The organism is Streptomyces sp. NPDC020875 (genome assembly GCF_040641415.1).
Lineage (GTDB): Bacteria > Actinomycetota > Actinomycetes > Streptomycetales > Streptomycetaceae > Streptomyces.
Window position 1 is genome coordinate 1 of record NZ_JBFADP010000013.1, and the last position, 57,671, is coordinate 57,671.

At 72.2% G+C, this 57,671-nt stretch carries 42 protein-coding genes, 1 tRNA gene, 1 rRNA gene and 1 pseudogene (1 of these 45 running past the window's edge); 28 read left to right on the top strand and 17 right to left on the bottom strand.

Going from position 1 to position 57,671, the window contains the following annotated elements:
- Positions 1 to 129 precede the first annotated feature (129 nt).
- Positions 130 to 246, top strand: a 5S ribosomal RNA gene (gene rrf, locus AB0G74_RS09630).
- Between the two features lie 259 nt (positions 247 to 505).
- Positions 506 to 578, top strand: a tRNA-Thr gene (locus AB0G74_RS09635).
- Between the two features lie 71 nt (positions 579 to 649).
- Here the strand turns inward: AB0G74_RS09635 and AB0G74_RS09640 are convergent.
- Entirely contained in the window at positions 650 to 3,322 is a 2,673-nt protein-coding gene (locus AB0G74_RS09640) for a SpoIIE family protein phosphatase (protein ID WP_361142582.1), read from the bottom strand.
- A 267-nt stretch (positions 3,323 to 3,589) separates the two neighbouring features.
- On the opposite strand from AB0G74_RS09640, the gene AB0G74_RS09645 reads away from it, so the two are divergent.
- From AB0G74_RS09645 to AB0G74_RS09690, 10 genes and pseudogenes are all read left to right on the top strand, one after another.
- Positions 3,590 to 9,067, top strand: a complete 5,478-nt coding sequence (locus AB0G74_RS09645) for a HAMP domain-containing protein (protein WP_361142584.1) — start codon at positions 3,590 to 3,592, stop codon at positions 9,065 to 9,067.
- A gap of 330 nt (positions 9,068 to 9,397) precedes the next feature.
- Entirely contained in the window at positions 9,398 to 10,081 is a 684-nt protein-coding gene (locus AB0G74_RS09650) for a response regulator (RefSeq protein WP_361142587.1), read from the top strand.
- A 237-nt stretch (positions 10,082 to 10,318) separates the two neighbouring features.
- Complete coding sequence (locus AB0G74_RS09655) at positions 10,319 to 13,150, top strand: DNA translocase FtsK (protein ID WP_361142590.1); 2,832 nt, start codon at positions 10,319 to 10,321, stop codon at positions 13,148 to 13,150.
- Positions 13,151 to 13,624: 474 nt separating this feature from the next.
- Entirely contained in the window at positions 13,625 to 14,455 is an 831-nt protein-coding gene (locus tag AB0G74_RS09660; RefSeq protein WP_361142593.1) for a helix-turn-helix domain-containing protein, read from the top strand.
- Positions 14,456 to 14,660: 205 nt separating this feature from the next.
- A pseudogene (rimO, locus tag AB0G74_RS09665) lies at positions 14,661 to 16,142 on the top strand (30S ribosomal protein S12 methylthiotransferase RimO); the annotation flags it as partial.
- Positions 16,143 to 16,297: 155 nt separating this feature from the next.
- Positions 16,298 to 16,966, top strand: a complete 669-nt coding sequence (pgsA, locus tag AB0G74_RS09670; protein ID WP_358825459.1) for a CDP-diacylglycerol--glycerol-3-phosphate 3-phosphatidyltransferase — start codon at positions 16,298 to 16,300, stop codon at positions 16,964 to 16,966.
- Complete coding sequence (locus tag AB0G74_RS09675; protein WP_361142596.1) at positions 16,963 to 17,481, top strand: nicotinamide-nucleotide amidohydrolase family protein; 519 nt, start codon at positions 16,963 to 16,965, stop codon at positions 17,479 to 17,481. Before pgsA ends, AB0G74_RS09675 begins: the two co-directional genes overlap by 4 nt.
- Before the next feature lie 109 nt (positions 17,482 to 17,590).
- Positions 17,591 to 17,974 (top strand): helix-turn-helix transcriptional regulator, encoded by a 384-nt coding sequence (locus AB0G74_RS09680; protein ID WP_175408184.1) that lies wholly within the window; start codon positions 17,591 to 17,593, stop codon positions 17,972 to 17,974.
- Between the two features lie 199 nt (positions 17,975 to 18,173).
- Positions 18,174 to 18,644 (top strand): DNA starvation/stationary phase protection protein, encoded by a 471-nt coding sequence (locus AB0G74_RS09685; RefSeq protein WP_361142599.1) that lies wholly within the window; start codon positions 18,174 to 18,176, stop codon positions 18,642 to 18,644.
- A gap of 106 nt (positions 18,645 to 18,750) precedes the next feature.
- Positions 18,751 to 18,942: a hypothetical protein gene (locus tag AB0G74_RS09690; protein WP_361142852.1), complete on the top strand. Its 192-nt coding sequence runs from the start codon at positions 18,751 to 18,753 to the stop codon at positions 18,940 to 18,942.
- A 53-nt stretch (positions 18,943 to 18,995) separates the two neighbouring features.
- Here the strand turns inward: AB0G74_RS09690 and AB0G74_RS09695 are convergent, their stop codons facing one another.
- Together AB0G74_RS09695 and AB0G74_RS09700 are read right to left on the bottom strand one after the other, a co-directional pair.
- A complete protein-coding gene (locus tag AB0G74_RS09695) occupies positions 18,996 to 19,829 on the bottom strand; it encodes a DNA-formamidopyrimidine glycosylase family protein (RefSeq protein ID WP_361142602.1) in 834 nt (277 codons plus the stop codon).
- Between the two features lie 60 nt (positions 19,830 to 19,889).
- Positions 19,890 to 24,542: an ATP-dependent helicase gene (locus AB0G74_RS09700; protein ID WP_361142605.1), complete on the bottom strand. Its 4,653-nt coding sequence runs from the start codon at positions 24,540 to 24,542 to the stop codon at positions 19,890 to 19,892.
- Positions 24,543 to 24,675: 133 nt separating this feature from the next.
- On the opposite strand from AB0G74_RS09700, the gene AB0G74_RS09705 reads away from it, so the two are divergent.
- From AB0G74_RS09705 to AB0G74_RS09715, 3 genes are all read left to right on the top strand, one after another.
- Complete coding sequence (locus AB0G74_RS09705) at positions 24,676 to 25,527, top strand: AraC family transcriptional regulator (RefSeq protein WP_361142607.1); 852 nt, start codon at positions 24,676 to 24,678, stop codon at positions 25,525 to 25,527.
- A 137-nt stretch (positions 25,528 to 25,664) separates the two neighbouring features.
- The gene (locus tag AB0G74_RS09710; protein WP_361142610.1) at positions 25,665 to 26,564 is read left to right on the top strand and encodes an AzlC family ABC transporter permease; all 900 of its coding nucleotides are present in this window, start codon (positions 25,665 to 25,667) and stop codon (positions 26,562 to 26,564) included.
- Positions 26,561 to 26,869 (top strand): AzlD domain-containing protein, encoded by a 309-nt coding sequence (locus AB0G74_RS09715; protein WP_361142613.1) that lies wholly within the window; start codon positions 26,561 to 26,563, stop codon positions 26,867 to 26,869. The genes AB0G74_RS09710 and AB0G74_RS09715 overlap by 4 nt, the downstream gene beginning before the upstream one ends.
- 108 nt (positions 26,870 to 26,977) lie before the next feature.
- On the opposite strand, the gene AB0G74_RS09720 is transcribed toward AB0G74_RS09715, so the two are convergent.
- Entirely contained in the window at positions 26,978 to 27,937 is a 960-nt protein-coding gene (locus AB0G74_RS09720; protein ID WP_361142616.1) for a hypothetical protein, read from the bottom strand.
- A gap of 78 nt (positions 27,938 to 28,015) precedes the next feature.
- Here AB0G74_RS09720 and AB0G74_RS09725 point away from each other — a divergent pair, with 78 nt between their 5' ends.
- Together AB0G74_RS09725 and AB0G74_RS09730 are read left to right on the top strand one after the other, a co-directional pair.
- Complete coding sequence (locus tag AB0G74_RS09725; protein ID WP_361142619.1) at positions 28,016 to 28,210, top strand: DUF3046 domain-containing protein; 195 nt, start codon at positions 28,016 to 28,018, stop codon at positions 28,208 to 28,210.
- 534 nt (positions 28,211 to 28,744) lie between these two features.
- A complete protein-coding gene (locus AB0G74_RS09730) occupies positions 28,745 to 29,893 on the top strand; it encodes an AI-2E family transporter (RefSeq protein ID WP_361142855.1) in 1,149 nt (382 codons plus the stop codon).
- Positions 29,894 to 30,049: 156 nt separating this feature from the next.
- Here AB0G74_RS09730 and AB0G74_RS09735 read toward each other — a convergent pair whose 3' ends face one another.
- Together AB0G74_RS09735 and AB0G74_RS09740 are read right to left on the bottom strand one after the other, a co-directional pair.
- Positions 30,050 to 33,163, bottom strand: coding sequence for a tetratricopeptide repeat protein (locus AB0G74_RS09735; RefSeq protein WP_361142621.1), 3,114 nt, complete (start codon positions 33,161 to 33,163; stop codon positions 30,050 to 30,052).
- Entirely contained in the window at positions 33,160 to 35,025 is a 1,866-nt protein-coding gene (locus tag AB0G74_RS09740) for an HSP90 family protein (protein WP_361142624.1), read from the bottom strand. Before AB0G74_RS09740 ends, AB0G74_RS09735 begins: the two co-directional genes overlap by 4 nt.
- Positions 35,026 to 35,474: 449 nt before the next feature.
- Here AB0G74_RS09740 and recA point away from each other — a divergent pair, with 449 nt between their 5' ends.
- A complete protein-coding gene (recA, locus tag AB0G74_RS09745; RefSeq protein ID WP_361142627.1) occupies positions 35,475 to 36,605 on the top strand; it encodes a recombinase RecA in 1,131 nt (376 codons plus the stop codon).
- Positions 36,606 to 36,608: 3 nt separating this feature from the next.
- Positions 36,609 to 37,223 carry a recombination regulator RecX gene (gene recX, locus AB0G74_RS09750; RefSeq protein WP_361142630.1) on the top strand — a complete coding sequence of 205 codons (615 nt, stop codon included), beginning with the start codon at positions 36,609 to 36,611 and terminating at the stop codon, positions 37,221 to 37,223.
- Between the two features lie 381 nt (positions 37,224 to 37,604).
- Here recX and AB0G74_RS09755 read toward each other — a convergent pair whose 3' ends face one another.
- From AB0G74_RS09755 to AB0G74_RS09790, 8 genes are all read right to left on the bottom strand, one after another.
- On the bottom strand, positions 37,605 to 38,033 hold the full coding sequence (locus AB0G74_RS09755; RefSeq protein ID WP_361142633.1) for a rhodanese-like domain-containing protein: 429 nt from the start codon (positions 38,031 to 38,033) through the stop codon (positions 37,605 to 37,607).
- The gene (locus AB0G74_RS09760; protein ID WP_361142636.1) at positions 38,030 to 38,668 is read right to left on the bottom strand and encodes a cysteine dioxygenase; all 639 of its coding nucleotides are present in this window, start codon (positions 38,666 to 38,668) and stop codon (positions 38,030 to 38,032) included. The genes AB0G74_RS09755 and AB0G74_RS09760 overlap by 4 nt, the downstream gene beginning before the upstream one ends.
- A gap of 116 nt (positions 38,669 to 38,784) precedes the next feature.
- Complete coding sequence (locus AB0G74_RS09765) at positions 38,785 to 38,871, bottom strand: putative leader peptide (RefSeq protein ID WP_358825559.1); 87 nt, start codon at positions 38,869 to 38,871, stop codon at positions 38,785 to 38,787.
- A 33-nt stretch (positions 38,872 to 38,904) separates the two neighbouring features.
- Complete coding sequence (locus tag AB0G74_RS09770; RefSeq protein WP_361142638.1) at positions 38,905 to 40,503, bottom strand: FAD-dependent monooxygenase; 1,599 nt, start codon at positions 40,501 to 40,503, stop codon at positions 38,905 to 38,907.
- A gap of 237 nt (positions 40,504 to 40,740) precedes the next feature.
- Positions 40,741 to 41,628, bottom strand: a complete 888-nt coding sequence (locus AB0G74_RS09775; RefSeq protein WP_361142641.1) for an amino acid ABC transporter permease — start codon at positions 41,626 to 41,628, stop codon at positions 40,741 to 40,743.
- Positions 41,625 to 42,299, bottom strand: coding sequence for an amino acid ABC transporter permease (locus AB0G74_RS09780; protein WP_361142644.1), 675 nt, complete (start codon positions 42,297 to 42,299; stop codon positions 41,625 to 41,627). The genes AB0G74_RS09775 and AB0G74_RS09780 overlap by 4 nt, the downstream gene beginning before the upstream one ends.
- A 78-nt stretch (positions 42,300 to 42,377) precedes the next feature.
- Positions 42,378 to 43,205, bottom strand: coding sequence for a glutamate ABC transporter substrate-binding protein (locus AB0G74_RS09785; RefSeq protein WP_361142646.1), 828 nt, complete (start codon positions 43,203 to 43,205; stop codon positions 42,378 to 42,380).
- Positions 43,206 to 43,435: 230 nt separating this feature from the next.
- A complete protein-coding gene (locus tag AB0G74_RS09790) occupies positions 43,436 to 44,221 on the bottom strand; it encodes an amino acid ABC transporter ATP-binding protein (RefSeq protein ID WP_361142649.1) in 786 nt (261 codons plus the stop codon).
- 338 nt (positions 44,222 to 44,559) lie between these two features.
- On the opposite strand from AB0G74_RS09790, the gene AB0G74_RS09795 reads away from it, so the two are divergent.
- A complete protein-coding gene (locus AB0G74_RS09795) occupies positions 44,560 to 45,270 on the top strand; it encodes a response regulator transcription factor (protein WP_361142651.1) in 711 nt (236 codons plus the stop codon).
- 7 nt (positions 45,271 to 45,277) lie between these two features.
- On the top strand, positions 45,278 to 46,681 hold the full coding sequence (locus AB0G74_RS09800) for a HAMP domain-containing sensor histidine kinase (protein WP_361142654.1): 1,404 nt from the start codon (positions 45,278 to 45,280) through the stop codon (positions 46,679 to 46,681).
- On the opposite strand, the gene AB0G74_RS09805 is transcribed toward AB0G74_RS09800, so the two are convergent.
- Complete coding sequence (locus AB0G74_RS09805; protein WP_361142656.1) at positions 46,671 to 47,669, bottom strand: TAXI family TRAP transporter solute-binding subunit; 999 nt, start codon at positions 47,667 to 47,669, stop codon at positions 46,671 to 46,673. The two genes, AB0G74_RS09800 and AB0G74_RS09805, sit on opposite strands and share 11 nt — an antisense overlap.
- Before the next feature lie 126 nt (positions 47,670 to 47,795).
- Between AB0G74_RS09805 and miaB the strand changes: the two genes are divergently transcribed.
- Together miaB and AB0G74_RS09815 are read left to right on the top strand one after the other, a co-directional pair.
- On the top strand, positions 47,796 to 49,313 hold the full coding sequence (miaB, locus tag AB0G74_RS09810; RefSeq protein WP_361142659.1) for a tRNA (N6-isopentenyl adenosine(37)-C2)-methylthiotransferase MiaB: 1,518 nt from the start codon (positions 47,796 to 47,798) through the stop codon (positions 49,311 to 49,313).
- Between the two features lie 105 nt (positions 49,314 to 49,418).
- Complete coding sequence (locus AB0G74_RS09815; protein WP_361142662.1) at positions 49,419 to 50,126, top strand: class III extradiol dioxygenase subunit B-like domain-containing protein; 708 nt, start codon at positions 49,419 to 49,421, stop codon at positions 50,124 to 50,126.
- A 152-nt stretch (positions 50,127 to 50,278) separates the two neighbouring features.
- Here the strand turns inward: AB0G74_RS09815 and AB0G74_RS09820 are convergent, their stop codons facing one another.
- Positions 50,279 to 50,539: an antitoxin gene (locus tag AB0G74_RS09820; RefSeq protein WP_361142665.1), complete on the bottom strand. Its 261-nt coding sequence runs from the start codon at positions 50,537 to 50,539 to the stop codon at positions 50,279 to 50,281.
- A gap of 90 nt (positions 50,540 to 50,629) precedes the next feature.
- Positions 50,630 to 50,974 (bottom strand): hypothetical protein, encoded by a 345-nt coding sequence (locus tag AB0G74_RS09825; protein ID WP_361142668.1) that lies wholly within the window; start codon positions 50,972 to 50,974, stop codon positions 50,630 to 50,632.
- A gap of 177 nt (positions 50,975 to 51,151) precedes the next feature.
- On the opposite strand from AB0G74_RS09825, the gene miaA reads away from it, so the two are divergent.
- The 5 genes from miaA to AB0G74_RS09850 all read left to right on the top strand — a co-directional run.
- Positions 51,152 to 52,090: a tRNA (adenosine(37)-N6)-dimethylallyltransferase MiaA gene (gene miaA, locus AB0G74_RS09830; RefSeq protein WP_361142672.1), complete on the top strand. Its 939-nt coding sequence runs from the start codon at positions 51,152 to 51,154 to the stop codon at positions 52,088 to 52,090.
- A 105-nt stretch (positions 52,091 to 52,195) separates the two neighbouring features.
- The gene (locus AB0G74_RS09835) at positions 52,196 to 52,636 is read left to right on the top strand and encodes a hypothetical protein (protein WP_361142675.1); all 441 of its coding nucleotides are present in this window, start codon (positions 52,196 to 52,198) and stop codon (positions 52,634 to 52,636) included.
- A gap of 231 nt (positions 52,637 to 52,867) precedes the next feature.
- Entirely contained in the window at positions 52,868 to 53,821 is a 954-nt protein-coding gene (gene dapF / locus AB0G74_RS09840) for a diaminopimelate epimerase (RefSeq protein ID WP_361142678.1), read from the top strand.
- Between the two features lie 151 nt (positions 53,822 to 53,972).
- Positions 53,973 to 56,126, top strand: a complete 2,154-nt coding sequence (locus AB0G74_RS09845) for an HD domain-containing protein (protein ID WP_361142680.1) — start codon at positions 53,973 to 53,975, stop codon at positions 56,124 to 56,126.
- A 64-nt stretch (positions 56,127 to 56,190) separates the two neighbouring features.
- On the top strand, positions 56,191 to 57,671 hold the 5' portion of the coding sequence (locus AB0G74_RS09850) for a M1 family metallopeptidase (RefSeq protein WP_361142683.1). It continues 73 nt past the right edge of the window; only the first 1,481 of its 1,554 coding nucleotides appear in the window; its start codon is at positions 56,191 to 56,193; its stop codon lies beyond the right edge, outside the window.

A 57,671-nucleotide genomic window follows, 5' to 3' on the forward strand; every position in this document is an offset into this window, starting at 1 on the left:
GAAGCCAGGTAACTGGTGGAGGTGACCGGTACTAATAGGCCGAGGGCTTGTCCATTGATGCTCGCGTCCACTGTGTTAGTTCTGAGGCAACGACCCCCATTGCTGGTTGGGTTGTTTGTTTCATAGTGTTTCGGTGGTTATTGCGTTAGGGAAACGCCCGGTTACATTCCGAACCCGGAAGCTAAGCCTTTCAGCGCCGATGGTACTGCAGGGGGGACCCTGTGGGAGAGTAGGACGCCGCCGAACAATCTTTGAGTGAGGGCTCTGGCCCCTTGAGACTATGTCTCGGGGCCAGAGCCCTTTCTGCATTTCAGGGGCCGTGCCTTTACGAGCCTTGTCGGGCCGGTCGGCCGACGGTCCTGCCTTCCCGGCGGGGGCTCGGAGGGCGGTCGGTGTGCGGTGGTCCGCGGGGTCCTGGACCGCCACGACGATCTTCGTGGCGCCGGTGGTTCGAAACACCCCCCAACTCGGGGTATGATTTACCTCGTTGCCGCAGGGCAGCAAGGCCCCAATAGCTCAGTCGGTAGAGCGTCTCCATGGTAAGGAGAAGGTCTACGGTTCGATTCCGTATTGGGGCTCGTACAGAAGAAGGCCCCCGCCGTTCGGCGGGGGCCTTCTTCGTGTTCGGGGAGTGAGTGCTCCGGGGGAGCTACTTCCGCTCGGGCTGGGGGAGCTGGTCCGGCTCCGGGATACGGAGGGCCAGGATCGCCATGTCGTCGGACGCGGGCTCGGCGGCGAACCGCTCGACCGCGCGCATCACCCGGCCGGCCACCGCGCCCGCCGTGAGGCCCGTACACGAGGTGAGGACATCGGCCAGGCCGTCGTCGCCGAGCATGCGGGTGCCCTCGCGGCGTTCGGTGATGCCGTCCGTGACGCAGAGCAGGACGTCCCCGGGGGCGAGGGTCACCGCCTCCTCGTGCAGCTCCAGATCGTCCATGACGCCCAGCAGCGGCTGGGGCTCCGCGGGTGAGTCGACCGTGCCGTCGGGGCGGAGCCGTAGCGGCAGAGGGTGGCCCGCACAGACGACCTTGAGCTTGGCGCTGCCGTCCTCCTGGAGCTTCAACTCGCCGTAGAGCAGGGTGAGGAAGCGGCTGCGGGAGCCCTCGTCGAGGATGGCCGCGTTGAGCCGCTCCAGGACCGCGGGGCCGCCGAAGCCCTCACGGGCCAGCAACCGGAGCGCGTGCCGGGCGAGACCGGTGACCGCGGCGGCCTCCGGGCCCGTACCGCAGACGTCGCCGATGGCGAAGCCGTAGGTGCCGTCACTGATCGGGAAGACGTCGTAGAAGTCGCCGCCGACCTCGTTGCCCTCGCCCGCCGCGCGGTAGATCACCTCGACGTCGACGCCCGGGATCTGCGGGGACTCCGGCGGCAGCAGACTGCGCTGGAGGGACTGGCTGATGGCGACGCGCTCCGAGTACAGCCGCGCGTTGTCGAGGGCGAGGGCCGCCCGGCGCGACAGGTCCTCGGCGAGTTCGAGGATCTCCTGGCGGAAGTGCTCGTCCGTGGGCTTGCCGAGGGTCAGCATGCCGATCACCCGGTTCCGGGCGACCAGCGGCAGAACGACCGTCTCGCCCCCGACGGCCGCCGCGATGGCGAGCGTATTGCCGATACCCGATGAGACGGGCGACGAGGAGCCGAGGCCCAGCTCGCGCTTGGAGGTCTCCAGGGCGGCCTGCTGGGCGGCCTTGGCCGGGGCGGTCCAGACCCGGGCCCCGGGCGTCCGGACCGGTTCCGGCGGGGCCACCCGGGACAGCAGCTCCTTCAGACCGTCGATGCGCTCCTCGTCCTCGTGCAGTACATAGCTGAGGTACGGGTCGGACGCGGGGTCGGCGATCGTGTAGACGGCACACCAGGTCGCCAGGGTGGGGACCGTCATCTGCGCCATCAGGGCCAGCGTCTGGTCCCGGTCGAGGGTTCCGGCGAGCAGGTCGGACGCCTCGACGAGGAAGGAGAGGGAGCCGCGCCGCAGGCGTTCCAGTTCGCCCAGACGGGCGGATTCGACGGCCAGGGCGATCCGGTCGGCCGCGAACTGGAGCCGTAGGGCCTCCTCGTTCGTATAGCGGCCCGCGGACTCGGCGGCGACCCCGAGGGAGCCGGTGAGCCGGCCCTCGACCTTGAGGGGGACGGTGACGACGGAGCGCATGCCGGTGGTGTTGAGCAGGGGTACCGCGCCGGGGACGGAGGTGAGGTCGTCGTGGACCGCGGGCATCCGGGCGGAGCCGTACCGCCCCGTACCGGCCTCGACGGGGACCCGGGCGAACCGCTGGCGGGCCGACGGCAGACCGGTGGTGGCCCGGACCTCCAGTTCCGTCTCGTCGTCGGTGGCGAGCAGCAGGAACGCGGCGTCGCCGTCGAGCATGTCACGGGCGCGTTCCACCGTGCGCTGGAGCAGACCGTCGAGGTCGTCGGGGGCGGGCGAGCCGATGAAGACCTCGAAGGGGTCTGCGGCGTGCGGTTCGATACCGCTCTCGGCGGCGGCGGTGACCCGGTGCGGGGTCTGGAGGACGGCGCGCTCGTCGTCGCGTACCAGTAGACAGACCGTGGACGGCTCGCCCTGGGTGTCACGGACCCGCAGGTGGGAGGCGTAGACGGGGATGACCCGGCCCTCGGTGTCCCGGATGCCGTAGCTGCCCTCCCAGCGGGAGAGCTGGAGGGCCTCGGCGATCCCCGTGCTGGTGCCGGGGGTGTGGGGCCAGGCGGCGAGATCCGCGAGGGGTTTGCCGACGACCTGGTCGGCGGGGTAGCCGAAGAGGTGCTCGGCGTCCTCGTTCCAGACGGAGATCGCGCCGACGCGGTCGATCTGGGCGACGGCGACCCGGACGCGTTCGTCGGCGACCGGAAGCATGGGGGTCGGCAGTACGGGCCCCGCCGAGCGGGTGCCGACCGGGCGCTGGGGCAGATCGAGCTGGAACCAGACCTGCTTGTACGTGGCCGTGTACTCGACGCCCCAGCGGGAGGCGAGGGCGGAGCAGAGCTGGAGGCCGCGGCCGTTCTCGCTGTCCAGCGGGGCGAGTACATGACTGCCCTGGAGCGGAATCTCACGTTCGGGGTAGCGGTCGGCGACTTCGATCCGGACACTGTCGTCGGTGCGGAGACAGAGGACGTCGGCGGCGGTTCCGGCGTGGACGATGGCGTTGGTGACGAGTTCGCTGGTCAGAACGACGGCGTCATCGACGATTTCGGCATGCCCCCAGCCGTGGAGGGTGTCCCGGACGAAGGCGCGGGCGGTCGCCACGGACCGTCCGACCGGGTCGAAGGAGGCGGCTGCCCGAGCGGTGATCACTGAACTCCTCGTACGCGTCTCGACGCCCGGCTCTGCCATGATCGGCCCGTCCCTCCCGGTGCCCGGTCCCTGTGCCACGCCCCTGTCGCCCCGGCCGGGCGGACCGGGGCGGTTGGACAGCCGGAGGCCAGGTTACTTACCTTCGCAGTCCGAGCGGATGCCGGTCGCCGTTGTTTCCGCCCTCCGAGGGCGGGGACGTGCTGCGAAGCCGCCGAACTGTTATGGCCTGGTTCGGTCCGGGTGAAACACTGGGCACTTACCCGATATGAGCTCGTGAGAACGGTCAACCCCTGCGGGAGGGACACGGTGGAGTCTGGCGTGGCGGCGCGTGGCGGGAACACGCGCGCGAAAGGCGGCCGGTCCCGGGGCGGTGGGACGACCGTGGTGGACACGGTCGATCTGAATCGCCTGCTGGCGGCGTTGACGTCGATGCGGGACGGGAACTTCCGCAAGCGGCTGACGGTGTCCGGCGACGATGTGATGGCGGAGATCGCCGCCGTCTACAACGAGGTCGCGGACCGTAATCTCCATCTCACCGGTGAGCTGGCGCGGGTGCGCCGGGTCGTGGGGCGGGAGGGGAAGCTGACCGAGCGGCTGGACACGGGGGCCTGTGAAGGGTCCTGGGCCGCCGCGATCGACGCGTCGAACGCGCTGGTCGACGAGTTGGCGCGGCCGGTGTCCGAGGTGGGCCGGGTGCTGTCGGCGGTGGCCGACGGCGATCTCCAGCAGCGGATGGATCTGCGGTCGCAGGGCACGGACGGGGTGGTCCGGCCGCTGCGCGGAGAGTTCCTCAAGGTGGCGCGGACCGTCAACGGTCTGGTGGACCAGCTGTCCGCGTTCACGGACGAGGTGACGCGGGTCGCGCTGGAAGTCGGTACCGAGGGCAAGCTGGGCGGCCAGGCGCAGGCCCGGGGGATGTCGGGCTCCTGGAAGGATCTGACGGACTCCGTCAATACGATGGCGCAGCGGCTGACGGCGCAGGTGCGGGACATCGCGCTGGTCACCACGGCGGTCGCCAAGGGCGATCTGTCGCAGAAGGTGACGGTGCACGTCGCCGGGGAGATGCTGGAGCTGAAGAACACCGTCAACACGATGGTGGACCAGCTCCAGTCCCTGGGGTCCGAGGTGACCCGGGTCTCCCGCGAGGTGGGGACCGAGGGCATGCTGGGCGGCCAGGCCGAGGTGCCCGGGGTGGCCGGGGTGTGGAAGGACCTCACCGACTCGGTCAACACGATGGCGGGGAATCTGACCTCGCAGGTCCGGGCGATCGCCGAGGTGACGACGGCGGTCGCGAACGGTGATCTGTCGCAGAAGGTCACCGTCAACGCGCGGGGCGAGGTCGCCCAGCTGGCGGAGACCGTCAACCAGATGACGGAGACGCTGCGGACGTTCGCGGACGAGGTGACGCGGGTCGCGTCCGAGGTCGGCGGGGAGGGGCTGCTCGGCGGGCAGGCCCAGGTGCCGGGTGCGGCGGGGACGTGGAAGGACCTGACGGACTCGGTCAATACGGTCTTCCGCAATCTGACCACCCAGGTACGGGACATCGCGCAGGTGACGACGGCGGTCGCCAACGGCGATCTGTCGCAGAAGGTCACGGTGGACGTGGCCGGGGAGATGCTGGAGCTGAAGAACACCGTCAACACGATGGTGGACCAGCTGCAGTCGTTCGGTTCCGAGGTGACCCGGGTGGCCCGCGAGGTCGGTATCGAGGGCCGGCTCGGCGGTCAGGCGCGGGTGCCGGGTGCGGCGGGGACGTGGAAGGACCTGACGGACTCGGTCAACACCGCGTTCCACAACCTGACCGGTCAGGTTCGGGACATCGCGCAGGTGACGACGGCGGTGGCGCGCGGTGATCTGTCGCAGAAGGTCACGGTGGACGTGGCCGGGGAGATGCTGGAGCTGAAGAACACCGTCAATACGATGGTGGCGCAGCTGTCGTCCTTCGCGGACCAGGTCACCCGGATGGCGCGGGACGTGGGTACGGAGGGCCGGCTCGGCGGTCAGGCCCGGGTCGACGGCGTCAGCGGTACCTGGAAGGAGCTGACGGACTCGGTCAACTTCATGGCCGGGAACCTGACCTGGCAGGTCCGGCAGATCGCGCAGGTGACGACGGCGGTGGCGCGCGGTGATCTGTCGCAGAAGATCGACGTGGACGCCCGGGGCGAGATCCTGGAGCTGAAGAACACCATCAATACGATGGTCGACCAGCTCTCGGCCTTCGCCGACCAGGTGACGCGGGTGGCGCGCGAGGTGGGTACGGAGGGCCGGCTCGGCGGTCAGGCCCAGGTGCCGGGCGTGGCCGGGGTCTGGCGCGATCTGACGGACTCCGTGAACGGTATGGCGGGAAATCTGACCAACCAGGTCCGCAATATCGCCCAGGTCGCGACGGCGGTGGCGCGCGGTGATCTGTCGCAGAAGATCGAGGTCGACGCCCGGGGCGAGATCCTGGAGCTGAAGAACACCATCAATACGATGGTCGACCAGCTCTCCGACTTCGCCGAGCAGGTCACGATGGTGGCCCGCGAGGTGGGTACGGAGGGCATGCTGGGCGGTCAGGCCGAGGTACAGGGCGTCTCCGGGACGTGGAAGGACCTCACCCAGTCCGTCAACTCGATGGCCAACAATCTGACGTCCCAGGTGCGGAGCATCGCGGAGGTCACCACGGCGGTCGCCAAGGGCGATCTGTCGAAGAAGATCACCGTGGACGCCAAGGGCGAGATCCTCGAACTGGTGACGACGGTCAACACCATGGTCGACCAGTTGTCCGATTTCGCGGACGAGGTGACCCGGGTGGCCCGTGAGGTGGGTACCGAGGGTGTGCTGGGCGGTCAGGCCCGGGTGCGCGGGGTCACCGGTATCTGGAAGGACCTCAGCGACAACGTCAATCTGATGGCGAACAACCTCACCAATCAGGTGCGGAACATCGCCCGGGTGTCGGCGGCGGTCGCCAACGGCGATCTGACGAAGAAGGTGACCGTCGAGGCGCGCGGCGAGTTCGCGGAGCTGGCGGAGACCGTGAACACGATGGTGACGACGCTGTCGTCGTTCGCGGACGAGGTGACCCGGGTGGCCCGTGAGGTGGGCACCGAGGGCGAGCTGGGCGGTCAGGCGCAGGTTCCGGGGGTCTCCGGGACGTGGAAGGACCTGACCGAGTCGGTGAACTCGATGGCGTCCAATCTGACCTGGCAGGTCCGCCAGATCGCCACGGTGACCACGGCCATCGCCAAGGGCGATCTGACCCGTAAGATCGATATCGACGCCCGGGGCGAGATCCTCGAACTGAAGACGACCATCAACACCATGGTCGACCAGCTGTCGGCGTTCGCGGGTGAGGTGACCCGGGTGGCCCGTGAGGTGGGTACGGACGGTCAGCTCGGCGGTCAGGCCCGGGTCCGGGACGTGGACGGCACCTGGCGGGATCTGACGGAGTCGGTGAACGAGATGGCCGGGAACCTGACCCGGCAGGTGCGGGCGATCGCTGCGGTGGCGACCGCGGTGACCCGGGGCGATCTCAATCTGAAGGTCGACGTGGACGCGGCCGGGGAGATCCAGGTCCTCCAGGACAACATCAATACGATGATCGCCAATCTGCGGGACACCACCCTCGCCAATGAGGAGCAGGACTGGCTGAAGGGGAATCTGGCCCGGATCTCGGGTCTGATGCAGGGGCGCCGGGATCTGGACGACGTGGCGTCGCTGATCATGAGCGAGCTGACGCCGGTGGTGTCGGCTCAGCACGGCGCGTTCTTCCTGGCGATGCCGACGGGCGGCAGTTCGGATGTGTCGGGCGAGGAGGAGACCTCGTACGAGCTCCAGATGCGGGCGAGTTACGGCTACTCGGCCGGTCTCATGCCCACCTCGTTCCGGCCGGGGGAGACGCTGATCGGGACGGCCGCCGAGGAGAAGCGGACGATCCAGGTCAATGTGCCGCCGGGGTATCTGAAGATCTCCTCGGGGCTCGGGGAGGCGTCCCCGGCGTATGTGATCGTGCTGCCGGTGCTTTTCGAGGGGAAGGTCCTCGGGGTGATCGAGCTGGCGTCGTTCCAGCCGTTCACGCAGATCCAGCGGGACTTCCTGAACCAGATCGCCGAGATGATCGCGACCAGTGTCAACACGATCAGTGTGAACACCAAGACCGAGGTGCTGCTGAAGCAGTCGCAGGAGCTGACGGAGCAGCTGCGGGAGCGTTCGGCGGAGCTGGAGAACCGGCAGAAGGCGCTGCAGGCGTCCAATGCCGAGCTGGAGGACAAGGCGGAGCTGCTGGCCCAGCAGAACCGGGACATCGAGGTGAAGAACACCGAGATCGAGGAGGCCCGGCAGGTGCTGGAGGAGCGGGCGGAACAGCTCGCGGTCTCCATGCGCTACAAGTCGGAGTTCCTGGCGAATATGTCGCACGAGCTGCGGACGCCGCTGAACTCGCTGCTGATCCTGGCGAAGCTGCTGGCGGACAACGCGGAGGGCAATCTCTCGCCGAAGCAGGTGGAGTTCGCCGAGACGATCCACGGGGCGGGTTCCGATCTGCTCCAGCTGATCAACGACATTCTCGATCTGTCGAAGGTCGAGGCGGGGAAGATGGACGTCAGTCCGACCCGGATCGCCCTGGTGCAGCTGGTGGACTATGTGGAGGCGACGTTCCGTCCGCTGACGGCGGAGAAGGGGCTTGACTTCTCGGTCCGGGTCTCGCCCGAGTTGCCGGCGACGCTCCACACCGACGAGCAGCGGCTGTTGCAGGTGCTGCGGAATCTGCTGTCGAACGCGGTGAAGTTCACCGATTCGGGGGCGGTGGAGCTGGTGATCCGTCCGGCGGGGGCGGACGTCCCGGCGTCGATCCACGAGCAGTTGCTGGAGGGCGGCACGCTGGCCAGCCCCGACTCGGAGCTGATCGCGTTCTCGGTGACCGATACGGGGATCGGGATCGCGGCCGGGAAGATGCGGGTGATCTTCGAGGCGTTCAAGCAGGCGGACGGGACGACAAGCCGGAAGTACGGCGGTACGGGGCTCGGGCTCTCGATCAGCCGGGAGATCGCCCGGCTGCTGGGCGGGGAGATCCACGCGGCGAGCGAGCCGGGCCGTGGTTCGACGTTCACGCTCTATCTGCCGCTGCATCCGGTGGCGCAGCCGTCGTCGGCGGCCGGTGGGGCGGGGGACGGTACGGACGGCGCGGGCGCGCCGCCGGAGCGCCCCGAGCGGCTCCTCCAGGGCGGTGACCCGGGTCCCGCGGCGCTGTTCCGCCGCCGCCGCAAGGCGCTGGGGGGTGCTCCGGAGGCCCCGGCGCTGCCCGCGGCGTCCGCCGGTGGCCCGGCGGGGGGTCCGGCGGCGCCGGTCGGCGGGGTGCCGTCGGCCGCCGATGGCCCGCTGGAGGCGGTCGGTGAGGAGGCGGGCGCGGAGCCGCGCCGTACCTTCGCCTTCGACAACGAGAAGGTACTGATCGTCGACGACGACATCCGCAATGTCTTCGCGCTCACCAGCGTGCTGGAGCAGCACGGCCTTTCGGTGCTGTACGCGGAGAACGGCCGGGAGGGCATCGAGGTGCTGGAGCAGCACGACGATGTGACGGTCGTCCTGATGGACATCATGATGCCGGAGATGGACGGCTACGCCACGACGACGGCGATCCGCCGGATGCCGCAGTTCGCCGGGCTGCCGATCATCGCGCTCACCGCGAAGGCGATGAAGGGCGACCGGGAGAAGGCGATCGAGTCGGGTGCCTCGGACTATGTGACCAAGCCGGTCGACCCGGATCATCTGCTCTCGGTGATGGAGGATTGGATGCGACGGCGCTGATACGAAACGTGACCGGAAGTTGATCGCCGAAGTCGACACCGGTGATCAATTGGTTATCAGATCTGATGGAAACGCCCCTAGTTGGTGACTGAGATTGCCTGGAGGTGTGTGGGAGAGTGGATTTCGGGGAACCTTCTGGTCTCGCGGCACGTTTCCGCTCTGTGCACAGTGACATCCCGGTGACAGGGTGTGGCGGTGGGCGGGGTGCGGCTACCATGACCGGCACAAGGGCGGACGGCGCAAAGGAGCCGTCCCCCGGGGCGGCGCCCGGTGTGTTCCCCGCGCTCACGAGGCCGGGGAGACTCCCATCCGGGGCGAGGAGGACGGGGCATGGTGCAGAAGGCCAAGATCCTCCTGGTCGATGACCGGCCGGAGAATCTGCTGGCGCTGGAGGCCATTCTCTCCGCGCTCGATCAGACACTGGTCCGGGCATCGTCCGGGGAGGAAGCGCTCAAGGCGCTGCTGACGGACGATTTCGCGGTCATTCTGCTCGATGTGCAGATGCCCGGCATGGACGGTTTCGAGACCGCCGCGCACATCAAGCGGCGGGAGCGGACCCGGGACATCCCGATCATCTTCCTCACCGCGATCAACCACGGCCCGCACCACACCTTCCGGGGTTACGCGGCGGGCGCGGTCGACTACATCTCCAAGCCGTTCGACCCGTGGGTGCTGCGGGCCAAGGTCTCGGTCTTCGTCGATCTGTATATGAAGAACTGCCAGCTGAGGGAGCAGGCCGCACTGCTCAGGCTCCAGTTGGACGGCGACGGCCGGACGAACTCCGCCGACAACGGCAAGGAGCCCGCGGGCCTGCTCGCCGAGCTGTCCGCCCGGCTGGCCGCCGTCGAGGAGCAGGCCGAGGCGCTCTCCAAGCAGCTCTACGACGACGCCGCGGACGCCGCCGCCGTGGCGACCGCAGCCCATCTGGAGCGGAAACTCACCGGGCTGCGCCGGGCGCTGGACGCGCTGGAGCCGGGTGCGGGCGGCGCGCCCGCCCTGCCGTCGCAGAGCTGACGGTACGGAGCCGGGGCCCGCGCGGTGGTGCGGGCGGCCCGGGGGCGCGTACGCAGTGAAGGCCGGCGCGGAGCCGGGCTCGTACGGTCGGCCCGTGGTCCCGGTAGGGCCGGTGAGCGGGCCCGGCGCGTACCGCCGCTGAGCAGGCGTCACCTTCGCGCCCCGGAAAGGCGACACGTTGGGGTGAAGCCGTGGGCACACGTGTCCACCGCCGTCGGCACCGGTAACCTCACCTCCATGGCCTCACGTACGTCCGGCAATGGTTCCCAGGAGACGGCGGGCGCCGCCAAGCCGCGTTCCGGCCGTACGAGCGGTGCTCCGGCCGCCAAGAAGGCGGCTCCCGCGAAGAAGACCGCCGCCGGGAAGGCTCCGGCGAAGAAGGCCGTGCCCGCGAAGAAGGCCCCGGCCAAGAAGAAGGCCGCCGCCCCCAAACCCGCGCCCAAGAAGGTGCCGTCCCCGACCGGGGGTGTCTACCGGCTCGCCCGGGCCCTCTGGCTCGGGACCGCCCACGCCGTCGGGGCGATGTTCCGCGGCATAGGGCGCGGCGCCAAGGGCCTCGACCCGGCCCACCGCAAGGACGGGCTCGCCCTGCTGCTGCTCGGGGTCGCCCTGATCGTCGCCGCCGGGACCTGGTCCCATCTCAGCGGCCCCGTCGGCGATCTGGTCGAGATGCTGGTCACCGGCACCTTCGGCCGGCTCGATCTGCTGGTGCCGATACTGCTCGGGGTGATCGCCGTCCGGCTGATCCTCTATCCGCAGAAGCCGGAGGCCAACGGGCGGGTCGTGATCGGGCTCTCCGCCCTCGTCGTCGGCGTGCTCGGGCAGGTCCACATCGCCTGCGGCTCGCCCGGCCGCGACGCGGGCACCGGCGCCATGCAGGACGCGGGCGGGCTGATCGGCTGGGCCGCCTCCAAACCGCTGATCTTCATGATGGGCGAGGTACTGGCCGTACCGATGCTGGTCCTGCTGACCGTCTTCGGGCTGCTGGTCGTCACCGCCACCCCCGTCAACGCCATTCCGCAGCGGCTGAGGCTGCTCGGGGTGAAGCTGGGCCTGGTCCGGCCCGCCGAGTCCGACGCGTACCCGGAGGGCCTGGACGGCGGCCGGACCGAGGACGACCGGCGGTACGAGGACCAGTGGCGGGACGCCGTACCCGGCGCGGCGGGGAAGCCGCGCCGCCCCCGGCGGGGCGGGGCGGCGTACGACCCCGACGACGCCGAGTCGGCCGAGCTGTCCCAGCGCCGTTCCCCGCGCCGGGGCTCCGTCCAGCCGTCCGCGCACCGGCCGATGGACGCCGTCGACGTGGCGGCCGCCGCGGCCGCCGCGCTGGACGGCGCGGTCTACAACGGGCTGCCGCCCTCCCCGCTGGTCGCCGATCTGACCAAGGACGTCACCGCCGATCTGCGGCGCGCGGGAACCCCGGTGCCGCCCGCGCGGGACGCCGACCTGCCCGAAGAGAGCGGTAGGGCCGCCGGGAAGCGGGGGGCCGTCGCCGAGAAGGGCGCGGCCGGCTCCGTACCGGATCTGACCAAGCCCGCGCCCGAACGGGCCGGGCCGCTGCCGCCCCGGGCCGAGCAGCTCCAGCTCGCCGGGGACATCACCTACTCCCTGCCCTCCCTCGACCTGCTGGAACGCGGCGGTCCCGGCAAGACGCGCAGCGCCGCCAATGACGCGATCGTGGCGTCGCTGACCAATGTCTTCACGGAGTTCAAGGTCGACGCGGCCGTCACCGGCTTCACCCGGGGCCCGACGGTCACCCGCTACGAGGTCGAACTGGGCCCCGCCGTGAAGGTCGAACGGATCACGGCCCTCACCAAGAACATCGCCTACGCCGTCGCCAGCCCGGACGTACGGATCATCTCGCCCATCCCCGGCAAGTCCGCGGTCGGTATCGAGATCCCCAACACCGACCGGGAGATGGTCAACCTCGGCGACGTACTGCGGCTCGCCGACGCCGCCGAGGACGACCACCCCATGCTGGTGGCGCTCGGCAAGGACGTCGAGGGCGGCTATGTGATGGCCAACCTCGCCAAGATGCCGCACATCCTGGTGGCGGGCGCGACCGGATCCGGTAAGTCCTCCTGCATCAACTGCCTCATCACCTCGGTGATGATAAGGGCGACCCCGGAGGACGTCCGGATGGTGCTGGTCGACCCCAAGCGGGTCGAGCTGACCGCGTACGAGGGCATTCCGCATCTGATCACCCCGATCATCACCAACCCCAAGCGGGCCGCCGAGGCGCTCCAGTGGGTCGTCCGTGAGATGGATCTGCGCTACGACGACCTCGCGGCCTTCGGCTTCCGGCATATCGACGACTTCAACGCGGCGATCCGGGCCGGGAAGGTCAAACTTCCGGAGGGCAGTGAGCGGGAGCTCCAGCCCTATCCGTATCTGCTGGTCATCGTGGACGAGCTGGCCGATCTGATGATGGTGGCGCCCCGGGACGTCGAGGACGCCATCGTCCGGATCACCCAGCTCGCCCGGGCCGCCGGAATCCATCTGGTGCTCGCCACCCAGCGGCCGTCCGTCGATGTCGTCACCGGGCTGATCAAGGCGAACGTACCGTCGCGGCTGGCCTTCGCCACCTCGTCCCTCGCCGACAGCCGGGTCATCCTCGACCAGCCGGGCGCGGAGAAGCTGATCGGCAAGGGCGACGGACTCTTCCTCCCGATGGGCGCCAACAAGCCCGTCCGGATGCAGGGCGCCTTCGTCACCGAGGACGAGGTCGGTGCGGTGGTCCAGCACTGCAAGGACCAGATGGCGCCGGTCTTCCGGGACGACGTCACCGTCGGCGGCAAGCAGAAGAAGGAGATCGACGAGGACATCGGCGACGATCTCGATCTGCTCTGCCAGGCCGCCGAGCTGGTGGTCTCCACCCAGTTCGGATCGACCTCGATGCTCCAGCGGAAGCTGCGGGTCGGCTTCGCGAAGGCGGGGCGGCTGATGGATCTGATGGAGTCGCGGAACATCGTCGGCCCGAGCGAGGGCTCCAAGGCCCGCGACGTACTGATCAAACCGGACGAGCTGGACGAGGTGCTGGCGGTGATCCGGGGGGAGTCGGCGCCGTGACCCCGGCCCCGGCGGCGACGACCGGGGGACCCGGCCGGTCGTACGGTGGCACGCTCCGGCGGTCCTCCCCTGATCGCGGCGGGTACCCGTTCCCGGCGGCGGGCGACGCGCGGCGCGTGGCCGGGCGGCCGTCGGCGGCGCTCGCGGCCGTACCGGGCCGATACCGCTTTCCGGGCCCGGAAGCCCGTCGGCGCGCCGGGCGCGACACGCCGGACGGTTGCGCGCGCCGGAGCGCGCCGCGCCCCGCGTGCGACGCGGCCGGGGTGTTTCCGCCCCCGTGGGACGGGAGAGCAACCGTTTCCCTTGCTCATACGTCAAGTTGGGGTGAGGGGCAGTGGAGAACTCCCCTCGGCGCCGTCGGCGTACCGGCCATTCCGATGGCGTACAAACTCCTTCCGCCCGGTTGCCCCACCCTTTCGTACCACCCGTAGACTGAACCTCCAGCAGGTGGTTACACGCTCGAAAGGCACCCCCGTGTCCATCGGCAACTCCCCCGAAGACGACCGGCCTTCCACCCCCGAGGAGCGGCCCTCCATCGGGCGCGTCCTCCAGCAGGCGCGGCTCGCGGCCGGACTGACCGTCGACGACATCAGCGCCACCACCCGCGTACGCGTCCCGATCGTGACCGCGATCGAACACGACGACTTCACCCGCAGCGGCGGCGACGTCTACGCCCGCGGCCATATCCGGATGATCGCCGGGGCCGTCGGGCTCGACCCCGAACCGCTGGTCGGACAGTACGACTCCGAGCGCGGCGGACGCCCCGCGCCGACCCCCGCCGCGCCCCTCTTCGAGGCCGAGCGGATCCGGCCGGAGCCGCGCCGCCCCAATTGGACCGCGGCCATGGTCGCGGCGATCGTCGCGGTCGTCGGCTTCGTCGGCTTCACCCTGTTCAACGGCGGGGACGACGGCGCCGGGCAGGGCCAGGTCGCCAAGGGGCCGCAGGCCGAGCGGTCGGCTGGGACCGGGACCAAGCCGTCCGGCGGACCCGCCGAGAAGCCCGGCCCGGTGCCGTCCGACTCGGCGATCGCCGCCGCCCCGGCCGACAAGGTCACCGTCAAGCTGACCGTGCTCAAGAACAAGAGCTGGATCTCCGCCGAGGCCGCCAACGGCCGGAAGATCTTCGACGGCACGCTCGCCAAGGGCGATACCCGTACCTTCCAGGACGACCGCCGGATCGATCTGATCCTCGGCAACGCCGGGGCGATCGAGCTGTACGTCAACGGGAAGAAGATCGAGGACGAGTTCAAGCAGGGGCAGGTCGAACGGCTCTCGTACACGAAGGGCGACCCCGAGGCGGGCTGACGCCCCCGGACGGCCGGGATCTCCGTCGGCGGGCGCCGGACCAGCGGGGCACACCCCGGGAGGACCGGCCGACGGTGGGGCAAAGCGCCCCGGACGGTGGATACGGCCGGGTAACGGGGCGGGTCGGACGGTGCTCCGGCCGCGTACCCCCCGTCGGCGAGGCTCGGGGCGAAGGCGCGGGCCCGGACGAAGTAGTCTTGAGCCCATGCCCGAACGCCGTACCGTCGCCCTTGTCACTCTTGGCTGCGCCCGTAACGAGGTGGACTCGGAGGAGCTAGCAGGCCGTCTGGCAGCGGACGGCTGGGACCTGGTCGACGAAGCCTCCGACGCCGATGTCGCCGTGGTCAACACCTGCGGCTTCGTCGAGGCCGCCAAGAAGGACTCCGTCGACGCCCTGCTGGAGGCGAACGACCTCAAGGACCACGGCCGCACCCAGGCCGTGGTCGCCGTCGGCTGCATGGCCGAGCGGTACGGCAAAGAGCTGGCGGACGCGCTCCCCGAGGCCGACGGCGTCCTCGGCTTCGACGACTACGCGAACATCTCCGACCGGCTGCGGACCATCCTCGGCGGCGGGATCCACGCCTCCCACACGCCCCGCGACCGGCGCAAGCTGCTGCCGCTGAGCCCCGCCGAGCGGCAGTCCGCGACCGATGTGGCGCTCCCCGGACACGGCGCGCCCGCCGAGGCGCCCGCCGAACTGCCCGAAGGGCTCGCCGACCTCCCCGAGGGGCTCGCGCCCGAATCCGGGCCGCGCGCCCCCCTGCGCCGCCGGCTCGGCAGCAGCCCGGTGGCCTCGGTGAAGCTGGCCTCCGGCTGCGACCGGCGCTGCACCTTCTGCGCCATCCCCTCCTTCCGGGGCTCCTTCATCTCGCGCCGCCCCTCCGATGTGCTGGGCGAGACCCGCTGGCTGGCCGAGCAGGGCGTGAAGGAGATCATGCTGGTCTCCGAGAACAACACGTCCTACGGCAAGGACCTCGGCGACATCCGGCTGCTGGAGACCCTGCTGCCGGAGCTGGCGGCCGTCGACGGCATTGAGCGTGTACGAGTCAGCTATCTCCAGCCCGCCGAGATGCGGCCCGGACTGATCGACGTCCTGACCGGTACGCCCAAGGTCGCGCCCTACTTCGACCTCTCCTTCCAGCACTCCGCCCCCGGGGTGCTGCGCGCGATGCGGCGCTTCGGTGACACCGACCGCTTCCTCGAACTGCTGGAGACCATCCGCGCCAGAGCGCCGCGGGCCGGGGTGCGCTCCAACTTCATCGTCGGCTTCCCGGGCGAGACCGAGGCCGACTACGCCGAGCTGGAGCGCTTCCTCACCCATGCCCGGCTCGACGCCATCGGTGTGTTCGGCTACTCCGACGAGGACGGTACGGAAGCCGCCACGTACGAGAACAAGCTCGACGAGGACGTCGTCGCCGAGCGGCTCTCCCGGCTCTCCCGGCTCGCCGAGGAGCTGACCGCGCAGCGCGCCGACGAGCGGGTCGGCGAGGAGCTGGAGGTGCTGGTCGAATCCGTCGCCGGGGAAGGCGCGGGCGATCAGGACGAGGCCGCCGTGGGGCGGGCCGCGCACCAGGCGCCGGAGACCGACGGCCAGATCGTCTTCACCTCCGCCGAGGGCCTGGAGCCCGGCCGGATGGTGCGGGCCAAGGTCGTGGCCACCGAGGGCGTCGACCTGGTCGCGGAGTATCTGGGTCTGCCCGGCGAGCAGGTGGTGACCGCGGCGGCGCCGTCGGCCACCGGGTCCGCCGCGCTGGAGGCCCTGGTCGCCGGGGCGGCGCCGCTGGGCGCCCGGCGGCGCGCCGGGGACGGTGGTCGGCCCGCGGGCGGCGAGGAGGCGGCCAGATGACCGGAGTGCCGGCATCCGCCGGGGGCGGCCGGCCCGGCCGGCCGGCACCCGGCGGCAAGCTGGGCGCTGCGGCCGTCAATCAGGCCAGCCTGTGGAATATCGCCAACCTCCTGACCATGCTGCGGTTGCTGCTGGTCCCCGCCTTCGTGGTGCTGCTGCTCCAGGACGGTGGCTACGACCCCGCCTGGCGCGCCTGGGCCTGGGCCGCGTTCGCCGTCGCGATGATCACGGATGTCTTCGACGGGCATCTGGCCCGGACGTACAACCTGGTCACCGACTTCGGGAAGATCGCCGACCCGATCGCCGACAAGGCGATCATGGCGGCGGGCCTGATCTGTCTCTCCGCCCTCGGTGATCTCCCCTGGTGGGTCACGGGAGTGATCCTCTTCCGCGAGCTGGGCATCACCCTGATGCGGTTCTGGGTGATCCGGCACGGGGTGATCCCGGCCAGCCGGGGCGGCAAGATGAAGACCCTGGCCCAGGGCACGGCCGTCGGGATGTACGTCCTGGCGCTCACCGGGGGGCTGGCCACCCTCCGCTTCTGGGTGATGGGGCTGGCCGTCGTGCTGACCGTCGTCACCGGTCTGGATTACGTGCGTCAGGCCGTCTCGATGCGCCGCCGGGGGCTCGCCAAGGAGCGCGGCGGCGGGCCGGACGCCCGATGACCGCGGTACCGGCGGCGGAGCGGGTACTGACCCTGCTCGCGGAGCGTGACCAGACCCTGGCCGTGGCCGAGTCCCTCACCGGTGGCCTGGTGGCCGCCGGGATCACCGGCGTACCCGGCTCGTCCCGCTCCTTCCTCGGCTCCGTGACGGCGTACGCCACCGGGCTCAAGGAGCGGCTGCTGGGGGTCGACGCGACCCTACTGGCGGAGCGGGGGCCGGTGTGTTCCGAGGTCGCGGCGCAGATGGCGGCGGGTGTGCGCGGACTGCTGGACGCCGACTGGGGAATCGCCACCACCGGGGTCGCCGGTCCCGGCCCGCAGGACGGGCAACCGGCCGGAACGGTCTTCGTGGCCGTTTCGGGACCGGACGGAATCGAGAAAGTCGCCGCACTGAGATTGAACGGCACCCGGGCGGAAATCCGTAAAGAGAGTGTACGGAGCGTACTGGAGCTGCTCTCCGGCGAACTGCACGGAAATGCGCGGGCACAGGATACGGAACAGAACGGGGGGAATTGATGTTTACAGCCCTGAGTGAACACGTCATCGCTCCCCGCACGGCCGCGGCGCGAGGCGGTACGGTGGGGCGTGAAGGATGCGGCTACGCGGTCCGAGGAGGGAGCCACCGATGATTCTGCTCCGTCGCCTGCTGGGTGACGTGCTGCGTCGGCAGCGCCAGCGCCAGGGCCGTACGTTGCGCGAAGTCTCCTCGTCCGCCCGAGTCTCGCTCGGCTATCTCTCCGAGGTGGAGCGGGGGCAGAAGGAGGCGTCCTCCGAACTGCTCTCCGCCATTTGCGACGCGTTGGACGTACGGATGTCCGAGCTCATGCGGGAAGTGAGTGACGAGCTGTCGCTGGCCGAACTGGCCGCGTCGGCAGCCGCGAGCGAGCCGGTGCCCGCACCGGTACGCCCGATGCTCAACTCCGTTTCCGTGACGTCGGTGGCGGGTGTGCCGACGGAGCGGGTGACGATCAAGGCGCCGGCGGAGGCCGTCGACGTCGTCGCCGCCTGATCCGTCCGGCGGCGGTATCGGCCGGTCGGGCGGACCGGCCGTCGATCAGCGGTAGCGAACCCCGGTGTCACCTCCCCTCTGTGGGGAAGGCGACACCGGGGTTTTCGCCGTTTGGGCCCGGGCAGGTGCCCTTCATCGAAATGTTCCCTCCTGAGTGCTATGTCATGGTGGGAGGGATCGGTGACCGAGTGGAGGACGCATGTCTGTTGTGAAGAGCCCGCTGTCCGAGACCGACCTCAAGAGCGTCGGTACGGCGCTCCAGGGCGCGCTCGTCGATCTCGTGGACCTCGGCCTGGTGGCCAAACAGGTGCACTGGAACGTCATGGGGCCGCGGTTCCGGTCGGTTCATCTGCAGCTGGACGAGGTCGTGGACACGGCCCGGCTGCACTCCGACACGGTGGCCGAGCGGTGCTCCGCGATCGGTGTGCCGCCGGACGGCCGGGCCGCGACCGTGGCCGCGCAGAGCGCGATCAACGGGGTGCCCGAGGGCTGGATCAAGGACGTCGACGCGGTCCGGATCATGGTGGACGCGCTGGGCGCGGTGATCGGGCGGATGCGGGAGCGCATCGGTGTGACCGGTGACCCCGACCCGGTGAGCCAGGACATCATCATCGGGGTGACGGCCGATCTCGAGAAGCATGCCTGGATGTTCCAGGCCGAGAGCGTCTGAGGGACCCCGCGCCGCCGTGATACGCCGCCGGTACGCCGCCCGGCCGCTGTCGGCGACCAGCGGCCGCCGGTACGCGGCCCGGCCGCTGCTGGTCGCCGGGCTCGGCCTGGCCGGGCTGCTGGGCGGGGCCCTGTGGTGGTGGGCCGTACTCCGGCTGACGCTCGCACCCGACCGGGCGGGGCTGGTCGAGGGCGCGGTCGCGGCGGGCGGCTGGGGCCTGGGGCTGCTGCCGGTCCACGCCACCGCCTTCCGGTCCCGGAAGGCCCCGCCGGGGCCGCCGAACGCCGGAGCGCCGTGATCATCCCGGCGTGATAGCCGGGGCGGTCACCGCGATGTGCCGGGTGGGCGGTGTCACCGGGGGGCGTCGTCGGGTCCCGGGCCCCGCTGGCAGCCGGGACACCAGTAGGTGATCCGTTCGTCGCCGGAGAGCGCCGGGCCCGGACCGCGGTACGGCGTGACCCGGACCGGCCGGCCGCAGCGGGGGCAGGGCTGCCCGGCCCGGCCGTAGACATGGAGCAGCGGACCGCGGCGACCGGTACCGGCGACCGTACGGCGCTCGAAGGTGGTCCGGTTCGCCATCAGCAGCCGACGGGCCGTGGCGACCAGCCGGGGGAGTGTCTCGCCGGGTAGTTCGCCGACCGGCAGCCAAGGCGTGACCCCGGCGAGGAACACCAGTTCACAGCGGTAGACATTGCCGATCCCGGCGAGATTGCGCTGATCGAGCAGGGCGTCACCGAGGGAGCGGGCCGGATCGGCCCGCAGCCGGTCGACGGCGGTCGTGGCGTCCCAGTCCGGGCCGAGGAGATCCGGCCCCAGATGGCCCACCACCCGGTCCTCCTCACCGGTACGCAGCAGCTCCAGCACCGGCAGGCGGTAGCCCACGGCGGTGGCCGCCTCCGTACCCAGCACCGCCCGGATCTGATGGGCGGGGCCGCCGGTCCACCGGGCGCCGGCCGGGAAGACCCGCCAGGCGCCGTCCATCCGCAGATGCGAGTGGAGGGTGAGGCCGCCCTCGAACCTGGTCAGCAGATGCTTGCCGCGCGGGGTGACGTCCCGTACCGCCCGTCCGGTGAGATCGGCCGTCGCGAAGCGGGGTACGCGCAGGTCGAACCGGGTCAGCACACCTCCGGCGAGGGCGTCGTGCAGCCGGTGCGCGGTCAGCCAGACGGTGTCTCCTTCGGGCATGGCTCCATCATGCGGCAGCGGGCGGGGGCGGGGCGGACCCGTCGCGGCGGACCGGGCCCGTCACGGTCTGAGCCGCAGACCTCTCGGGGTGGCGTGGAAACCGGCGGTCTCCAGGGCCCGGCCGAAGGGCGAGGTGAGCGCCGGGACGCCATTGGCACGCTCCACCGTGACCGAGCCCAGAGCGCCCCGGCGGGCCGCGTCGGCGAGGGCACCGGCCGCCGCCGCGAAACCGGGGGAGTCTGCGTCGGCCCAGGCCAGCAGGGTTTTCCCGCCGCGTTCCAGATAGAGGGCCAGCTCGCCGTCGACCAGTACGACCAGGGAACCGGCCTTGCGGCCCGGTTTGTGCGCCGCGCCGTCCGGGGGATCGGGCCAGGGCAGGGCGGCGCCGTAGGCGTTGGCCGGGTCGGCCGCCGCCAGCAGTAGCGCGTGCGGTTCCGTACGCCCCTCGGAGCGCTCCCGGGCGCCGGAGGAGGCGCGCAGCCGGTCGACCGCGCCGTCCATCGCGAACTGGGCCGCCCCCAGGCCCTCGACGACATAGCCGCGGCGGGCCTGGCCGCGGTCCTCGAACGCGGTCAGCACCCGGTACGCGGCGGAGAAGCCGCCTTCGACGCCCTCGGCGGCCACCGCGCCCCGGGTCACCACTCCGTGCCGGTCCAGCAACGAGCGGGCCAGGGCGTGCGCCCGGTGGGTGGGGTCCGGCTCGGCGGGCGGCAGCAGCGACCAGCGCCCGCTCACCGTCGGCGGGCCGCCGCGGGACACGGGCCCGGCCGCGGTCGTCAGCCCGCCGTACCGCCCCCGGGGGACGGTCCGCCGGGCGCGGTGGGCCGTCGAACCGGCGGTCCGGCCCGAGCCCAGCAGGGATCGCAGCGGGGCGAGGGTGTCATTGGTCAGCCGCCCCGACCACGCCAGGTCCCAGACGGCGTCGGCGAGCTGCGGATCGGCGGCCTCCGGATGGTCGGCCCTGACCCGGTCGGCGATCTGCCGGAAGAACAGGCCGTATCCGGGGGCGAGGGCGGCCAGCACCGCCGAATGCAGCGGTGTCTCCTCCAGCGGGTGGGGGGCCGGGAGCAGCAGGGGAGCCGAGTCAGCCGGATAGAGGGCGATCCAGCCGTCCTTGCCGGGCAGCGCGCCCGCGCCCGCCCAGACGATCTCGCCCGTGGTGGTCAGCTCGTCGAGCAGGGCGGGGGTGTAGCCGTGCACCCGGGACGGCAGGACCAGCTTCTCCAGCGCGGAGGCGGGCACCGCCACGCCCTGGAGCTGTTCGACCGCGCGGGCCAGACCGTCGGCGCCCCGCAGCTCGCGGCCGCCGATGTGCTGCCAGCGGGGGAGGAAGTCGGCGAGCGCGGTGGGCGGCACGGGCTCCAGCTCCTGCCGGAGCGCGGCCAGGGACCGGCGCCGCAGCCGGCGCAGCACGGTGGCGTCGCACCATTCCTGCCCGGCGCCGTCCGGGCCGAGGGCCGCCGGAGCGGGGTGGAACTCGCCGACGACGATCCGGCCGGTCGCGGCCAGCCGGTGCAGCGCGCCGTCGGTGACGGCCGGGCCGAGCCCGAAGCGGGCGGCGGCCCGGGCCGTGGTGAACGGGCCGTGGGTGCGGGCGTACCGGGCGAGGAGATCGCCGAGGGGGTCCTTGACGGGCTCGGTGAACGCCTCGGGCACCCCGACCGGGAGCGCCGTACCGAGCGCGTCCCGCAGCCGTCCGGCGTCCTCGATCGCCGCCCAGGTCTCCGCACCGGCGATCCGGACCCGGATGGCCCGCCGGGCGGCGGCCAGGCCGCGCACCCAGCCGGGGTCGGCGCCCCGCTCGGCCAGCTCGGAATCGGTCAGCGGGCCCAGGATCCGCAGCAGATCGGCGACCCCTTCCTCGTCCTTCACCCGCCGGTCCTCGGTAAGCCACCGCAGTTCCCGCTCCAGCTCGGCCAGCACCTCCGGGTCCAGCAGCTCCCGCAGCTCGGCCTGTCCCAGCAGCTCGGAGAGGAGCCGGGAGTCGAGGGACAGGGCGGCCGCCCGCCGTTCGGCGAGCGGCGAGTCCCCCTCGTAGAGGAACTGGGCGACATAGCCGAAGAGGAGGGAGCGGGCGAACGGCGACGGCTCGGGTGTGGTGACCTCCACCAGCCGGACCCGCCGGGCCTCGATATCGCCCATCAGCTCGGTCAGACCCGGTACGTCGAAGACGTCCTGGAGGCACTCCCGGACGGCTTCGAGGACGATCGGGAAGGAGCCGAACTCGCTCGCCACCTGCAACAGCTGGGCGGCGCGCTGCCGCTGCTGCCAGAGCGGGGTGCGCTTGCCGGGGCTGCGCCGGGGCAGCAGCAGGGCCCGGGCCGCGCATTCGCGGAACCGGGCCGCGAACAGCGCCGAGCCGCCGACCTGGTCGGTGACGATCCCGCCGATCTCGTCCTTGTCGAAGACGGTGTCGGCGGCGCCCACCGGCGCCTGTCCGTCGTCGAAGACGGTGTCCTGCCGGGCGGGGTCCGCGTCGAGCAGGTCGAGGCCCAGCAGATCGGCGTCGGGCAGCCGCAGCACGATGCCGTCGTCGGCATGCATGACCTGGGCGTCCATGCCGTACCGCTCGGCGAGCCGGGCGCCGATGGCCAGCGCCCACGGCGCGTGCACCTGGGCGCCGAACGGGGAGTGGATCACCACCCGCCAGTCGCCCAGCTCGTCCCGGAACCGCTCCACCAGGATCGTCCGGTCATCGGGGACATGCCCGCAGGCCCGGCGCTGCTCGTCCAGATACGCCAGCACGTTCTCCGCCGCCCAGGCGTCCAGACCGGCGGCGAGCAGCCGCAGCCTGCCGTCCTCCGCGGACAGCGCCCCCACCTCGCGCAGGAATCCGCCGACCGCGCGCCCCAGCTCCAGGGGGCGGCCCAGCTGGTCGCCCTTCCAGAACGGCAGCCGCCCCGGTACCCCGGGAGCCGGGGTCACCAGGACCCGGTCGCGGGTGATGTCCTCGATCCGCCACGAGGTGGTGCCCAGGGTGAAGACATCGCCCACCCGGGACTCGTACACCATCTCCTCGTCCAGCTCGCCGACCCGGCGGCCCCCGCCGCCCTTCTCGGCGGAGGCACCGGCGAGGAAGACCCCGAACAGTCCCCGGTCGGGGATCGTGCCGCCGGAGGTGACCGCGAGACGCTGCGCGCCGGGCCGTCCGGTGACGGTGCCCGCGACCCGGTCCCACACCACCCGGGGCCGCAGCTCCGCGAAGGCGTCGGACGGATAGCGCCCGGCCAGCATGTCCAGCACGGCCTCGAACGCCGACTCCGGCAGGGCCGCGAACGGCGCGGCCCGCCGGACCAGCGCCAGCAGATCGTCCACCTGCCAGGTGTCGAGGGCGACCGTCGCCACCAGCTGCTGCGCCAGCACGTCCAGCGGATTGGCCGGGACCCGCAGCGCCTCGATGGCGCCTTCCCGCATCCGCTCGGTGACCACGGCCGACTGGACCAGATCCCCCCGGTACTTCGGGAAGACCACGCCCCGGGAGACCGCCCCCACCTGGTGTCCGGCCCGGCCCACCCGCTGGAGGCCCGAGGCCACCGACGGCGGGGACTCGACCTGGACGACCAGATCGACCGCGCCCATGTCGATCCCCAGCTCCAGACTGGAGGTGGCCACCACGGCGGGCAGCCGCCCCGCCTTCAGATCCTCCTCGACCAGCGCCCGCTGCTCTTTGGACACCGAGCCGTGGTGCGCCCGGGCGAGCAGCGGGGGCGCGCCCCGGGCGGCCCCGGACTGGGCCATGATCTCGGCGGGCGGGGCGCCCTCGGGCAGGGGTTCGCCCGCGGCCCGTTCGTAGGCGATCTCGTTGAGCCGGTTGCAGAGCCGCTCCGCGAGGCGGCGCGAGTTGGCGAAGACGATCGTCGAACGGTGCGCTTGGACGAGGTCGGCGATCCGCTCCTCCACATGAGGCCAGATCGACGGCCGGTCGCCGCCGGACGCCGGGGCGCCCGGCGCGTCCGAGGCGGGGGCGGCCAGCTCGCCCAGGTCCTCGACCGGGACCACCACCGACAGATCGAACTCCTTCTCCGACGGCGGCTGGACGATCTCCACCCGGCGCCGCGGCGACAGATAGCGGGCCACCTCGTCCACCGGCCGGACCGTGGCCGACAGACCGATCCGGCGGGCCGGGCGCGGCAGCACCTCGTCCAGCCGCTCCAGCGACAGCGCCAGATGCGCACCCCGTTTGGTGCCCGCCACGGCGTGCACCTCGTCGAGGATCACGGTCTCCACCCCGGCCAGGGCGTCCCGGGCGGCCGAGGTCAGCATCAGGAACAGGGACTCGGGGGTGGTGATCAGGATGTCCGGCGGCCGGGTCGCGAGGGCCCGGCGCTCGGCGGCCGGGGTGTCGCCCGAGCGGATCCCCACCCGGACCTCCGGCTCCGGCAGCCCCAGCCGCACCGCCTCCTGCCGGATCCCCGTCAGCGGGCTGCGCAGATTGCGCTCCACATCGACCGCGAGGGCCTTCAGCGGAGATACGTACAGCACCCGGCAGCGCGCCTTGGGGTCGGCGGGCGGCGGCACGGACGTCAGGGAGTCGAGGGCGGCGAGAAAGGCGGCGAGCGTCTTGCCCGAGCCCGTCGGGGCGACCACGAGGACGTCCGAACCCTCGCCGATCGCCCGCCAGGCGCCTTCCTGCGCCGCCGTGGGCGCGCTGAAGGCCCCCGCGAACCAGCCCCGGGTCGCGGGGGAGAACGAGTCGAGCACATTCCCGGCCATGTCCCCCATCGTGCACCGTGCCACTGACAATCGGCCCGGAACGGCTCTGACCAGCGCGGACACCGGCCCGAAGATCGGGTCGGGCCGGGGCCGACCGGGGCGGCGAGCCCGCCGCCGCGCGCACAATGGCCCCATGGAGAGGGCTACGACACCGCGGGGCACGGCCGGACGGGAATGGGCCCGGCACTGGCGGCACGAGGAGCTGCCCGACCTCGATCTGCTGCTGGCCCGCTACGTCGGCCACACCTTCCCCCGCCACAGCCACGAGGGCTATCTGCTGGCCACCGTGGTACGCGGGGTCGAGGACATGGGGCTCACCGGCGGCCGGGTCCTCCTCCGGCCCGGCGACATCGCCGTCCTCAACCCCGAGGTCCCCCACGAGGCCAGGACCGGTGACCCCGAGGGCTGGGCCTATATCGCCCTCTATCCGTCGCTCGGCCTGGTCTCCGGCGTCGCCGACGAGATCGGCGCCCCGCGCGGCACCCCGTCCTTCCGGGACCCCGTCACGGCCGATCCGGCCGCGTCCGCCCTGCTGCGCCGGGTGTACGAGACGGCGGACGCGGGCGACGCGCTGGCCGCCGACACCCTGCTGCGGACCGTGATCGGGCGGCTGCTCCGGACCAACGGGGGAGCCCCGCCCGGCCGTGCCCCGCTCCTGGCGGGCCCGTCGGCCGCGGCCCGGGCCCGGGAACTGCTGGCGGAGCGGATGGCCGAGCCGCCGTCGCTGGAGCGGCTGGCCCGGGAGGTGGGGGCGGCCCCGTTCGCGCTGCTGCGGGCGTTCAAGGCGGCGTACGGGATGCCGCCGCACACCTGGCTCACCGACGCCCGGGTGCGCCGGGCGCAGCGGCTGCTGGCCCTGGGGGAGCGCCCGGCCGATGTGGCGGTCGCGGTCGGCTTCACGGACCAGCCCCACTTGAACCGTCACTTCACCCGGATCGTGGGGGTGCCGCCGGGCGCGTACCGCAAGGAACGCGCCGGGCGGTGAACCGACGCGCCCGGTGGCGGCCGGGCGTCGGCGGGGCTCGTACGGTGCCGGGGGTGTGCCGCCGTGTCCCGTGCCGGGGCGCGAGGGCGCAAGAACGTACAAGACCGGGGCGCGCGAGGCCGCGTACCGTCCCCCACATGGCAGAACAGACCGTCCCCGCGAACCCGCCCGGGAGCCCCCCTCCGGCACCGACCGGCCCCGGAAGCGTCCCCGGCCACCCGGCCGCCGACACCCTTCCGGCGAAGCCGGACGCGGCCGTCGTCCGCGACGCCCTCGGCGTCGGCGTCGCCGTGGGGCTCTCCGGCTTCGCCTTCGGAGTCACCGCGGCCGGTTCCGGTCTCACCCTGCTCCAGACCTGTGCCCTGAGCCTGCTGGTCTTCACCGGTGCGTCACAGTTCGCCCTGGTCGGAGCGCTGGCGGCGGGCGGCAATCCGTTCACGGCGGCAGCCGGGGCCTTCTTCCTCGGCATCCGGAACGCCTTCTACGGCCTGCGGCTCTCCCAGCTGCTCGCCCTGCCGCGCGCGGTCCGGCCGTTCGCCGCGCACTGGGTGATCGACGAGACCACCGCCGTCGCGCTGGCCCAGCCGGGACGGCGGGCCGCGCGGCTCGGCTTCACCGTCACGGGACTGGCGCTCTACGTCCTGTGGAACGCGACCACCCTGCTCGGCGCGCTCGGCGCCGAGGCCATCGGGGACACCGACGCCTGGGGGCTGGACGCGGCGGGACCCGCCGTCTTCCTGGCGCTGCTCGCGCCCATGCTCCGTACCACCACCGAACGCGCCGTCGCCGGGCTCGCGGTCCTGCTCGTGGTCGTGGCCCTGCCGGTACTGCCCGCCGGGGTGCCGGTCCTGGTCGCGGCCTTCGCGGCACCTGTTGTGCTCTGGTTCACGGGCCGGACGGCCGGTGACGGGCGGGACGCGCCGCGCCGGGACCGGGACACCGGGGACGGGCCGATGCCCGGAAACGGGCCCCAGAACGAGAACGGAAACGGGCCCGTGAACGGAAACGGGTTCGAGAACGGGGACGAGGCACGATGAGCGTCTGGATCGCGATAGCCGCGACCGCGGTCGGCTGCTATCTGGTGAAGCTGGCCGGACTGCTGGTCCCCGGTGACGTCCTGGAACGTCCGCTGGTACGGCGGCTCGCCGCCCTGGTCCCCGTCGCCCTGCTGGCCGCCCTCACCGCCGAGCAGACCTTCGGCGCGGCGGGCGCCCTCACCATCGACGCCAGGGCCGCCGGTCTGGCCGCGGCGGCCCTGGCCCTGGTGCTCAGAGCACCCTTCCTGATCGTGGTCGCGGCGGCCGTCCTGGTCACGGCGGGCGTACGGGCGCTGGGCGGCTGACGGGGCGGTTCCCGGCGTACGGGTCCTGATCCCCGCCGGGCGTACGGGTTCCCGGGCGACCGCGGGGCCGGAGGGACCGGCTCCGCGACACCGCCCGGCCGGTACGGGTCAGCCGATGGCCCGGCCGTACGCCCGCAGGGTCAGCAGCGCCTCGACGGTCACCATCGGCCGGGCCTCCAGCGCCGTCCCCGGGGCCCACTGCCGCCAGGTCAGCGGCCAGCCCCCGTCGTCCCGCTGCTCCCCGGCGAGTCGGTCGAGCGCCCGGTCCATCTCGTGGTCCGAGAACCAGCGCCGGGCCACCGACCCGGGTGTACGGGCGTAGTCGTACGGGTAATGGTGCTCGCCCGGCGCGTAGCCGGGGGAGACGGGCCGCTCGTCCGCCCGCTCGGGATCCAGCACCACCAGCCGTCGCTCCCGCACCAGCCGCCCCAGCCGGTCGGCGGCCGTACGAGCCCGTTCCCGGTCCGGGACGCCGTCGAGGAAGGCGATCGCCGCCTCGACCTCGTACGGATGGGAGTCCTCCAGCGACTCCACCGCCGCCCAGCAGAAATCCGTGGCCCGGAAGAGCCAGGCGTGCCAGACCTCGTTGCGGTGCAGCAACCCCACGACCGGCCCCGTGGTCAGCAGCGAGCCGGGCGGGTCGGCGACGATCGGGACGAAGGGCGCCGCCGGATAGCCCCGCTGCGACGGATGGACGGCGGGCAGCGCGCCCTCCGGGGTCGATACCCCGGTGAGATACCGGCACAGGCGTTCCGCACGGGGACCGCCGCAACGGCCGATCGCGTCGAGGACCCGCAGCGCGTGCGCGGTGTGCAGCGGCTGGCTCACCGGACCGCGCAGATCCGGTTCCAGCGCGTGGCCGTAGCCGCCGTCCTCGTTGAGATACGGGGTCAGGGCGGCGTCCACGGCATCGGCGCTGCCGCCCAGGAAGTGATGGGCGAAACGCCGCTGCTCCAGAACGCGGGCGGTGAGCCAGACGAAGTACTCGGCGCGGGCGAGCGGTGACGCGGAGGACGGGGGCACGGTCGTACCGGATCCGGCGATTTCATCGGGTTCATCCAGGTCCATGTATCCGACCGTAAGGTGCCGGGGGCGCCGGGGCGGCGAGAGAGCCGGGGCGCACTCCCTGCGCGGGATACTGATGTCATGCGGTTGACGATTTTCTGGGAGCGGATGGCGGACCACTTCGGATCCGGCTACGCCGACTCCTTCGCCCGGGACCATGTGATGACCGAACTGGGCGGCCGGACCGTCCACCAGGCGCTGAACGAGGGCTGGGAGGCCAAGGACGTCTGGCGTGCGGTCTGCGCGGCCGTCGACGTACCCGCCGACAAGCGCTGACCTCCCCACTCTCCGCCGTCCGCCGCCGCCTTCCGCCACGGCCCGCCGCGTTCCGTCGCCCGCCGCGTCCGATCGGTCCGGCGGTACGGGCCGGAGGCCACCGGGACGGGCGGCCCGGACCCGATCGACACCCGTCCTTCGTCCACAGGACATCGGGGCGGGTCCCCGAACCCGGCCCCGGTAGGCGACACTGGGCCGGTGGCCCCGACCAGCGACCAGTACGACGACAACGAACACGACGGATCCGCCGACCGCGCCGGTGAGCACCGGCGCGGCCGCGGCGGGTCCGGCGGTCCCGGCTCCCGTCCCCGAGACGGCGACGAGCCGGGCGACGGGAGCGGCCGGGCGGCCGAAGGACCCGACCGGAGAACCGTGCCCGCGCAGGGCACGGCCCCCGGCCCGCCCGCACAGGGCGCGGGCGTCGCGACTGCCGCGCCCTCGTCCGGGAAAGGCGCGGGCGATACCGCCGAGGACGTGACGCCGCCCGCGGGCCCGCCGCCCCGGGCGACGGGCGGTGCGCTCGGCCCGGCCAGGATGCCGCGCTGGCTGCCGCGCGCGATCGTCCTCGCGCTCGCCCTGTACGCCTGTTTCCAGCTCGGGGCCTGGGCCTTCCACCAGCTGATCGGGCTGCTGCTGAACGTCCTGATCGCGTTCTTCCTCGCCCTCGCCATAGAGCCCGCGGTGGGCCGGATGGCGGCCCGGGGGATACGGCGAGGACTCGCCACGTTTCTGGTGTTCTTCGGGATCCTCGTCTTCTCCGTCGGCTTCGTGGTACTGCTGGGATCGATGCTGGCCGACCAGATCGTCACCATGGTCGAGGAGTTCCCCAAATACCTCGACTCGGTGATCAACTGGATCAACACCACGTTCAAGACGGAGCTGTCCCGGGTCGAGGTCCAGGACAGCGTGCTGAAGTCGGACTGGCTCCAGCAGTACGTCCAGAACAGCGCGAGCGGTGTGCTGGACGTCTCCGCCACCGTCCTCAGCGGGCTCTTCCAACTGCTGACGATCTCCCTCTTCGCGTTCTACTTCGCCGCCGACGGGCCACGGCTGCGCCGGGCGCTCTGCTCCGTACTGCCGCCGGCCAAGCAGACGGAGGTCCTGCGCGCCTGGGAGATCGCCGTCGCCAAGACCGGCGGTTATCTCTACTCACGCGGACTGATGGCGCTGATCTCGGGTGCCGCGCACTTCGTGCTGCTGGAGATCCTCGGGGTGCCGTACGCCCCGGCGCTGGCCGTCTGGGTCGGTCTGGTGTCCCAGTTCATCCCGACGATCGGCACCTATCTGGCCGGGGCCCTGCCGATGCTGATCGCCTTCACCGTCGACCCCTGGTACGCGGTCTGGGTCCTCGGCTTCGTCGTGGTGTACCAGCAGTTCGAGAACTATGTCCTGCAGCCCAAGCTGACCTCCAAGACCGTCGATATCCATCCCGCCGTGGCCTTCGGCTCCGTGATCGCGGGTACGGCCCTGATGGGTGCCGTGGGCGCGCTGATCGCGATCCCGGCGGTCGCCACCCTCCAGGCGTTCCTCGGCGCCTATGTGAAGCGCTATGCCGTGACGGACGACCCCCGGGTCCAGGGACATCGCGACCGGCGGCCCGGACAGCTGCTGAGGATCTTCCGCCCGTCCGGGGCCGGGCGGACGACCGCCCCCGACCCGGCCGGACCTGCCACCGGCGACTGAACCGCCCCGAGCGGAAACCCGGCCCGCGCGGCGGCCGGGGCCGCCGGGACCCTCATACGAATACGGCGCCCCGGATCCGGGGCGCCGTACGACACCGGTGCCGACCAGGGCCGACCGGTCGGCCGGGGGCGGATACCCCCGGCCGGTCTCTCCGGGTCACATCTGGGCGAGCATCTCCCGGGCCTCTTCCAGCAGCTCGGCCGACTCCTCGCCGTCCCCCTGCTCAAGCTCCGCCACGAGCGCCTTCATCCGGTCCCTCGCGGCGTCCACCCGGTCCCGCTGGTGCTCCGTCCAGGCCGCGCGCGCCAGCGCGTCGAACCGGTCGTAAGCCGCGGCGATGCCGAACTCGGCGAAGAGCCCGGCGGCCCGGTCCAGCAGCTCTATCGCCCGGCCCGGGAGCTCCGCGCGGTCTCGCCCGTCGCCGCCGGACCCGCCCTCGGCCGAAGCCCCGGCGCCCTCCTCGTCCCCGGCGGCTGCCTCGGCCGCCTCCTCGGCCGCGTTCCGGGCGGTGAGCAGCCGGGCGAGCTGGAAGCAGGTCTGCGCCCACTCGTACCGCAGCTCGGGCGACTCGGCGTCCCGGACCAGAGTGAGCGCCTCCGCCATGAACGCGTGCGCCTTCTCGTACTCCGCCACGGCCGTATCGGCCCGCAGCCGCAACCACGCCAGCGACCGGAGCACCCGTACCTCGGCGACCACGGAATCCCCGACCCGCCGCCACAGTTCCAGCGCCCGCAGATAGGCCGCCTCCGCACCGTCGACCACTCCGGCCTCGGCGAGCGCCTCGGCCGCCGTGTTCGCCAGACTCGCCTGCGGTGCCGGATCCTCCCAGCCGGTGACGGCGTCGGCGGCGAGCAAGTACTGCTCCGCCGCCCCGCGCGGGTCGCCCAGGCGCTGGAGCAGCCGTCCCAGCATCCGCCGGGCCCCCACGATCTCCTCGTCGTCGCCCTCGGCCACCAGGTCGGGCAAGATCGAATGCAGTACCTCGGCCGCCTCCGCGGCCCGGTCCGTGCGGGCGTACGCCTCCGAGAGCAGCAGCCGGGCCCGGGTGCCGGGCCCCTCGGTCCGCCCCGTCTGGTCGAACCAGTGCGCCGCGTCCAGGGCGAGGCCGGCGGCCTCCGCCGCCCCGTCCTCGGACCCGACCAGGACACTCGCCAGGGTCAGCCGTACGGAGCCCTGCGCATGCGGCTCGGTCAGCTCGGCCGCGTGGCCGAGCGCCGCCCGGGCGTCGGACTCCGCGGCCCCGGCGTCGCCGAGCGCCGCCACGACACTCGCCCGGACCGACAGCGGTTCGCACGCCTCCCAGGGCCGTCCGGCGGCGATGAACCGCTCCGCCGCCGACTTCAGCAGCGCCGCGGCCCGCTCCGGTTCGCCGGCGGGCAGCAGCAGGTGCGCGAGGGTCAGCTCCGCCTGGGCGAGGACGTCCGCCGTGCCGTACGGATCGGTCCCGGCACCGGCCGGGGCGGTGGCCGGGCTCACGGCGGCGGACCGGGCCGCGACGAAGGCGTCCAGCCCGGCCAGCAGCTCCGGGTCCACTTCCTCCGGGCCGTACCCGTGTCCCGCCGCGGGGTCCTCGGGGTCCGCCGTCGCCTCGGCGGCCCGGTGGCGCAGTACAGAGCCGAGCCGCAGCTCCGCCAGCTCGGCCAGGGCGATCCGCCGCTCCCGCGTGGGGTCCGACGCGTCCAGTTCCCCGGCCGACCGCACGGCCGCCGCCAGCAGTTCGGCGACCTCCTCGCCCGGGGCGCCGGAGCGGGCCGCGGCACCGGCCGCCGCCAGCTCCGTGTACGCGGCCCGGCTCGGCCGCCCCGCCGCCCGGTGGGCCCGCGCGGCTTCGAGGAACCGCCCGGTCGCGTCCGGGGCGCCGTCCTCGGCCGCGTCCCTGGCCCCGACCTCCAGCAGGTCGGCGGCGAGCGCCGGGTCGTCGGCCGCGCCCGGCTCCGTACCGGCCCGGTGGGCGACCTCGGCCCACCGGGCGCGGGCGGTCGGATGCCCCTGGCGGCGGGCGGCCCTGGCCCGTTCGACCAGCTCCGCGAAGGACGGCGGCGCCGAGGAAGACACCACAGACGCCACAGGCGCCACGGACACCGCCGGGTCGCCGTCGGTCGCCGCGGGCAGCGCGTCCCCGGCGGGCCGGGGGGACGGCACCGCCGCCGGGGTGAGCCGGGGGCTGCGGACCCCCAGCGGCAGCGCGTCGACCAGGGGCCGCCGGGCGATCCGCTCGGCCAGCAGCTCCGACACATGCGTGGTGCCGTTCCGGAGATCGAAACGGGCGGCGATGCCGGTGGCGTCCGCGTACATCAGGTCGTACAGCTCCGTGACCGTACGTACCGCTCCCTGGTGGGAGACGGTGGGCCGGTCGCCGTGTCCGGTCTCCCGCAGCCGGCGCAGCAGGACCAGCACCCCGCCGTTGAAGTCCATCTGGGCCTCGACGTCGGTCAGGGACCCGAGATGCCCGGCGTGCTCCGAGAGGATCTCCAGCCCCCGGGCCTCATTGCCGGTCAGGGCGCAGAACTCGATATGCGCGCCGATCGAGCGGAGCAGGCTCTCATTGCCCCGCGCCATGCGGTAGCCGCGGAGATGGTGCGAGCGGGCCTCGTCGGCCCGGCCCAGCCGCAGCAGTGGAAGCAGGGAGTGCGCGAGCACCCGGTGCGGTTCCTCCAGGCACGTCAGGGTGTTGTCGAGGACCGGGGCCCAGATCCGTACGGCCTCGGCGTCCTCGCCCCGACGGGCCCGGTAGCGCCCCTGGTCGTTCAGCTCGCAGGCATGGCAGTCGCTCATCGAGTCCCGGTCGGCGGCCAGCCAGGCGGCGAAGGCCCGCTCGGTCCGCTCCTCGTCTCCGGTCGCCTCGGCGAGGACGTGCTCGGCCTGGCGGACCGCCCGCGCGCTGTGGCCCGCGAGCCGGTAGCGCCGCTCCATGTCGACGAGCCAGCGCTCCACCGCGTCGAGCGGGACGTCCGGCGAGTCGACGATGCCGCCGGTGACCCACTTGAACCGCCAGAACAAGCTGTGCACCTCGTACGAGCCGAAGGCCGCCGGATCGCGGTCGTACTCCTGGAGGAGCCGGGCGAACGGCACCACCATCTTGGTGCGCTCGGCGCTGTACTCGTAGGCGTCGATCAGACCCATCAGGGACTGCCGGAACAGCGCGGGGTCACCGGCCGACTCGGCGGCGGCGCCCAGGGACTCCGCGCGGGCCGTCCGGGCGGGGCCGTAGGAGTCCCGGGCGTTCTCCTGGAGGCCCCGGCGGATCTCCTCGACGGTCATCGTGGTCACTTCTGGTCCTCCTGCGGGGCGGCGCTCGGGGCGGGGTGGGTCGCCCATTCCAGAAGCCCGAGGAAGGCCCGGTTGAGCAGGGTCGTGTCGGCGGGCCGCAACGGCCGCTGGGCCATCAGCAGAGCCTGTCCGTACAGCGATTCGACCGCGGTACCCGTCAGCTCGGGGTCGGGGAGCGCGGCGATCCGGCGGATCAGCGGATTGTTGTGGTTCAGCACCAGCCGGGCGCGGGGCGCCGAGCCGCGCAGGGACCCGAGGATGTCGCTCCACAGGGAGTCCGCGTTCTCCCGGGCGGTCGACCGGTCGCGCTCGTGGCGGGCCTGCCGGTCGTCGAGGTAGAGCGCCGGGACGGTCACGGGCTGGAAGGCCCGCAGCGCCACGTCGCAGCCGTACGGATCGAGCCGGGTGCGGGCGGCGGCCAGGAAGGGGGTCAGCGCCAGCTCGGTTTCGGTGGGCACCGGGTCGAGCCGCTCGGTGACGGCGCCCGCGTCCAGCTCGGTCACCGTCACCCCGGGGCGGACCGAGGGCAGCAGGGCGAGCAGATCCGCGTCATAGGTGTAACCGGCGTTGACCACACCGAGGCCGTGGGCGGCGGCGATCGGGGCGATCTGGCGGAACTCCTCGACGGTCCGGGTGAAGTGGATCCGCCCGTGCGCCGCGGCGAACTCCTCCAGGGCCACCTGGCCGTCGCTGGTCTCGAAGGGCAGCCACGGCAGCATCAGCCCGAACAGCTCCGGGTCGTGCCGGGCCAGCGACTTCACCCCCAGATGGTGGACGTCGAGGAAGGCGGCGAGCCGCCCGGGGTCACCGGCGGCCAGCTCCGTCAGCCAGCCGCGGACCGCGCCCCCCAGCGCGTCCCGGACGGCGGCCAGGGTCTCGTCGTCGTAGAGGTTCTCCCGGGACGCCGTCGGGCGCAGGGAGTCCGTGTCGACCACGGCCCGTACGAAGAACGCCCACTCCGGCAGCAGATTGTCCGCGCGGTCGGTGAGCAGCATGCCCTTGAGATAGGCGCGGTGCCCCGCCCGGTGCGCCGGGCTGGTGGGCTCGGGGAGCACATAGGCCACCCCGCGCACCCCGGCGACCGGCAGATCCAGGTCGATCGTGTCGAGCGGGGTGAAGCCGAACAGCCGGGAGCAGTGCCCGGCGAGCGCCACCCGGCGGGCCGCCGGGGTGGGGTACTCGCGGTCCCACACGGCGGGCCGGTCGGTGACCGGGCGCTCGGCCCCGGAGCCGTCGGCGAAGACGATGTCGTACGGCAGCAGGGAACCGAAGTCGCGGGCCAGCTCCTCCACCCGGCCCGGCTCCAGCCACTCCGCGGCGCCGGGGCGGGGCTCCAGCCGGACGGTCGTCCCCGGTTCGGGCCTGGCCTCGTCGGGCAGGACGCGTACCGTGTACGAACCGTCGTCGCGGGCCAGCCACTCCACGGGGGGCGCCTCGGGCGTCCGCGCGGAGCGGGTGACCACCCGGATCTCGCGGGCCACGACGAAGCAGGCCAGCAGCCCGATGCCGAACTGGCCGAGGAACTCCCGGCGGGCGGACTCCAGACCGTGCTCACCGCCGCGCTTGGAGCTGCGGCCGATGGTGGCGAGCAGGGTGTGGACCTCGTCGGCGGTCAGTCCGATGCCGCTGTCCTCGATCGACACGGCGCCCGCCGCGGCGGAGAGCCGGATCCTGATCCGGGCGTCGGGGTGGACGGCCCGGCGGGCGGTGACCGCGTCCACCGCGTTCTGGAGCAGCTCCCGGACGTAGACCCGGGGGCTGGAGTAGAGATGGTGGGAGAGCAGATCCACCAGACCGCGCAGATCGACCTGGAAGCTATTGCTCTCGGGCGGGGTCTCCTCCGCCTCGACGATGGACGTCATACCGCATCACCTCGCGCTGCGCACTGGACCGGCCGGGGAGGGCCGGAGAGAAGTAGGGAACGGGCGATCGCGAGGTTCCCCCCCTCACGGATCATGCACGGGATTCAGAGTAGAGGCGGCCACTGACAATCCTCTCGGCTATTTGTCGCCGGGAGGCGGTCGCCGCGACCGGTCGAACGGCTGTGGGGGAGGAGGCGGCGGCGGTCCGTGCGACGGGCGTGGCGTCTCGTACCGGCGGCGGGGCCGAGCCGTAGGGTCTCACCGGTTCGGCGGCGCGCCGGGCGATGCGCTTGACACCAAAATCGAACATCCATTCTTATGGAGGCTCCGGCGCCGGGCTTCACCGGGGCGTCGTCCACAGGCGGGACGAGCGCCGGGGCCCATTGTCAGTGGCAGGGGTTAGCGTCTTTGACGTGAAGCGATCGACACAAGCAAACCGGGTGGAACCCATGGCAGGAACCGACCGCGAGAAGGCGCTCGACGCCGCGCTCGCACAGATTGAACGCCAATTCGGCAAGGGCGCGGTGATGCGCCTCGGCGAGCGGCCGAACGAGCCGATCGAGGTCATCCCGACCGGGTCGACCGCGCTCGACGTCGCGCTCGGCGTCGGCGGGCTGCCCCGCGGCCGGGTGGTGGAGGTGTACGGACCGGAGTCCTCCGGTAAGACGACCCTCACGCTGCACGCCGTGGCCAACGCGCAGAAGGCCGGCGGCGCCGTCGCCTTCGTGGACGCCGAGCACGCCCTCGACCCGGAGTACGCGAAGAAGCTGGGCGTCGACATCGACTCCCTGATCCTCTCCCAGCCGGACAACGGCGAGCAGGCGCTCGAAATCGTCGACATGCTGGTCCGCTCCGGCGCGCTCGACCTGATCGTCATCGACTCGGTGGCCGCCCTCGTGCCGAAGGCGGAGATCGAGGGCGAGATGGGCGACTCCCACGTGGGTCTCCAGGCCCGCTTGATGAGCCAGGCCCTGCGGAAGATCACCAGCGCGCTCAACCAGTCGAAGACCACCGCGATCTTCATCAACCAGCTCCGCGAGAAGATCGGCGTCATGTTCGGCTCGCCCGAGACCACGACCGGTGGCCGCGCGCTGAAGTTCTACGCCTCGGTGCGCCTCGACATCCGCCGGATCGAGACGCTGAAGGACGGTACCGACGCGGTCGGCAACCGCACCCGCGTCAAGGTCGTGAAGAACAAGGTCGCCCCGCCCTTCAAGCAGGCCGAGTTCGACATCCTCTACGGCCAGGGCATCAGCCGCGAGGGCGGACTGATCGACATGGGCGTGGAGCACGGCTTCGTCCGCAAGGCCGGTGCCTGGTACACGTACGAGGGCGACCAGCTCGGCCAGGGCAAGGAGAACGCCCGTAACTTCCTGAAGGACAACCCCGATCTCGCCAATGAGATCGAGAAGAAGATCAAGGAGAAGCTGGGCGTGGGCGTCCGGCCGGAGGCTCAGGCCGCCGAGCCGGGGGCGGACGCGGCGAGCGGGCCGGCGACCCCGGCCGGAGACACGGCGAAGTCGGTGCCCGCCCCCGCGGGCAAGGCCAAGCCGGCCAAGGCCGCGGCGGCCAAGAGCTAGCCCATGGCCCGGCGCACCGAATGGCCGGGCGGCAGCGCCGACTCGTCGAGGGCCGAGAAGACGCTGCCGCCCCAGGACCCGGCCGAGCGGGCGCGGGCGATCTGCCTGCGTCTGCTCACCGGCACCCCACGAACCCGGAAACAGCTCGCGGACGCGCTCCACAAGCGGGAGATCCCGCCGGAGGTGGCCGATGAGGTGCTCTCCCGGTTCGAGGACGTAGGGCTGATCAACGATGCCGCCTTCGCGGACGCCTGGGTCGACTCCCGGCATCACGGCCGGGGGCTGGCCCGCCGCGCCCTCGCCCGTGAACTGCGGACGAAGGGCGTGGATCCGGCCCTGATCGACGAGGCGGTCGGGCGGCTGGACTCCGAGAGCGAGGAGGAGACCGCCCGCGCCCTGGTCGAGCGGAAGCTGCGCGCCACCCGGGGCCTCGACCGGGACCGGCGGATCCGGCGGCTCGCCGGGATGCTGGCCCGTAAGGGCTATGGCGAGGGCATGGCCCTGCGGGTGGTCCGCCGTGCCCTCGAAGAGGAGGGCGAACAGCTGCCGGACGAGACGGTGGATGCCTTCGACAGCTCCGATCCCATGGAATCCCCGGATTCCTACGATCTGCCGTAGCACCCACCCACGGCACGAGGTGCGAGGACGGCGCGGACATCCGTATCCGGGTGAGCGCCGCCACCGGCCCCGCCGTCGCCGGTGGATCCGGCGAATCCCGCCGGGCACGGGGCCTACGGCTCACGGCACCGGCGCCGCGCTCCACGGGGGAGACCGCGGCGACCCGGCCCCGCCGACGGCGGCCCGGATCCGACGCCGGGATCGCCGCCCACCTGGCGCGCGGAGCACGGCGGTCACGAGGCGTACGTGACCTCGGGACCGGTCCTCCCCTCCCGTGCCACCGGGGCGGGCGGGCGAGGAGGACCGTACGCCGGGAGCCGTTGTCGGTCGGCGGCCCGCCGAGCTGGACACCCCCGGCGCGGTCCCGGCCGCTCGTGGCCGTCAGACGACGGGCAGTCCCGCCGCCTTCCACGCCTGGAAGCCGTCGATCAGATCCGTCGCACGGTGCAGACCGAGCTGCCGGAGGGAGTCGGCGGCGAGGGACGAGGCGTACCCCTCGTTGCAGACGACCACGATCCGCAGATCGTGGTCGACCGCCTCGGGCAGCCGATGACTGCCCCGGGGGTCGAGCCGCCACTCCAGCTCGTTGCGCTCCACGACGACCGCCCCCGGGATGAGCCCGTCCCGGTCGCGCAGCGCCGCATAGCGGATGTCCACCAGCAGGGCGCCCGCCGCTGCCTCTTCGACGGCTTGCCCGGCCGACACCCGGTCGAGCCCCGCCCGGACTCGCTCCAGCAGGACATCGATTCCGACGGGCGCGGCGGGACCGCCGACGATCGACGCTTCGGTTGAGATGTTGTCGCTGTTCACTGCCAGTCCTCCGGACGCTCGACCTGTTCCAGGCGGAGTACCGCGCCGGTACGGCTGAACCGGCGGATCAGCGGCAACGGCGGATAGTACGCGTGTACGGAGACGGCGTGCGCGGCCGACGCGTTCAGTACCTCGTGCACATGGTGGCGGCCGAACGCCCGGCCCTGCCCGGCGGCCAGCCGGCGCTCCCGGTCGAAGTCCTCCGCCAGTTCCAGGGTCTTCCAGCCACCGGCCGGAAGCCGTACCGCCAGGGAGTGTTCGACCAGTTCGCCCGTCGCGGTGGCGAAGGCGCCGAGCGATTCGGCGTGATCGTGCCAGCCGGTACCCGAACCCGGCGGCCAGCCGATCAGCCATGCCTCGCTCTCCCCCGGCCCGGCCAGCCGTACCCAGGTACGGCCGTCCGGGTCGAGGGGAAGCGACGCGATCAGCTCCGGGTCGGCCGCGGCCCGGCGGACGAAGTCGAGGAGTTCGGCGGAGGAGGGGCCGGAGCCCCGGACGGCCGGACCGGCCGGAACGGACGAGGAGCCGGAGGGGACCGAAGGCGTAGCGGGGGGTGATGAGGGCGGGGACGACGAGGTCGCCGTGTTTGGTGGGGTCGGCGGGCGGGAGGGAAACGCGGACACGGGCTGGGACATGGTTGAACCGTCCTGAGGAGTTCGCGGAGGCGCGCGGGAACGCGAAGCGGCCCGTACGGTGCGCGCGGAAACAGCGACACCGGAGCGCCGGGAGAAGGAGGGAGAACGTCGCGAAGTCAGACGGACGGTCGACACACGCAGCCCGCGTAGCGGAGCAGGTCCATATGGACCCTCCGCCACAGGCGTACATCGGTGTCGGTCACGAATCGGAGTACACCATCGGTGCCCTCCCTCGGTCAATTGACGTCCGCGGTGCTGTCGCTGGGCGCCGCCGAGGTGTCGCCGCCGCCGCGGACCGCGTCGGCCGCCGCGTACAGCTCATCCGGGCGCACCCCCGGGAAGGCGGCGACGAGATGCCCGTCCGGCCGTACCAGCAGCACGGTATGGGCGGACGCCCCCGGATACGCCTCCGCCACCAGCAGCTCGGCGGGTACGGGCAGGGCGGAGACCGCGGCGTCCAGCCGGGGCATCACCCCGGCGCCCTGCCAGTGCCTGCGGTCCCACACCCCGGTGCCGGGCGCGATCAGCAGGACCAGCAGCCGGCCCTGCCCCAGCCGGTCCCGGAGCCGGGCCCCCGTACCGTCCGGGGCGGTCACCGGTACGTCCTCGACCGGACCCCCCGGTTCCGTGGCGACGGTGACCTGGGCCGCGGTGCGTTCGGGGGCGAGCGGCGAATGGGTGTGCGCCGGCGGGGCGCCGAGCGGCCCCCGGCCGAGATGGGCGTCGGTGAGCAGGGTGTCGTGGCCGCGTGTCGTCCCGGGCAGCCGGACCCGCAGGCCCCCGCCCCCGCGAACCGACGACAGGACGTGGTCGGCGGCGCGCAGCCGGGCCGCGACCGCGGTCCGCCGCTCCGCCTGGTAGCTGTCGAGCAGCGTCTCCGAGCCTTCGTGCCGACGGGCGTACGCCAGCTTCCAGGCCAGGTTGTCGACGTCCCGCAGCCCCTCGTCCAGGCCCTGGGTCCCGAGTGCGCCCAGCAGATGCGCCGCGTCGCCCGCCAGAAAGGCCCGGTCGACCCGCCAGCGCATGGCCAGCCGGTGGTGCGCCGTGTACACGCCGGTGTCGAGGAGGTCGTACGGCGGAGTCGTTCCGCACCAGCCCGCGAGGGTGTCGCGGACCCGGGCCACCAGGGTGTCGGGGGTGACCAGATCGGTGCCGGGCGGCAGCAGCCAGTCCAGCCGCCAGACGTCGTCGGGCAGGGGACGGGCGGTGATCTCGGCGGCCGCGCCGCGCCACGGCGGCTGACGGTGCAGCAGGGCCTCGTCGGGCCAGGGGAGTTCGACGCGCAGGGTGGCCACGGCATGGCGTTCCACCGCCGTACGCCCGGGGAAGCGGATGCCCAGGAGTTTGCGTACGGTCGACCGGGCGCCGTCGCAGCCCACGACATGGCTGCCCCGCCACCAGGTCGCCTTCGGGTCCCGGGTGTGGACGGTGACCGCGCCGGGCTCCTGCTCCAGCGCGTCGACCCGGCCCGCGGGGACCAGGGTGACCAGCGGCTGGGCGGCGACCGCGGCCCGCAGACCGCGAGTCAGGGCGTGCTGGGGGATGTGCAAAGGCGAAGGAGGGGCGTCGCCGCCGAGCGGTAGCCGTCGCACCTCCTGCTTGCGGCGCGTCGAGCGCCAGCCGGTCCAGTGGGCGCCTTCGTCGCGGAGGGTGGCGCAGCCGAGGCGGTCGAGGGCCGCCGCCGTATCGGGGCGCAGGACGACGGTCCTGGCGGGACGGGGTTCCTCGGTCTCGGTGGACTCGTCGAGCAGTACCGACGGTACGCCCTGGCGGCCGAGCGCGAGGGCGAGGGCCAAGCCGACCGGCCCGGCGCCGACGACGATCACCGGGTCCACGGAGCGGCTCCTCGGCCTCGCCGGGACGTCAGGGCGGTCGTTGGCGTTCGGGAAGGTTCGGTGGAGCCCCGGTGCGCGATCACAGAACGTATGCAACCCACTGGGGGTGTCTGCGTCAAGTGACGGGGGAGCGGCACGGCGGGCACTGATCCATCGGGGGTGCGCGGGGTGGTGACGGCGGGGGCGGTAGCGCCGTGTTCGGCACTACCGCCCCCGCCGTTTCGATCTCGTCCGTGGCTACGGTGTCTTTCCGGCGTCGCCCGCCGTGGCTTCGACGGTGTCACCGCTGAGGACCGCGCCGGTGCTCTTCTTCCCCTGCCGGATCCGCCTCTCCAGCCAGCTGGCGAAGCTGGTGAGCAGGAAGTTCAGCAGGATGAAGATGAGCGAGATGACGGTCAGTGTGGCGATGGTGTTCGCGCCGTAGTTCGCCGTGATCGCCCGGTTCTGGTACAGCAGCTCGCCGAAGCCGAGGAGGGCACCGCCGAGCGCCGTGTCCTTGACGATGACGACGAGCTGGCTGACGAGCGCGGGCAGCATCGCGGTGACCGCCTGCGGCAGCAGGACATAGGTCATCGTCTGGCCCTTGCGCATCCCGATCGCCTGGGCGGCGTCGGTCTGACCCCGGGGCAGCGACAGGATTCCGGCCCGGACGATCTCCGCGATCACCGAGGCGTTGTAGAGCACCAGGCCGATGATTACCGCGTACATCGGCCGGAAGTCCGACTCGATGTCGGTGAACTCCACCAGGAACTGGAAGGCGAAGACCATCAGCAGCAGAACCGGGATGGCGCGGAAGAACTCGATCACCGCACCGACCGGTATCCGGACCCAGGCATGGTCCGAGAGCCGTCCGATACCGAGCGCCGCGCCCAGGGGCAGGGCGATCACCACGGAGATCGCCGCCGCCTTCACCGTCTCCCAGAGACCCGGGAGCAGGAAGGTGGTCCAGACCTTGGAGTCCTTGACGAAGGGGCTCCACTTCTCCGATTCGAGCTGCCCCTTGTCGGCCATGGTGGCGAGGATCCACCAGAGGCCGAGCCCCAGCACCACCAGAAAGACAACGGTGTAGGCGATGTTCCGGGCCTTCGCCTTGGGGCCCGGCTCGTCGTACAGAACGGAACTCATCGCTTCACCGCCACACGCTTGGCCACCCAGCCCAGAAGCAGACCGGTCGGCAGGGTCAGAACGATGAAGCCGAAGGCGAAGACGCCGAAGACGGCGAAGAGCGCGTCGGCCTCGTTCTCGACCATGATCTTCATCAGGGCCGAGGCTTCCGCCACCCCGATCGCCGAGGCCACCGTGGTGTTCTTGGTGAGGGCGATCAGGACGTTGGTGAGCGGGGTGACGGCCGCACGGAACGCCTGGGGGAGTACGACCAGGGTCAGGACTTGCAGGAAGCTGAAGCCCATGGCCCGGGCGGCCTCCGCCTGCCCGACCGGGACCGTGTTGATCCCGGAGCGCAGCGCCTCGCAGACGAAGGTGCCGGTATAGGCGACCAGTCCGAGGACGGCCATCCGGAACCCGATGTCCTCGAAGGTCTCACCTCCGAGCTTCACGCCCAGGGTCGAGGCGAGGCCCGCGGAACAGGCCACGATCACCACGGTCAGCGGTGTATTACGAACGATGTTGACATAGCCGGTACCGAAGGCCCGCATGAGCGGGACGGGGCCGACCCGCATCCCGGCCAGCAGCGTTCCCCAGATCAGGGAACCGACGGCCGAGTAGGCGGTGAGCTTGACCGTCATCCAGAACGCGTCGAGCAGGTCGTACTGCGGGGAATCGAGGAAATCGAACACGTTGACCCGCGATCTCTCCTGGTGGGTAGATGGCGCGTGCCATCGGCCGCCGGGGCCGATGGCACGTCACCGCTGGCCTCAGCTCGCGTCGATCGCCGGCGCGGGCTCGTTCTGGTAACCGGACTTGCCGAAGTTGGCCTCGACGAACTTGTCCCAGGACTTGTCGGACTTCATCTTCTCCAGGGCCTTGTTGATCTTGGCCTTGAGGTCGGCGTCGCCCTTCTTGATGCCGATGCCGTAGTTCTCGTTGCTCAGCTTCAGACCGGCGAGCTTGAACTTGCCCTGGTGTTCGGCCTGGGAGGCGTACCCGGCGAGGATCGCGTCATCCGTGGTGAGGGCGTCGACCTCCTTGTTCTCCAGGCTGGTCAGGCACTCGGAGTAGCCGCCCAGGGTCTTGAGGTCGGCCTTGGGGGCGAGCTTCTCCTGGACGTTCTGGGCGGAGGTGGAGCCCGTGACCGAGCACAGCTTCTTCTCGTTCAGGTCCGCGGCCTTGGTGATGCCCGTCTCGTCCTTGCGGATCAGCAGGTCCTGATGGGCGAGGAAGTACGGACCGGCGAAGTCGACCTTCGCCTTGCGCTTGTCGGTGATCGAGTAGCTGGCGACGATGAACTTGACGTCACCGTTGGCCAGCATGGTCTCCCGCTGGGAGCTCGGGGTCTGCTTCCACTCGATGTCCTTGGCCTCGTAGCCCAGTTCCTTGGCGATATACGTCGCGACATCGACATCGAACCCGGTGTACTTGCCGTCCGGGGTCTTCAGACCGACACCGGGCTGGTCGAACTTGATCCCGATGGTGATCTTGCCGCCGCCGTCGCCGGAGTCGCTGCCTCCACAGGCGGTCGCGGCCAGGGAGAGGGTGAGAACGGTGGCGATGGCCGCGGATACCTTGCGGGCGCGGAGCTTCATGTGAACATCCCTTACGTCGTGGTTCGCCGTTGCTGAGCCGTCCGTCGGCCGACGCGACCCGGGACCGTGACCCGGCCCGGAACCAGCCCCGGTTCGGTCCGGAACTGGTCCGGGCCGCCGGGCCGATACGGATACGGGTGCGCGGCGGTCCCGGCGGGTCGGTCGGTCCCGGCCGGAGCGCGTGGCCCGGGCGGCAGCCGATGTGCTGGTGGGTGACGTGACCGCTGGGGTCAGTGGTGCAGGATCTTCGACAGGAAGTCCTTGGCGCGGTCGCTGCGCGGGTTGCTGAAGAACTCGTCGGGCGTGGCCTCTTCGACGATCTTGCCGTCGGCCATGAAGACGACCCGGTTGGCGGCGGAGCGGGCGAAGCCCATCTCGTGGGTGACCACGACCATGGTCATGCCGTCCCGGGCGAGCTGCTGCATGACCTCCAGCACCTCGTTGATCATCTCGGGGTCGAGGGCCGAGGTCGGCTCGTCGAACAGGATGACCTTGGGGTCCATCGCCAGCGCCCGGGCGATCGCCACCCGCTGCTGCTGGCCGCCGGAGAGCTGAGCCGGGTACTTGTCGGCCTGGGTTCCCACGCCGACCCGGTCGAGCAGCTCACGCGCCCGCCGCTCCGCCTCGCCCTTCTCCTTCTTGCGGACCTTGATCTGGCCCAGCATGACGTTCTCCAGGACCGTCTTGTGGGCGAAGAGGTTGAACGACTGGAACACCATGCCGACATCGGCGCGCAGCCGGGCCAGCTCACGGCCCTCCGAGGGCAGCGGCTTGCCGTCGATCGAGATCGACCCGTTGTCGATGGTCTCCAGCCGGTTGATGGTGCGGCAGAGGGTGGACTTGCCGGACCCGGAAGGTCCGATGACGACCACGACCTCACCCCGGGCGATGGTCAGGTCGATGTCCTGGAGCACATGCAGCGCGCCGAAGTGCTTGTTGACATCGCTCAGTACGACCAGGTCCTCGGCCGCAGGAGCGGCACTTCCGTCGTCCTTGGACACAGATACTCCGCTCATCGGCCCACAGCCCCCGTCCTCCTTGGTTGGGAGGACAGTAGTGACGCGGTGCGACCAGCGTCATTACATCTGAGCGGAAATTGAGCATAACGATCCGGCCTCGTCCGGATACGATGAGTGAATCAGATGACCATCGGCGTACCGGCTGGATAACGGATACGGGCGGGCGGGGGAATGTCCTTGACTGTCCGGCTCGGAATCGGCCTTCATGCGGTGGTACGTCATCGCGTGTGCCGGGAAGCGCCACCACCGGACACGGCCGGCCGCACAGCAAGCACACATCGAGCATCGACGGTCGCGGGGAGCCCGCGGCACGGTGCCGGGACCGAAGGGGGGACATGAGACTGCTGCTCGTCGAGGACGACGATCATGTCGCCGCTGCCCTGTCGGCCGTCCTCGCCCGGCACGGCTTCGATGTGGTGCACGCCCGCAACGGCGAGGAGGCGCTGCGGGCCGTGCTGCCCGCGACCCATCCCGGCAAGCCGCCCTTCGGGGTGGTACTGCTCGATCTCGGCCTGCCCGACCAGGACGGCTACCAGGTCTGCGGAAAGCTCCGGAAGATCACCGCCACCCCGGTCATCATGGTGACCGCGCGGGCCGACGTCCGCTCCCGGATCCACGGACTCAATCTGGGCGCCGACGACTATGTCGTCAAGCCGTACGACACCGGTGAACTGCTCGCCCGGATCCATGCCGTGGCGCGGCGTACCACCGTCGTGGAGGAGGCGCCCACCGCCTCCGGTGCCGCGGACGACGCCCTGCGACTGGGCGCCGTCACCGTCGAACTCCCCACTCGCCGGGTCAGTGTGGACGGTACGGCCGTCCAGCTCACCCGGAAGGAGTTCGATCTGCTGGCGCTGCTCGCCCAGCGCCCGGGGGTGGTGTTCCGGCGGGAACAGATCATCAGCGAGGTCTGGCGGACCAACTGGGAGGGGACCGGCCGGACCCTGGAGGTCCATGTCGCGTCGCTCCGCGCCAAGCTCGGTATGCCCGCCCTGATCGAGACCGTCCGCGGCGTCGGCTACCGCCTTGTGACACCGGGCGACTGAGGGGACTGTGCGTACCCGTCTCCTCCCCCTGCTGATCGTGCTGATGGCGGGAGTCCTGCTGGCGCTCGGCTTCCCGCTGGCCGTCAGTTTCGCCGCCGGGCAGCAGCAGCGGGTGGTGGTCGACCGGATCGACGACACCGTACGGTTCGCGGCGCTGGCACAGTTCGTCACGGCGAGCGAAGGCGCCGAGGCCGAGCGCCGATCGATGCTCCAGGACCAGCTCAACCGGTACTACTCGACCTACGGCATCCATGTGGGGATCTTCCTCCGGGACGGGAAGTCCCTGATGGCCCGCGCCCCCGGGAACTGGGTCGTACCCGCCGAGGGGCAGGGCCGGGAAGCGTTCCGCGAAGCTCTGACCGGCCGCCGCTCCCAGGACCCTCCGCAGGTATGGCCCTGGGACCGGGACGGACGACTGGTCGTCGCCTCCCCGGTGGTCCGCGACGGGGACGTCGTCGCCGTCGTCCTCACCGACTCGCCCACCGATCAGCTCCGGGAACGGGTAATCCGCGGCTGGCTGCTGATCGCCGCGGGGGAGAGCGCCGCGATGCTGCTCGCCGTGGCCGCCGCGTTCCGGCTCACCGGCTGGGTACTGCGGCCCGTACGGGTACTCGACGCGGCCACCCACGACATCGCCACGGGACGGCTCAACTCCCGTGTCGCCGCCGCCGGGGGCCCGCCCGAACTGCGGCGGCTGGCCCGCTCGTTCAACGAGATGGCCGACAATGTCGAGGGCGTACTCGAACAGCAGCGGACCTTCGTCGCCGACGCCTCCCACCAGCTGCGCAATCCCCTGGCGGCCCTGCTGCTCCGGATCGAGCTGCTGGCCCTGGAGCTGCCGGAGGGCAATGAGGAGATCGCCTCCGTCCGTACCGAGGGCAGACGTCTCGCGCAGGTACTCGACGACCTGCTCGATCTCGCACTCGCCGAACATGCCTCGGCTCCTCTCGAACTCACCGATATCGGCGCCCTGGCGGACGAACGCGTCGCCTCCTGGCGGGCCGTCGCCGAGGACAAGGGCGTCAGGCTGACCGGGACCGGGGGCGCGGTCACGGCCTGGGCGGACCCCATAGCGCTCTCCAGCGCCCTGGACGCGGTGATCGACAACGCGGTCAAGTTCACCCCCGGCGGGGCGGAGGTCACCGTGGTCGTGGCCTCCCGGGGCGAGATCTCCACCGTGGTCGTCACCGATGAGGGCCCCGGGCTCACCGAGGACGAACTGACCCGGGTCGGCGACCGCTTCTGGCGCAGCAACCGGCATCAGAACGTCAAGGGCTCCGGACTGGGGCTCTCCATCTCCCGGGCCCTCCTCTCGGCGGGCGGCGGCACCATCGCCTACGCCCACCACGAGCCCCAGGGGCTGGAGGTCACCCTCACCGTCCCCCGTACCCCACCCGCCCCTACGGCTTGACCGACCGGTAGTAGCGCCCGGCCCCCTCGTGCAGAGGAAGCGGTTCGGTGTAGATGGCGGTCCGCAGATCCACCAGCTGGGCCGGATGGACCGTACGGCCGATGCCGTCACGGCTGCGGATCACCGTTCTGGTGAAGCCCTCCACCAGGGCCGAGTCCATACGATCGGTGGTGACCAGCAGATTCGCCACCGCCATCGAGTTCACCGGGACGCTGCTCTGGGCGCGGGGATAGAGATCCGGGGGCATCATCGCGAACCGGTAGGAGCCCGTCGGGTCGCCCGCCCGGTGCACCTTCTCGATCAGGCCCCGCTCCAGCGGGACCAGACGTATCCGAAAGCGTTCCGAGAGCGACTGCACCGACTTCGTCGGCAGCCCCCCGGACCAGAAGAACGCCTGGATGGTGCCGTTCTCCAACAGCTCGGGGACGGTGTCTATGCCGTTCGGCACGCCCGTGACGTCCTTCACCGGATCGAGGCCCGAGGCGGCCAGCAGCCGGTCCGCTATCAGCCGGACCCCCGATCCCGGCTGGCCGACCCCCACCTTCAGTCCCCGCAGATCCGCGACCTCGCGGACCCGCGAGTCCGCGGGCACGACCAGCTGCACGTAGTCGTCGTACAACCGGGCACAGCCCCGCAGCCGGTCCGCGCCCGGCTTGCCCTCCCGCTGGTACTGCGCGACGGCGTCGGCGGTGGCGATGGTGAAGTCCGCCTCCCCCGAGGCCACCCGGGCGAGATTCTGCTGCGACCCCTCACTCGTCAGCAGGGTGATGTCCACCTCCGGCAGGTCCTCGGCGAGGGCGTCCTTCAACAGTGCGCCGTACCGCTGGTACACCCCGTTGTGCACACCGGTGCTGAAGGTGACGGAGTCCCGCGGCTCCTGCTCTCCCAGCGGCAGCAGCCACCACGAGAGCAGCCCGAGCGCCGCGAGGACGGCGGCGGCCCCGGCGAAGAGCCTCCCGCGGCGGGTGCGGAGCGGATTCGTGAACATGCTTGCGATCCTGACAGGTCACTCACCGTGATGACCAGAGCCCTGGCGAGGACTCGCCAGAGGCGGAATCCCGGCCTCCGTCGGTATCCGGACGGGGGCGTGCCGGACACCGCCTACTCTTGTTGCATGAGCAGCACGGACCGGAGCGGCGCAGTGGACGCCACACGTACATATGAGGTTCGCACCTACGGGTGCCAGATGAACGTCCACGACTCCGAGCGGCTCTCGGGTCTGCTGGAGGGCGCCGGATACGTCCGCGCCCCCGAAGGCTCCGACGGCGACGCCGACGTCGTCGTCTTCAACACCTGCGCGGTCCGTGAGAACGCCGACAACAAGCTCTACGGCAACCTCGGCCGGCTCGCCCCCCGCAAGGCCGGGCGCCCCGGGATGCAGATCGCCGTCGGCGGCTGTCTGGCCCAGAAGGACCGCGACACCATCGTGCGCCGGGCCCCCTGGGTCGACGTCGTCTTCGGTACGCACAACATCGGCAAGCTGCCCGTCCTGCTGGAGCGCGCCCGGGTGCAGGAGGAGGCGCAGGTCGAGATCGCGGAATCGCTGGAGGCGTTCCCCTCGACGCTGCCCACCCGCCGCGAGTCCGCCTACGCGGCCTGGGTCTCCATCTCCGTCGGCTGCAACAACACCTGTACCTTCTGCATCGTCCCGGCCCTGCGCGGCAAGGAGAAGGACCGCAGGCCGGGCGACATCCTCGCGGAGATCGAAGCCCTGGTCGCCGAGGGCGTATCGGAGATCACGCTGCTCGGCCAGAACGTCAACGCCTACGGCTCCGACATCGGCGACCGTGAGGCGTTCAGCAAGCTGCTGCGGGCCTGCGGCCGGGTGGAGGGCCTGGAGCGCGTCCGGTTCACCTCCCCGCACCCCCGCGACTTCACCGACGACGTCATCGCCGCCATGGCCGAGACGCCCAATGTGATGCCCCAGCTCCACATGCCGCTCCAGTCCGGCTCGGACACGGTGCTGCGCGCGATGCGCCGCTCGTACCGCCAGGAGCGGTTCCTCGGGATCATCGAGAAGGTGCGCGCCGCCATCCCGCACGCCGCCATCTCCACCGACATCATCGTCGGCTTCCCCGGCGAGACCGAGGAGGACTTCGAGCAGACGCTGCACACGGTCCGCGAAGCCCGCTTCGCCAACGCCTTCACGTTCCAGTACTCCAAGCGCCCCGGCACCCCCGCCGCCACCATGGACGGCCAGATCCCCAAGGAAGTCGTCCAGGCGCGGTACGAACGCCTGGTCGCCCTCCAGGAGGAGATCTCCTGGGCGGAGAACAAGAAGCAGGTCGGCCGGACCCTCGACGTGATGGTCGCCGAGGGCGAGGGCCGCAAGGACGGTGCCACCCGCCGCCTCTCCGGCCGCGCCCCCGACAATCGCCTCGTCCACTTCACCCAGCCCGACGAGGAGGTGCGGCCGGGCGACGTGGTCACCGTCGAGATCACCTACGCCGCCCCGCACCATCTGCTCGCCGAGGGTGCCGTGTCCGCGGTCCACCGGACGCGGGCCGGTGACGCCTGGCAGAAGCGGAAGGAAGCGGCGGCCCCGAAGCCCGCGGGCGTGATGCTGGGCCTGCCGTCGGTCGGCGTCCCGGCGCCCCTGCCCGCCCCGGCCACGCCCGGCTGCGCGCTCTGATCCGTACCCCGCGGTCCGTACGCCCCATGAGGGCGCCGGACGTCGCCCCGGCCCCGCGACAGGGGCCCGGGGCCGGGCGTTCCGGTACGCACTAGGCTGCCGATCATGCTTGTCGCCGCCGCCGTGTGCCCGTGTCCGCCGCTGCTCGTCCCCGAGGTGGCCACCGGCGCCGCCCCCGAACTCGACTCCGTACGGGCCGCCTGCCTCGACGCCGTCGGGGTCCTGGCGGCGGCCCGCCCCGATCTGCTGGTGGTGATCGGCCCGGCGGAGCCCGACGCGGCCGGACCGTACCCCTCCGGCACCGCCGGGAACTTCCGGGGCTTCGGCGTCGACACCGAGGTCCGGCTCGGCCCGGGAGAGCCCGGTGGACGCCCGCTGCCGTACCCGCTCGCCGTCGGCGCCTGGCTGCTCGCCCGCGCGGGATGGGCGTCCGCACCCGTGGAGGGGCTCGCGGTGGACGAGCGGCTCGCGCCCGGGGCGTGCGCCGCCGAGGGCCGGACGACCGCCGGACGGGCCGAGCGGGTGGCCCTGCTGGTCATGGGGGACGGCAGCGCCTGCCGTACGGTGAAGGCGCCGGGCTATCTCGACAACCGGGCCACCGCCTTCGACGAGAGCGTCGCCCGGGCGCTCGCCGCCGCCGACAGCGGGGCGCTGGCCGCACTCGATCCCCTACTGGCGGCCGAACTGAAGGCCGCGGGCCGGGCCCCCTGGCAGGTCCTCGCCGGGGCCGCGGACGGCACCACGCCGACCGGGACACTGCTCGCCGACGAGGCCCCGTACGGCGTCGGATACCTCGTCGCCACCTGGAGCTGACGACCGCGCGGAGCACCGGCGCACAGGGGACGCCGCGCGCCCCTGGTGCCGAACCCGCCGGAACGACCCGACCGGTCCCACGGCGAACCGAGGGCCGCGGAGCGGTCCGCTCCGCGGCCCTCGGCCGTGGGGAGAAAGCGCTCGGCCGCCGCTCAGGCGGCCGGCGGGGGCGACGAGGGCGGCGGGGGAGTACCGCCGTCGTCGTCCTTGTGGGCGATCCGGCCCAGGGCCTCCTTGGCCTTGCCGGTCCCCGTCTCGATCTTGCCGCTGTACTTGCCCTTGGTGCGCGAGTCGACCGCCTTGGCGGCCTTGTCCAGACCGTGCTCGATCTTGTCCCCGTGCTGCTGCGCGAGGTCGGAGACCTTCTCCTTGGCCGGGGCGAGCTTGGCCTTCAGCGTGTCCATGAGACCCATGGGCCACCTTCCCTCGTGAGCGATTGGTGACATCCAGTGTGACAAACCGGCGCCGGTTTCGCGTTTGCGGTGATCCGTCCGGCGGGTCCCCTACTGGCGGGCGCCCTCGCCCGCCTCACTGCCCTCGACATCGCCCGTCGACTGCTGACGCGGGATCCCCACCCCCGCCCCGACCGGGCTCTCCGCGGCCGTCACCGGGCACCCGGCCGCCTTCTCAGCCTTCTCGGGGTTCTCAGCCTTCGCCGCTTCCGCCGCCTTCTCGGGGTTCTGGGGCTTCTCGCCACCGGTGTCTGCCGAGACCGCGTCCCCGCCCGCCGCGTCGGCGGAGACGTCCCCCGCCGATCCCCCGGCCGCCTCCGTCCCGGCCCCCGGTTCCGCTCCCGCGACCTCGGCCGCCGCCTTCTTCTTCCGCCCGAACCATGACCACACGCTCATGAGCCCTCCATACGTCCTCGTGCGCGCCGCACCCCGCGGCCCCCGGGCCTCCGTCGCGTACCGCCGGGCCCGGACCGCGCAACCGTGCCAGCGCCTCCGCAACAGGAACGAAGCCCCCGCCGCCCCGTCACCTCGCCCGATCGGGGACACCTCCCGCGAGTTTGGGAGACTGGGACGGTGAGTAGTGCAGCCCCCGCGCCGCGGGTCATCGCCGTCGTCGGTCCCACCGCGGCCGGAAAGTCCGATCTGGGTGTCTTCCTCGCCCGCGAACTGGGCGGTGAGGTCGTCAACGCCGACTCCATGCAGCTCTACCGGGGGATGGACATCGGTACCGCCAAGCTGACGGTCGAGGAACGCGGCGGCGTCCCCCACCAGCTCCTCGACATCTGGGACGTCACCGAGGCCGCCAGCGTCGCCGAGTACCAGCGGCGAGCCAGGGCCGAGATCGACCGGCTGCTCGCCGAAGGCCGTACGCCCGTCCTCGTCGGCGGCTCCGGACTCTATGTGCGCGGCGCCGTCGACGCCCTGGAGTTCCCCGGTACGGACCCGGAGATCCGGGCCCGGCTGGAGCGCGAGCTGGAACTCTCCGGCCCCGGCGTACTGCACACCAGGCTCGCCGCGGCCGACCCGGAGGCGGCCCGGGCGATCCTCCCCGGCAACGGCCGCCGGATCGTCCGCGCCCTCGAAGTGATCGAGATCACGGGGCGGCCCTTCACCGCCAATCTCCCCCGCCACGAGTCGGTCTACGACACTGTGCAGATCGGGGTCGACGTCGCCCGGCCGGAGCTGGACGAGCGCATCGCCCGGCGGGTCGACGTGATGTGGGAGGCCGGCTTCGTCGACGAGGTACGCGAACTGGAGGGGCGGGGGTTGCGGGAGGGGCTCACCGCCTCCCGCGCCCTCGGCTACCAGCAGATCCTCGCCGCCCTGGCCGGGGAGTGCACCGAGCAGGAGGCGCGCGACGAGACCGTACGCGCCACCAAACGCTTCGCGCGCCGTCAGGATTCCTGGTTCAGGAAGGACCCCAGGGTGCATTGGCTCAGTGGGGCCGCGGCGGACCGGGGGGAACTTCCGCGGCAGGCGCTGGCGTTGATCGAACGAGCGGTCACAGCCTGATCACGTGATGGCATCGGGACGCCACGCCCGTCATCCAGACACCTCAGGCCGTGCCATCATCGAGCATCGATCGACGTGGAGTCCGAGTTGGGAGGGCGCGTGGCGATGGAGGCCGGCCCTCACGACACCGAGCAGCAACCACGTGATGTCGTCGACGGCGCACCCGGGCTCAGCCCCGACGGCCCGGACGACCAGGAGATCGTCACGGACGAGGTCGAGGTCGAGCTGCGCCCCGCCCGCAAGCTGCGGATCTGGCAGCTCGCGCCCATCGTCGTCCTCGCCGCCGTCGGCTCCCTGATGTTCGCCTTCCCGCTCGCCTTCGGCACCGGCGAGGCGGGCGCCGTCGTCGCCATGCTGGGCCTGCTGCTCAGCTGCTGCGCCGCCGGATGGGGCGTGATGGCGGCCCGCCGGGTGGGATACACCTGGCCCGGACTGCCGTCCCGGGGCTCGGGCGAGCGACCGGACTGGCGAGTCCTCGCGCTCTACATCGGGGTGGCCGCCGTCGCGGTCGCCCTGGCCGTCTGGCGGGTTGCCCGGCTGCGCTAGCCGGCCCCCGGCCGTCGCGTCGGCCCGTCTCCCGGTCACGGCCTCCGGCGCGCGCCGCCCGGATCGCGGACGCCGGGCGCGGCGGTGCCCCCGGCATCACCGGAGTCGTCCGAACCCATCCCGTACGGCAGTGACCGCCCCCGGGCCCCCTCCCTCGTATCCGCGGCCGTAGCGCCCGGGACCAGGGGCCTCCGGGCCCGTCAGGGGCCCTGTACCGGTCGTCCTCGTACGATGGACGGCGTGAGCACCGCAGAGCCTTCGCGCCCCCCGTACGAGACCGCACCTCCGGCCGGCCCGGTCGCCTTCCTCAAGGGGCACGGCACGGAGAACGACTTCGTCGTCCTCCCGGACCCGGAGAACGGCCTCGACCTCTCCCCGGCGACCGTGGCCCGGCTCTGCGACCGGCGGGCCGGGATCGGCGGCGACGGCGTGCTGCACGTGGTCCGCTCCGCCGCCCATCCCGAGGCGCGCCACCTCGCGGACCAGGCGGAGTGGTTCATGGACTACCGCAACTCCGACGGCTCGGTCGCCGAGATGTGCGGCAACGGCGTACGCGTCTTCGCCCGCTACCTCCAGTACGCGGGCCACGCCGGGGCCGGTGAGCTGGCCGTGGCCACCCGGGGCGGCGTCAAGAAGGTCCATATCGCCAAGGGCCCCGCGGGCGACCCCGACGGCGGGGAGATCACGGTCCGGATGGGCCGCGCGGTACTCCCCGGCGAGGACGTCACCGTCACCGTCGGCGAGCTGAGCTGGCCCGCCCGCCATGTCGACATGGGCAATCCGCATGCCGTCGCCTTCGTGGCCGACCTCGACCAGGCGGGCGAACTGCGCACCGCCCCGGAGTACGCGCCCGCCGAGGTCTATCCGCACGGCGTGAACGTGGAGTTCGTCGTCGACCGCGGGGAGCGCCACGTCGCCATGCGGGTCCACGAGCGGGGCTCCGGGGAGACCCGCTCCTGCGGTACGGGTGCCTGTGCCGTCGCCGTGGCGGCGGCCCGCCGGGACGGCGCCGACCCGGCGCTGACCGGGGTCCCCGCCACGTACACCGTCGATCTGCCGGGCGGGCGGCTGGTGATCACGGAGCGGCCGGACGGAGAGGTCGAGATGACGGGCCCCGCCGCGATCGTCGCTGAGGGTCACATTTCGCCTGCCCTCTTCGTACGCTCCGAAACCGCCGACGCATAGAGCTTCGCTCGAACGGGTGATCCGGTTCACGCTCGGCGAGAGCCGGACTGCTCCACGTGGTGGGCTCGGTAGCATCAAGCACCGGCCCCGGGGGCACGAACGCTCCGCCAACCGCCGGGCGTTGCGTATCGATTCCGCGCGGAGGTGCCCCATGAGTGCAGAGGCCGCCAACCCTGGTGCCCACAGCCGTCGACGCGGCCGGTCCCGGATCGACCTCCGCCGGCTGGGCCGCGCGGCGCTGCTGGGGCCCGCCGCCCGGCACCGGCTCCCCGACGCCATCGGACATGTGGCGGACGTCCACCGGGCCCACCACCCGGACGCCGATCTCGCGCCGCTGCACCGCGCGTACGTCCTCGCGGAGTCGTCCCACCGGGGGCAGTTCCGCAAGAGCGGCGAGCCGTACATCACCCATCCGCTGGCCGTCACCCTGATCCTGGCCGAACTCGGCGCCGAGACCACGACCCTGACGGCGTCCCTGCTCCACGACACCGTCGAGGACACCGATGTGACGCTCGAACAGGTCGAGCGGGAGTTCGGTGCCGAGGTGGCCTATCTCGTGGACGGGGTCACCAAACTGGAGAAGGTCGACTACGGCGCCGCCGCCGAGCCCGAGACCTTCCGGAAGATGCTCGTCGCCACCGGCGACGACGTCCGGGTGATGTCCATCAAGCTCGCCGACCGGCTGCACAACATGCGGACCCTCGGGGTGATGCGGCCCGAGAAGCAGGTCAGGATCGCCAAGGTCACGCTGGACGTGCTGATTCCCCTCGCCGAGCGGCTCGGGGTCCAGGCGCTCAAGACGGAGCTGGAGGACCTGGTCTTCGCGATCCTCCACCCCGCCGAGTACGAGCGGACCAGGGCCCTGATCGCGGAGAACTCCACCGCCCGGGCCGTACTCGACTCCGTGGCCGAACGTTTCCGCGCCGTACTGCGGGACTCCGGTATCGCCGCCGAGGTCCATATCCGGCCCCGCCACTTCGTCTCCGTCCACCGGGTGGCCGGAAAACGGGGCGAGCTGCGCGGCACGGACTTCGGCCGGCTGCTCGTCCTGGTCGGCGAGGACGCCGACTGCTACGGCGTACTCGGCGAACTCCACACCTGCTTCACGCCGGTGGTCTCCGAGTTCAAGGACTTCATCGCCGCCCCCAAGTTCAACCTCTACCAGTCGCTGCACACCGCCGTCGCGGGCCCGGACGGCGCCGTCGCCGAAGTCCTCATCCGTACGCACCAGATGCACCGGGTGGCCGAGGCCGGGGTGATCGCCCTGGGCAACCCCTACGCGACCGCCGAGACCGGTGCCGCGGACCCCGACCCGGCGGCCCCCGGCGAGACCGCCGACGGCGAGCGGGCCGACCCCACCCGCCCCGGCTGGCTCTCCCGCCTCCTCGCCTGGCAGGAGGCCACCCCGGACTCCGACGCCTTCTGGACCTCCTTGCGCGCCGACCTCGCCCAGGACCGGGAGATCGCGGTCTTCCGCGCCGACGGCGGCACCCTCGGACTGCCCGCCGGTGCGACCTGCGTCGACGCCGCGTACGCCCAGTACGGGCAGCGGGCCCACTCCTGTATCGGGGCCAGGGTCAACGGCCGCCTCGCCGCCCTGGGGACCGTCCTCAAGGACGGCGACACGGTACAGCTGCTGCTGGCCGACGAGGGGGCCAGGGGAGCGTTCCGGGAGACCGGGTCCGGGCCTTCCCCCGACTGGCTTGACCACGCCCGTACGCCAGCCGCCCGGATCGCCATCGGCGCCTGGCTCGACAGCCACCCGGAAGACGCCGCTCCGCCCGCCGCCGCGCCCCGTAGACCGCTGCCCGTGGCCCCGGACCGCGCGGAGGGCACGAACGCGCTGATCGACCTTCCCGACGCGGACCCGGCCGCCGAGCCGGTGACCGTGCGACTGGCCGGCTGTTGTACGCCCGTCCCGCCCGACGCCGTCACCGGCTTCCCCGTCCGCGGCGGCGTGGTCACCGTCCACCGCCAGGAATGTCCCGCCGTATCGCGGATGCGGTCCCTCGACCGGCAGCCGGTACCGGTCCGCTGGGGCGAGGCCACGGACTGCCGGGTCACCCTGGTCGCCGAGTCCTTCGGCCGCTCCCGGCTGCTGGCCGATCTCACCGAGGCCATCGCCGCCGAAGGCGCCGCCATCGTCTCCGCCACCGTCGAACCCCCCAGCGAGCAGCGCGTCCGGCACACGTACACCCTGAGCCTGCCCGACGCGGCCCGGCTGCCGTCGCTGATGCGGGCGATGCGGGGGGTCGCCGGGGTCTACGACGTCAGCCGCACCCAGCATCCGGCGGCCACCGCCTGACCCGTTCGGGGGAACCGACGCGCGCCGCGCCCCGCGGGCGGCGGCGCGCTGGTAGCCGTAGCACATGCCGCCCACCACCGCCCGGCCCGTCTTCCGGCGTTTCCGGCTCCCCCGGCCCGTCCGCAGACCGCTGCGGGCCGCCGTCCTCGGGGCCGCGTGCGCCGCACTGGTCGCCGCCGTACTGCCACCGCCCTCCCCGGTCGCCCTGGGGATCGGCGACCCCCTCTTCCCGACGCTCGGCAACCCCGGCTACGACGTGATCGCGTACGACATCGGCCTGACCTACGGGGGCGTCAACACCGAGCCGCTGGACGCCGTCACCGTCCTCGACGTACGGCTCACCGACCGGCTGGAGCGTCTCAACCTGGACTTCACCCACGGAACCGTCGGCTCCGTCGAGGTCGACGGGGCGCCCGCCGGGTTCGCCACCGTCGAGGAGGACCTGGTCGTCCGGCCGGAGCGCCCGCTCGACCGGGGCAGCCGGGCCCGGATCACCGTCCGGCACACCAGCGACCCGCGCGGCCCCCGCAACGCGGGGGGCTGGATCAGGACCGGCGACGGACTGGCCATGGCGAACCAGGCCGACGCGGGCCACCGGGTCTTCCCCTCCAACGACCACCCCGCCGACAAGGCGTACTTCACCTTCCGGATCACCGCCCCCGACGGGCTGACCGCCGTCGCCAACGGGGTACGCAAACGACGCACCGACAACGGCTCCACCACCACCTGGATCTATCGCACCCGCCACCCCATGGCCACCGAACTGGCCCAGGTCTCCATCGGACGGTCCGCCGTCCCGACCCGCGACGGGCCCCGCGGGGTGCCGATCCGCGATGTCGTCCCCGTCGCGGACCAGGAGGAACTGGAGCCCTGGCTGCGGAAGACACCCGCCCAGATGGAGTGGCTGGAGAGCCGCGTCGGCCGGTACCCCTTCGAGACGTACGGCGTCCTGATCGCCGACGCGAACACCGGCTTCGAACTGGAGACGCAGACCCTCTCGCTCTTCGAGCGGGCCCTGTTCGGCCCGGCCTATCCCGAGTGGTACGTCGACTCGATCATGGTCCACGAACTGGCGCATCAGTGGTTCGGCGACAGCGTCACCCCCCGCGCCTGGTCCGATCTCTGGCTGAACGAGGGCCACGCCACCTGGTACGAGTCGCTCTACGCCGAGGAGAGCGGCGGCTACACCCTGGAGTACCGGATGCGCGAGGCGTACCGCCGCTCCGACCAGTGGCGGGCGGACGGCGGCCCCCCGGCGGCACCCCGGCCCCCGACCCCCGGACAGAAGATCAGCCTCTTCCGGCCCATCGTGTACGACGGCGGCGCCCTGGTCCTCTACGCGCTGCGGCAGACGATCGGCACCGACGCCTTCGAGCGGCTGGAACGCGCCTGGGTGCGCGAGTTCCGGGACGGTACGGCGGGCAGCGCCGACTTCGCCCGGCTGGCGTCCCGGATCGCCGGACGCGATCTGAGCGCCTTCTTCCGGTCGTGGCTCTACGAGGAGCGGACCCCGCCCATGCCCGGGCACCCGGAGTGGCGGAGCAC

Bases quoted from the DNA above. Each gene is read 5' to 3' on its own strand.
- AB0G74_RS09785 (WP_361142646.1), bottom strand. From the start codon at position 43,205: ATGAAGCTCCGCGCCCGCAAGGTATCCGCGGCCATCGCCACCGTTCTC.
- AB0G74_RS09815 (WP_361142662.1), top strand. From the start codon at position 49,419: ATGCTTGTCGCCGCCGCCGTGTGCCCGTGTCCGCCGCTGCTCGTCCCC.
- AB0G74_RS09710 (WP_361142610.1), top strand. From the start codon at position 25,665: ATGGCAGAACAGACCGTCCCCGCGAACCCGCCCGGGAGCCCCCCTCCG.
- AB0G74_RS09760 (WP_361142636.1), bottom strand. From the start codon at position 38,668: ATGTCCCAGCCCGTGTCCGCGTTTCCCTCCCGCCCGCCGACCCCACCA.
- AB0G74_RS09715 (WP_361142613.1), top strand. From the start codon at position 26,561: ATGAGCGTCTGGATCGCGATAGCCGCGACCGCGGTCGGCTGCTATCTG.
- AB0G74_RS09740 (WP_361142624.1), bottom strand. From the start codon at position 35,025: ATGACGTCCATCGTCGAGGCGGAGGAGACCCCGCCCGAGAGCAATAGC.
- AB0G74_RS09720 (WP_361142616.1), bottom strand. From the start codon at position 27,937: ATGGACCTGGATGAACCCGATGAAATCGCCGGATCCGGTACGACCGTG.
- AB0G74_RS09825 (WP_361142668.1), bottom strand. From the start codon at position 50,974: ATGAGCGTGTGGTCATGGTTCGGGCGGAAGAAGAAGGCGGCGGCCGAG.
- AB0G74_RS09640 (WP_361142582.1), bottom strand. From the start codon at position 3,322: ATGGCAGAGCCGGGCGTCGAGACGCGTACGAGGAGTTCAGTGATCACC.
- AB0G74_RS09695 (WP_361142602.1), bottom strand. From the start codon at position 19,829: ATGCCCGAAGGAGACACCGTCTGGCTGACCGCGCACCGGCTGCACGAC.
- AB0G74_RS09845 (WP_361142680.1), top strand. From the start codon at position 53,973: ATGAGTGCAGAGGCCGCCAACCCTGGTGCCCACAGCCGTCGACGCGGC.
- AB0G74_RS09775 (WP_361142641.1), bottom strand. From the start codon at position 41,628: ATGAGTTCCGTTCTGTACGACGAGCCGGGCCCCAAGGCGAAGGCCCGG.
- AB0G74_RS09795 (WP_361142651.1), top strand. From the start codon at position 44,560: ATGAGACTGCTGCTCGTCGAGGACGACGATCATGTCGCCGCTGCCCTG.
- AB0G74_RS09650 (WP_361142587.1), top strand. From the start codon at position 9,398: ATGGTGCAGAAGGCCAAGATCCTCCTGGTCGATGACCGGCCGGAGAAT.
- AB0G74_RS09655 (WP_361142590.1), top strand. From the start codon at position 10,319: ATGGCCTCACGTACGTCCGGCAATGGTTCCCAGGAGACGGCGGGCGCC.
- miaB (WP_361142659.1), top strand. From the start codon at position 47,796: ATGAGCAGCACGGACCGGAGCGGCGCAGTGGACGCCACACGTACATAT.
- AB0G74_RS09835 (WP_361142675.1), top strand. From the start codon at position 52,196: ATGGAGGCCGGCCCTCACGACACCGAGCAGCAACCACGTGATGTCGTC.
- dapF (WP_361142678.1), top strand. From the start codon at position 52,868: ATGGACGGCGTGAGCACCGCAGAGCCTTCGCGCCCCCCGTACGAGACC.
- AB0G74_RS09685 (WP_361142599.1), top strand. From the start codon at position 18,174: ATGTCTGTTGTGAAGAGCCCGCTGTCCGAGACCGACCTCAAGAGCGTC.
- AB0G74_RS09820 (WP_361142665.1), bottom strand. From the start codon at position 50,539: ATGGGTCTCATGGACACGCTGAAGGCCAAGCTCGCCCCGGCCAAGGAG.
- AB0G74_RS09700 (WP_361142605.1), bottom strand. From the start codon at position 24,542: ATGGCCGGGAATGTGCTCGACTCGTTCTCCCCCGCGACCCGGGGCTGG.
- recX (WP_361142630.1), top strand. From the start codon at position 36,609: ATGGCCCGGCGCACCGAATGGCCGGGCGGCAGCGCCGACTCGTCGAGG.
- AB0G74_RS09675 (WP_361142596.1), top strand. From the start codon at position 16,963: ATGACCGCGGTACCGGCGGCGGAGCGGGTACTGACCCTGCTCGCGGAG.
- AB0G74_RS09730 (WP_361142855.1), top strand. From the start codon at position 28,745: ATGCCGCGCTGGCTGCCGCGCGCGATCGTCCTCGCGCTCGCCCTGTAC.
- AB0G74_RS09805 (WP_361142656.1), bottom strand. From the start codon at position 47,669: ATGTTCACGAATCCGCTCCGCACCCGCCGCGGGAGGCTCTTCGCCGGG.
- AB0G74_RS09790 (WP_361142649.1), bottom strand. From the start codon at position 44,221: ATGAGCGGAGTATCTGTGTCCAAGGACGACGGAAGTGCCGCTCCTGCG.
- pgsA (WP_358825459.1), top strand. From the start codon at position 16,298: ATGACCGGAGTGCCGGCATCCGCCGGGGGCGGCCGGCCCGGCCGGCCG.
- AB0G74_RS09705 (WP_361142607.1), top strand. From the start codon at position 24,676: ATGGAGAGGGCTACGACACCGCGGGGCACGGCCGGACGGGAATGGGCC.
- recA (WP_361142627.1), top strand. From the start codon at position 35,475: ATGGCAGGAACCGACCGCGAGAAGGCGCTCGACGCCGCGCTCGCACAG.
- AB0G74_RS09680 (WP_175408184.1), top strand. From the start codon at position 17,591: ATGATTCTGCTCCGTCGCCTGCTGGGTGACGTGCTGCGTCGGCAGCGC.
- AB0G74_RS09725 (WP_361142619.1), top strand. From the start codon at position 28,016: ATGCGGTTGACGATTTTCTGGGAGCGGATGGCGGACCACTTCGGATCC.